Here is a 56475-nt window from a genome sequence, read left to right as displayed (position 1 = left end):
AAGACCTTATGGAACAACCTCAAGTCGGCCTACGTGCCAGACCTTCTCAGTGAAGAGGGCTTGCGTCAGGTCTTCGACCAAGCGGGTATCGAGCCTAATCGCCGAGCTGAGAGCCTAAGCCTTATGGATTTCGCGGACTTAGAGGCTGCCTTTGAGGCTCATAAGGCATAAGGCTAAAAATTAGCAAAAGGCGAACGTTGTCAGCTTTTTTCAGGATAAGTTGCCGACCTTTCCTAGGTTAGTCTATCTAACTGTGCTATAATAGTAGGAAAGAGGTGAGGCTTATGCCAAAAGAAATTGCCGAGATTAAATCCCTCATGGATCAAAATATCGGCGAAAAAGTAATTATCACCGTCCAACTCGGTCGTAACAAGAAGCGTACGCGCCGAGGCGTCCTGAAAGAAACCTATCGTTCTGTCTTCGTTGTTGATTTAGAGCAAGAGGCCAACACCCTAGCGTGTGTCTCCTATAGCTACTGCGATGTCCTGACCAAGGCCATCGACGTAGATTTTGCGGAATAGCCATTATTATTTTTAGCCAAGTACCCCTCAGAGGGCCTTGGCTATTTTTGTGTCCAAAAGGCCAAAAAATCGGCCGAAACATCACCTAAAAGGTGAAATGTTATCGACCGGGTAACAGAGAAATCGTCATCATCCGACATGAAAACGAAAACATGCAAAAAGGCCAAAAAAACTTGAGAAAAGCCTTGATTTACAAGTATTCCTACGCTATAATAATGATTGTGCCTTAATGGGTACCAGTGTGCCCATCGCAGGACATGCCCCCTCTTAGAGGTGGGAAAGACAGCTATGAAGCGAGAGGTTGCGACACACCCGGACGCTTTGCCACGGGCGGGTGAGGTTGGAAATTCTTGTGGAGCAAGTCATTTTATCAAAATTGACGAAGGAGGAAATCTAAATGGCAAACAAAAAAATTCGGATTCGCTTGAAGGCTTACGAGCATCGTGCATTGGATTTAGCAGCAAGCAAAATCGTAGAATCAGCACAAAGAACAGGAGCGAAGACAGCGGGGCCAATCCCACTGCCAACTGAGCGTTCTTTATATACCGTGATTCGTGCGACTCACAAATACAAAGACTCTCGCGAACAATTCGAAATGCGTACACACAAACGTTTAATCGACATCTTAGAACCAACTAACAAAACAGTTGATGCTTTGATGAAATTAGACTTACCTAGTGGTGTAGACGTAGAAATCAAATTATAATTTTAGAAAAATGGAGGTGTACTCATGACCAAAGGAATCTTAGGTAAAAAAGTAGGGATGACTCAATTCTTCACTGAGAACGGTGAATTGGTACCTGTAACTGTTATCGAAGCTACTCCAAACGTGGTATTACAAGTTAAAACCATGGAAAACGACGGCTACGAAGCGGTTCAATTAGGTTTCCAAGACTTGCGTGAAGTATTGTCAAACAAACCTGCTAAAGGTCATGTAGCAAAAGCAAATGCTACTCCTAAGCGCTTCATTCGCGAGTTCCGCGAAGTTGAGCTTGGAGAATATCAAGTAGGACAAGAAATCACAGTGGAAACTTTCGCAGCTGGCGACATCGTCGATGTGACGGGTACATCCAAGGGTAAAGGATTCCAAGGTGCGATCAAGCGTCATGGCCAATCACGTGGTCCAATGGCTCACGGTTCTCGTTACCACCGTCGTCCAGGTTCGATGGGTGGGGCTTCGTTCCCATCACGCGTCTTCAAGGGTAAAGGCCTTCCAGGTCAAACCGGTGGCGAACGCGTAACCATCCAAAACTTGGAAGTTGTAGCGGTTGACGTAGAAAACAACGTAATCTTGATCAAGGGTAATGTCCCAGGTGCCAAGAAATCACTCGTTGAAATCAAACAAGCAATTAAAACAGTTAAATAATTCGAGGAAGGAGGAACGAGTAAATGACAAAAGTAAGTTTATTTAAACAAGACGGTTCACAAATCGGCGAAATCGAATTGAATGCAGCTGTATTTGGGGTTGAACCTAACGAAGACGTAATCTTCGACGCAGTAATCATGCAACGTGCATCTTTACGTCAAGGGACTCACGCGGTGAAGAACCGTTCCGCTGTACGCGGTGGTGGCCGTAAGCCATGGAGACAAAAAGGGACTGGCCGTGCACGTCAAGGTTCTATCCGTTCACCACAATGGGTTGGTGGTGGTACCGTATTTGGTCCAACACCTCGTTCATACAGTTATAAATTACCAAAGAAAGTACGCCGCTTAGCGTTACAATCTGTATTATCTCAGAAAGTATTAGAAGGCAAGTTAGTAGTTGTTGATGAACTCAGCTTTGCAGCTCCATCAACTAAGGAATTCAAGTCAGTATTGAACAACCTTAAAGTAGATGCGAAAACTCTCTTAGTATTAGAAGGGACTAACGCCAACGCTTACTTCTCAGCACGTAACTTAGCTAACGTGAAAGTGATCGACGAAGGCAACGTGAACGTATTAGACGTTGTAAACTACGACACACTTGTCATCACTAAAGCAGCACTTTCAACCGTAGAGGAGGCTTTAGCATAATGCAATTATCAGAAGTAGTATTACGCCCAGTCATCACTGAACAATCAGTTGCTGGTTTAGACGAGAAAAAATACACGTTCGAAGTAGACCGTCGTGCTAACAAAACTCACATCAAACAAGCGGTTGAAGCAATGTTTGAAGGGGTTAAAGTTAAGAAAGTTAACACGATCAACGTTGACGGTAAAGCAAAACGCATGGGCCGTTACGCTGGTTTCACTCGTAAGTACAAGAAAGCAGTCGTAACCTTGACTGCTGAATCAAAAGACATCGAATTATTCGCTAACGAAGCTGAATAATCACCTAGAAAATGAGTAAGTAGGAGGGAATAAGAGTGGCGATTAAAAAGTACAAACCAACCTCTAACGGTCGTCGTAACATGACTGGTTATGATTTCAGCGAAATCACTGCATCAAAACCAGAGAAGACATTGTTATCTTCACAAAAGCAAAAAGCCGGCCGTAACAACCAAGGTAAAATCACTGTTCGTCATCAAGGTGGCGGTAACAAACGCGCTTACCGTATCATCGATTTCAAACGTAACAAAGACAACGTAGTAGGGACTATCGCAACCATCGAGTACGATCCAAACCGTACCGCTAACATCGCGTTGGTACACTACGAAGACGGGATCAAGACTTACATCTTGGCACCAAAAGGCTTAAAAGTTGGCCAAAAAATTGAATCTGGTGAACATGCCGACATCCAAATCGGGAACGCATTGCCATTAGCAAACATCCCTGAAGGTACTGTAATCCACAACATCGAATTAAAACCAGGTAAAGGCGGTCAATTAATCCGTTCTGCTGGTACTAGCGCTCAAGTATTGGGTCACGAAGGTAAATACACTTTAGTTCGTTTGAACTCTGGTGAAGTTCGTATGATCTTATCAACTTGCCGTGCAACTATCGGGGTTGTTGGTAACGAACAACACGAATTAGTAAACATCGGTAAAGCCGGTCGTGCACGTTGGATGAGCAAACGTCCTGAAGTTCGTGGTTCCGTAATGAACCCTAACGATCACCCACACGGTGGTGGTGAAGGTCGTGCACCAATCGGGCGTAAGTCTCCGATGTCTCCATGGGGTAAACCAACACTTGGTAAGAAAACCCGCTCTAAGAAAGCTAAATCTAGCAAGTTAATCATCCGCGGCCGTAAAAAATAATAGGCGCCGGTAACAAATAATCGAAGGGAGGCTTCATTGTGAGTCGTAGTTTGAAAAAAGGACCTTTCTGTGATGCGCACTTAATGAAAAAAGTGGAAGAGCAAGCAGAAAGCACAAAGAAACAAGTTATTAAAACCTGGTCACGTCGTTCAACCATCTTCCCTAACTTCATTGGTTTAACCATTGCCGTTTATGATGGCCGCAAGCACGTGCCTGTATATGTTCAAGAAGATATGGTAGGTCACAAATTAGGTGAATTCGTACCAACTCGTACTTATAAAGGTCACGCAGCTGACGACAAGAAATCTAAGAAACGCTAATTTATAGGAGGAAAACAAGATGTCTAACCAAGTTACATCTGCAAAAGCAGTTGCAAGAACAGTTCGCATTGCGCCTCGTAAAGTTCGCTTAGTCTTAGATCTTATCCGAGGTAAAAAAGTTGGCGAAGCAATTGCCATCTTAAAATTCACACCTAAAGCAGGTGCCCCAATCGTTGAGAAAGTGTTGATGTCTGCTATCGCTAACGCGGACCACAACTACGATCTTGACTTGGAAAACTTATACGTGAGTGAAGCATTCGCTAACGAAGGCCCAACCATGAAACGGTTCCGTCCACGTGCGAAAGGTTCAGCTTCACCAATCAACAAACGTACAAGCCACATCACTGTTGTGGTATCTGAGAAAGAGGAGGCTTAATCAATGGGTCAAAAAGTACATCCAATTGGTATGCGTGTCGGCGTCATCCGCGACTGGGACGCTAAATGGTATGCAGACAAGAACTTTGCTGAATACTTACACGAAGATTTAGCTATCCGCAAATTCTTATACAAGAAATTAAAAGAAGCATCAGTTTCTAACATCCAAATCGAACGTGCTGCTAACCGTGTGATTGTATCTGTTCACACTGCTAAGCCAGGTATGGTCATCGGTAAAGGTGGTTCCGAAATCGATGCAGTCCGTGCGGAATTAAGCAAATTAACCGGCAAGAAAGTCTTTATCAACGTTGTAGAAATCAAAGAACCAAGCTTAGACGCTAAATTGGTTGCTGAAGATATCGCACGTCAATTAGAAAACCGTGTGGCTTTCCGCCGTGCTCAAAAGCAAGCTATCCAACGTACTATGAAAGCTGGCGCCCAAGGGATCAAAACCATGGTATCTGGCCGTTTGAACGGTGCTGATATTGCGCGTAGCGAAGCATACTCTGAAGGTACTGTGCCACTCCATACCTTACGTAGCGACATCGACTACGCATGGGAAGAAGCGGACACTACTTACGGTAAGTTAGGAGTTAAAGTTTGGATCTGCCGTGGCCAAGTATTGCCACAAAAGAAAAACTCTGAGAAAGGAGGGAACTAATCAATGTTAGTACCAAAACGTGTAAAACACCGTCGTGAATTCCGTGGTAAAATGCGCGGAGAAGCTAAAGGTGGTAAACAAGTTGATTTCGGTGAATACGGCTTACGAGCTACTGAATCTCACTGGATCACAAACCGTCAAATCGAAGCAGCCCGTATTGCGATGACTCGTTATATGAAACGTGGTGGGAAAGTATGGATTAAAATCTTCCCTCACAAATCATATACTGCAAAAGCTATCGGGGTTCGTATGGGTTCTGGTAAAGGGGCACCTGAAGGTTGGGTAGCACCAGTTAAACGTGGCAAGATTATGTTTGAAGTAGCGGGTGTATCTGAAGAAATCGCACGTGAAGCATTACGTTTAGCATCGCATAAACTACCAGTTAAGACCAAGTTCGTAAAACGTGAAGAATATGGTGGTGAATCGAATGAAAACTAATGAATTTAAAGCGTTAATCAAAGGGTTATCCACTGCTGAGTTGCTTGAACGTGAAGCTGAGTTGAAGAAAGAACTCTTCAACCTTCGATTCCAATTAGCAACAGGACAATTAGAAGATACAGCACGTTTACGCACTGTACGTAAATCTATCGCACGTATCAAAACTGCTTTACGCGAGCAAGAATTGTCTAAATAAACCAGCAAAGGAGGCTAACATCAATGACGACAGAACGCAACCAACGTAAAGTTTACCAAGGTCGTGTCGTGAGCGACAAAATGGACAAAACCATCACAGTTTTAGTCGAAACTCGTAAGACTCACCCTAAATACGGTAAACGCGTTAAATATTCTAAGAAATATAAAGCACATGATGAAGAAAACCGTGCAAAAGAAGGCGACATCGTGCGCATTATGGAAACTCGTCCATTATCAGCTACGAAACGCTTCCGTTTATTAGAGATTGTTGAAGAAGCAGTCATTATCTAATTAACCAAGTATATCTCGGAAGGAGGACATCGAAATGATTCAAACAGAAAGTCGATTAAAAGTTGCTGACAACTCTGGCGCACGTGAAGTGTTAACAATCCGTGTATTAGGTGGTTCAAACCGCAAAACTGCTAACATCGGGGATGTTATCGTTGCAACGGTTAAACAAGCAACGCCAGGTGGAGTTGTTAAAAAAGGTGACGTCGTAAAAGCAGTAATCGTACGTTCTAAATCAGGAGCTCGCCGTAAAGATGGTTCTTATATCAAGTTTGACGAAAATGCTTGCGTCATCATCCGTGACGATAAGAGCCCTCGTGGTACGCGTATCTTTGGACCAGTTGCACGTGAATTGCGTGATAACAACTACATGAAGATTGTTTCATTAGCTCCAGAAGTTTTATAAGAAATATTAACGAAGGAGGAAACTATTCATGCGTATCAAAACAGGCGATACAGTTAAAGTAATTGCAGGTAAAGATAAAGGTAAAACAGGGACTGTTTTACGTACTTTGCCGAAAGAAGACCGCGTAGTCGTAGAAGGCTTGAACATTGCCAAGAAGCACGTTAAACCTTCTCAAGCAGGTCAAGGCGGGATTGAAGAATTCCCAGCACCAATCCACGTGTCTAACGTTAAACTCGTTGATCCTAAATCAGGGGAAGCAACACGTGTGGGTTATCGTTTCGAAGACGGCAAGAAAGTCCGTTTCGCGAAGAAATCTAACGAAACCATCTAATCAATAGCGAGAGGAGGATTAACACTACATGGAAAATCGTTTAAAAGCTAAATACTCAAACGAAGTAACTAAAAAATTGATCGAACAATTCAACTACACTTCTGTAATGCAAGTACCTAAAGTTGAAAAGATCGTCATCAACATGGGTGTGGGTGACGCAGTAGCTAACGCTAAGAACTTAGAAAAAGCTGTTGACGAACTCACTTTATTATCTGGTCAAAAGCCAGTGATTACCAAAGCTAAGAAATCCATCGCGGGCTTCCGTCTCCGTGAAGGTATGCCAATCGGGTGTAAAGTGACCCTACGTGGTGCGCGTATGTACGACTTCTTAGACAAATTAGTCACTGTATCTTTACCACGTGTTCGTGACTTCCACGGTGTCAGCAACAAAGCCTTCGATGGCCGCGGGAACTACACCTTAGGGATCAAAGAACAACTTATCTTCCCTGAAGTGAACTATGATAACGTTGATAAAGTCCGCGGGATGGACATCGTTATCGTAACAACTGCGAAATCTGACGAAGAGGCACATGCTTTACTTAAAGAATTAGGCATGCCTTTCCAAAAATAAGACAAGGAGGCGAATGAACATTGGCTAAAAAATCAATGATTGCAAAAAACAAGCGGTCACCTAAATTCAAAGTTCAAGAGTATACGCGCTGCGAGCGTTGCGGACGTCCACACTCCGTATATCGTAAATTCAAACTTTGCCGTATTTGCTTCCGCGAACTTGCTTACAAAGGACAAATCCCTGGCGTGAAGAAAGCCAGCTGGTAATCCATACTGAACAAAGAGGAGGTAAATACAACATGGTTATGACAGATCCAATTGCTGATTTCTTAACTCGTATCCGTAACGCTAACAGCGTAGGCCACAAGACTGTATCAGCACCATCTTCAAAAATCAAAGTAGCGATTGCTGAAATCTTGAAACAAGAAGGTTTCATCAAAAACTATGAAGTCGCAGAAGACGACAAACAAGGTGAAATCACCATCTTCTTGAAGTACGGCCGTAACAACGAAAAAGTTATCACTGGCATCAAGCGTATTTCAAAACCTGGTTTGCGTATCTACACCAAATCAGAAGACCTACCTAAGGTATTAAACGGCTTAGGGATCGCCATCATCTCAACTTCTAACGGTGTTGTGACTGACAAACAAGCTCGTCAAGCTGGTGTCGGTGGCGAAGTATTAGCTTACGTTTGGTAATCTAATCTACTCATAATTAAGATAACTAGAAATAAGAAAGAGGAGGTGCAGCCCTGTGAGTCGTATCGGTAAAAAACCAGTCGTGATTCCAGCAGGCGTAACCGTCGAAGTAAAAGGTCATACAGTGACTGTAAAAGGCCCTAAAGGTACTTTGACACGTGAATTCCATCCAAACATTGCGTTGGAAGTTCAAGAGAATGAAGTAGTCTTCACTCGTCCAAATGATTCAAAAGAAAACCGTTCATTACACGGGACTATGCGTTCTGTCTTCAGCAACATGGTTGAAGGTGTAGCGAATGGCTTCAAGAAAGAATTAGACCTTATCGGGGTCGGTTACCGTGCTCAAAAACAAGGTAACAAATTAGTATTGAACGTGGGTCTTTCTCACCCAGTTGAATTCGAACCAGTTGAAGGTGCTAACTTTGAAGTTCCTTCTAACACTAAGATTATCGTAGAAGGTTACGATAAAGAGAAAGTCGGCGCATTAGCAGCCAACATCCGTGGCGTACGTCCACCAGAACCATATAAAGGTAAAGGGATTCGTTACACTGACGAATATGTACGTCGTAAAGAAGGTAAGACTGGTAAGTAATAGACCGGTCCTGATCTTCTCCTATAAATTAAACTTAAAGAGGTGAAAATTGTGATTACAAAACCAGATAAAAACAAAGTACGTCGTAAAAGACATGCTCGCGTAAGAAACAAAATCTCTGGTACTGCTGAGTGCCCACGCTTGAACGTGTTCCGTTCCAACACGCACATCTACGCTCAATTAATTGATGACGTAGCGGGTGTGACGCTTGCAAGTGCCTCTAGTAATGACAAATCAGTAACAGGGACCAAAGTTGAACAAGCTTCAGCTGTAGGTAAATTAGTTGCTGAACGTGCGGTAGCAAAAGGCTTCAAAAAAGTTGTCTTCGACCGCGGTGGGTACCTATATCACGGTCGTGTGAAAGCTTTGGCTGAAGCAGCTCGTGAAAACGGCCTAGAATTTTAATAGAAGGAGGACACTAGTTCATGGTTCACATCAATCCAAATACCTTGGAAAACATCGAAGAACGCGTTGTGACGATTAACCGTGTTACCAAAGTTGTTAAGGGTGGACGTCGTCTACGTTTCTCAGCTTTAGTAGTTGTCGGTGATAAGAACGGTCACGTTGGCTTTGGTACTGGTAAAGCTCAAGAAGTTCCAGAAGCAATCCGTAAAGCTATCGAAGATGCGAAGAAAAACTTAATCGAAGTACCATTGACCGGAACCACAATTCCTCACGAAGCAATTGGCGAATTCTGTGGTGGTCGTGTCTTAATCAAACCAGCACCAGCCGGTTCTGGGGTTGCAGCAGGTGGTCCTGTTCGTGCCGTAATGGAATTAGCAGGGGTAGCTGACGTAACAAGTAAGTCTCTTGGTTCTAACACACCAATCAACATGGTGCGTGCGACTGTAGAAGGCTTGAAACAATTGAAAGTAGCTGAAGAAGTTGCTGCTTTACGTGGCAAATCAGTCGAAGAAATTTTAGGCTAAGGAGGACAATCAAATGGCGAACTTACAAATCCAATTGAAACGCAGCTTGATCGGTCGTCCTAAAAATCAAATCCAAACTGCTAAGGCTTTAGGTTTAACTAAGACTTACAAAACAGTTGTTAAACCAGACAACGAAGCAGTTCGTGGGATGATCAATACGATCAGTCACTTAGTTGAAGTAAAAGAAGCATAAAAATTAGAGACTAATACAAGGAGGTGCCACAGGAATGAAACTTCATACATTAAAACCTGCTGAAGGTTCACGTCAAGAACGTAACCGTGTCGGTCGTGGTCAAGGTTCCGGTAACGGTAAAACTGCTGGTCGCGGTCAAAAAGGTCAAAAAGCCCGTTCTGGCGGTGGCGTACGTTTAGGTTTCGAAGGTGGACAAACTCAATTGTTCCGTCGTTTACCAAAACGTGGATTCAACAACATCAACCGTAAAGAATATGCAGTCGTTAACTTGGAAGCTCTCAACCGCTTCGAAGACGGTACGACAGTTACACCAGCTCTCTTAGTTGAAGCAGGTGTCGTTAAGAAAGAATTATCAGGAGTAAAAATCTTAGGTAATGGTCAACTTGAAAGAAAATTAACTGTTCAAGCAGCCAAATTCTCTAAAGGTGCAGAGCAAGCAATTACTGCAGCTGGTGGATCAATCGAGGTGATCTAATGTTTACCTTCATTAAAAATGCATTTGCGGATAAAGATACGCGTCGTCGCATCTTTTTCACGCTCTTCGTTTTTGCGGTATTCCGATTAGGTTCACATATTCCTGTTCCTGGGGTTCGAGTTTCAGCGATTAACACTTTCGCTGAGAGCGGCCTCTTAGGCTTATTAAACACTTTCGGTGGCGGGGCCTTGAAGCGCTTCTCGCTCTTCGCCATGGGGGTTTCTCCATACATTACCGCCTCAATCATCATTCAGTTATTACAAATGGACATCGTGCCTAAGTTTACTGAATGGGCTAAGCAAGGGGAAGTTGGGCGTCGTAAGCTCAACCAATGGACCACTTATGTTGCCATTGCCCTTGGTTTATTACAATCCTACGGTATCGCCCTCGGTTTTAACCGGATGGCGCGTCTGGGCTTGATTGCCAACCCAACGCCAATGCGTTACCTGACGATTGCCCTCATCTTAACAGCTGGTTCCATGTTCTTGGTCTGGTTGGGTGAGATGATTACCCGAAGCGGTGTCGGTAACGGCTTGTCCATGATTATCATGGCCGGGATTGTTGCGGAAGTGCCTAAGGAATTGATGGGTTATCTCCAACGCCATCTGGTAAATGGTGGAGATCATGCTATGACCAACATGCTGTCATTGGCAGCCATTATCTTGGTCATTGTCATCTTAATCGTCATTATCGTTTTAATGGAACGGGCGCAATTGCGTATCCCAATCCATTATTCTAAGAAAGCGTCAGGGGCGCGCTACTCAGCTCACCTCCCGCTTAAAATTAACTCAGCTGGGGTTATTCCAGTAATTTTCGCTAGCTCGTTCATTACAACACCTCAGATGATATTCACGTTTGTGACAGTCGATCGGACTAACCCATGGATGGACTTCCTGGTACAACTCTTCGACTACCAAACAGTCTACGGTGTAATCTTCTACACTGTCCTATTAATTGCGTTTACTTATTTCTATTCATTGATTCAAGTGAATCCGGAGAAAGTTGCCGAGAACTTGCAGAAGTCGAGCGGGTACATCCCAAGCGTTCGTCCTGGGAAAGATACCGAAACTTACTTAACAAAAGTAATCAACCGCTTGAGCGGAGTAGGCGCACTTTACTTGACTTTGATTGCGGTATTACCGATTGTGGCAGGGTTCTTCTGGAACTTAACGTCACGTATCTCACTCAGCGGGACCAGCTTGCTGATTGTGGTCGGGGTTGCCATTGAGACTGCTAAGCAGGTCGAAGGGCGCGTTATCAAACGCCGTTATCAAGGATTCATTCAATAATCATGTGTCAAATAGAAGTAAAGGGAAGATACAAGATGAATATTTTATTAATGGGTTTGCCTGGTGCCGGTAAAGGGACACAGAGTGAACGTCTAGTAAAAGATTATCAAATCGTACATATTGCAACTGGGGATATTTTCCGTGCTGCGATTCAGAACGAAACCCCACTTGGGCTCCAAGCCAAGGCTTACACTGACAACGGGAACCTAGTTCCTGATGAAGTGACCAACGCCATTGTACGTGAACGTTTAGCCCAAGACGACGTGAAAGCCCAAGGCTTCATGTTGGATGGCTACCCACGTACAAGCGCACAAGCTCAAGCGCTTGATCAAAACTTGGTGGAGTTAAACTCTCCAATCCATGCCGTTATCTATATCGATGTAGATCCAGAAGTCCTCAAGGATCGCTTGAGTGGCCGAATCATCTGCCGCAACTGTGGGGCAACCTACCACAAACTCTACAACCCACCGAAGGTTGAAGGTGTCTGTGACAATTGTGGTGCCAGTGATTTCTACCAACGTGAAGATGACAAGCCTGAGAAAGTTGCATATCGTATCAATCTCCAAATGGAATCAATTCGACCAATACTGGATTATTATGAGGAACGTGGGCTTCTTCACCGAGTGGATGGTCAACAAGCCATCGACAAGGTCTACGAAGATATCCGCCAGATTTTGTCCTCAGTGGCACAATAGCCTAACAGTAAGTTGGTAAGAGGAGGAAGTATGAATGGCTAAAGATGATGTAATTGAAGTTGAAGGTACAGTCATTGAAACTTTACCAAATGCAATGTTTAAGGTTGAATTAGAGAATGGGCATGAAATACTGGCTCACGTTTCAGGTAAAATCCGGATGAACTACATCCGCATCTTACCAGGAGATAAGGTAACGATTGAATTATCTCCTTACGATTTGACACGTGGTCGTATTACCTACCGCTTTAAGTAAACCGTTCCGTTTCGAATTTAAGGAGGGAATTAGTTAAGATGAAAGTTAGAGCATCTGTAAAGCCAATTTGCGAAAAATGTAAAATCATTCGTCGCAACGGCAATGTGATGGTAATTTGCGAAAATCCAAAACATAAACAACGTCAAGGTTAATAAGAAGGAGGTGCCAGATAAATGGCTCGTATTGCTGGAGTAGATATTCCGCGTGAAAAACGTGTAGTAATCTCATTAACATACATCTACGGTATTGGTTTGAAAACTGCACAACAAGTATTAAAACAAGCAAACGTTTCTGAAGACACTCGCGTTAAGGACTTATCAAACGATGAGCTCGACCGTATCCGTGAAATCATTGACGGCCTCAAAGTTGAAGGGGACTTACGTCGTGAAATTAGCTTGAACATCAAGCGTCTCCAAGAAATCGGTTCTTACCGTGGCTTACGTCACCGTCGTGGCCTGCCAGTTCGTGGTCAAAACACCAAGAACAACGCTCGTACACGTAAAGGACCTAAGAAAATGGTCACTGGTAAAAAATAATACTCGAATATAGAATGAAGGAGGTATAAACTTCATGGCAAAGAAAAAACAAGTTGCACGTCGTCGCCGTCGTGTTAGAAAAAATGTCGAGAAAGGTGTAGCACACATTCGCTCTACATTCAACAACACTATTGTTATGATCACTGACGTGAATGGTAATGCTATTTCATGGTCATCCGCAGGTTCATTAGGTTTCCGTGGTTCTAAGAAATCTACCCCATTCGCTGCACAAATGGCTTCAGAAGTGGCTGCTAAAGGTGCTATGGATCACGGGATGAAGACTGTTGAAGTAACAGTAAAAGGCCCAGGTTCAGGTCGTGAGTCAGCAATTCGTTCATTGCAAGCTACAGGTTTAGAAGTAACCGCCATCCGCGACGTTACCCCTATTCCTCACAACGGTTGCCGTCCTCCAAAACGTCGCCGCGTATAATCTAGATGACTCAAGCAACTGTGAAGCGCGTTATTACCAAGACTAACGTTTTGAAAGGGGAATATAATCGATGATCGAAATTGAAAAGCCAGAAATTAAAACGATTGAAGTCAGTGACGATGCCAAGTTTGGTAAAATTGTCGTTGAACCACTTGAACGTGGATATGGAACAACCCTTGGAAATTCATTACGTCGTATTTTATTATCTTCATTACCTGGTTCCGCTGTTACTAGCATCCAGATTGATGGAGTACTGCATGAATTTGCTACAGTTGAAGGTGTCGTGGAAGATGTTCCAACGATTATCTTGAACTTGAAGAAATTAGCATTGAAACTTCACACTCAAGAGTCAAAAGTAATTGAATTAAACGTCACCGGTCCAAAAGTTGTGACCGCAGCTGATATTATGCACGATAACGATGTGCAAATCCTCAACCCTGAGCTCTACATTTGCACCCTGGCTGATGGCGCTGAATTGAAGATGCGTCTCAACGTAGCCAACGGTCGTGGTTATGTACGGAGCGAACACAACAAACGGGAAGATATGCCAATCGGCGTCTTACCAATCGATTCGATCTATACCCCAATTAAGAAGGTAAACTATCAAGTCGAAAACACCCGTATCGGGCAAAAGAACGTTTATGATAAATTAACTTTAGATATTTGGACCGACGGTTCAATTAGTCCTGAAAAATCATTAAGTTTAGCCGCTAAAATCTTAACGGAGCACTTAAATATCTTCGTTAACCTCAACGATGAAGCGCGTCAAACTGAAATTATGGTTGAGAAGGAAGAAGCTGAAAAAGAGAAAATGTTAATCATGACGATTGAAGAGTTAGACTTATCCGTTCGTTCATACAACTGTTTGAAACGCGCGGGCATCAACACGATTCAAGAGTTGACTAACAAATCAGAAGCAGAAATGATTAAAGTACGTAACCTTGGCCGTAAATCATTAGAGGAAGTCAAACAAAAATTGGCTAACCTTGAGTTGAGCTTACGCCAAGACGACTAGTATAGGATATTTCATATTCAAAGCAAAGGAGGAAACTGAATAATGGCATACCGCAAATTAGGACGTAAGAGCGCACAACGTAACGCATTATTGCGTGACTTAACTACTGATGTGATCGTATACGGCCGTATCGAAACCACAGAAACTCGTGCCAAAGAAGTACGTAAATTCGTTGATCAAATGATTACCTTAGGTAAAAAAGGTGACTTAGCATCACGCCGTCGTGCTGCAGCATTCTTGCGTAACGAGATTGCTAGCGCAACCGTTGAAGGGGATCAAGTCGTTGTTGAACGTGTCTTGACTCGTTTGTTCGGTGAGTACGCTGAGCGCTACGCTGACCGCCAAGGTGGCTACACCCGTGTCTTGAAGACCGGCCCACGTCGTGGTGATGGCGCCCCAATGGCAATCATCGAATTAGTATAATAGAGTGAGAATTCGCTTTATGATGAGGAGTGTGACGATTCTGTAGCCTTGCTAACCAACTACAGGGTCTAGCTCTATAGCACGATTGGGGGAGCCTCCCGCTTCCCCAATCGCTAGCTATCATCGTAAAAGTGATTTTTTTTTGGACTTATACTCAAATTCTTGAAAGTGACGCCCCCAGGTGGTAGAGTAAGGGGGTGAGTTGCTTTCATAGCTAAGGCTAGGCAGGAAACTGGCTTTAGCTATGAAAGTAGCAAGGAGGCCCCAGAGGCAGAGAGGATGAAACAGACATGGCAGCAAGCGTTGTAAAACTATCGCATATCGATTTTCGTTACTATGGTAGCGAGGTCAATTCCCTGACCGATGTCTCCCTAGAAATCAAGGAAGGCGAATGGGTGGCCATTATTGGGCCAAACGGCTCAGGCAAGTCGACCCTAGCCAAAATTATGAATGGCCTCCTCGTGCCTGCTGCAGGCCAGGTAAGCATTAAGGATTTAACCATTGACGAAGAGACCGTTTGGGAGGCTCGTCGCTCAGTTGGCATGGTCTTCCAGAACCCAGACAACCAATTTGTTGGTTCGACGGTAGAAGATGATGTGGCCTTTGGCTTGGAGAATAATGGAGTGCCACGTCAGGAGATGATTAGCCGGATTGAAGAGGCGCTGGCTGAGGTTCGGATGTCAGAATTTAAGGGCAAGGAACCTGCCCGTCTATCAGGGGGCCAGAAGCAACGGGTAGCCCTGGCTAGCATCTTGGCCTTGCGGCCTGACATTATTATCTTGGATGAAGCGACTTCTATGTTGGACCCTAACGGTCGCCAAGAAGTGATTGCAGCCATCCGTAAGATTAAGGAACGCTTCAACCTGACGGTTATTTCCATTACCCATGACTTGGACGAAGCCAGCTTGGCTGACCGTATCCTCATGATGCAGGGCGGGCGCCTAGTCCAAGACAAGAAACCAGAAGAGATCTTCCTAATGGGGGAGCAATTAGTGGGACAGGGTCTGGATGTGCCTTTTTCACAGAAACTCAAGGACGCCCTAGCTGCCCGCGGACTGGATGTGCCGGATAACTATCTCGATGAGGAGGCCTTATTGACATGGATCACACCATTGTATTCGACCAAGTAAGTTACCATTACAATGCCAATACGCCTTTTGAGGTAGCGGCCCTCTTCGACGTTAATTTAACCATTCCAGCCCACCAAGTGACTGCCGTCATCGGCCATACGGGTTCAGGTAAGTCGACCTTGATTCAACACCTTAATGTTTTAATTAAGCCAACCAAGGGGTCTGTACGCCTAGGGGATGTCTTGGTTACATCTACGGCTAAGTTACCTTCCCTCAAGCCCTTGCGTAAGCAAGTTGGGGTCGTCTTCCAATTCCCGGAGGCCCAGCTCTTTGAAGAGACAGTCCTCAAGGATGTCATGTTTGGACCTTTGAATTTTGGTGTCTCGGAAGAGGAAGCGCTCGCCATTGCTAAGGAGAAACTAGCCCTAGTCGGCATCAGTTCGGACCTCTATGAGCGCTCACCTTTCGACCTCAGTGGCGGTCAAATGCGACGGGTGGCCATTGCCGGCGTTCTGGCCCTAGAACCGCAAGTGCTAGTCCTAGACGAGCCGACTGCCGGCTTAGACCCACTGGGACAAGCCCAAATGCTGGACATGTTCATGCGCCTCCAAAAAGAGGATAAGTTGACCCTGGTCTTAATCAGTCACCAAATGGATGACGTTGCCCGCTATGCCGACCATGTCATTGTCATGGAAGGGGGCACGGTGGTTAAGACGGGGACGCCTGAACAAGTCTTCAGCCAGACGGATTGGCTACGCCAACGGCGCTTAGATGTGCCACGCTCCATGCAGTTTCTGGAGAAATTACAGGAGCGCTTAGGAGACCAAGCCCTGGCCATTGACCAGGCGCCCCTGACCGTTGAAGCCTTAGCTGACTTGCTCATGGCCCATCTTCCAGCTAAGGAGGGAATCGGCCATGTTGGATAAAATGTTACTGGGACGCTATATCAATATGGACTCCTGGATTCATCGCTTAGATCCGCGGACCAAGTTGCTAGCTTCTTTCTACTTTATATTTGTGGTCTTCCTAGCCGATTCCTGGTTGGGTTATGCCATTTTGGCACTTTTTACCCTCTTGGCTATTAAGTTGACCGGTCTTTCCTTTAAGTTCTTTATCAATGGTGTCAAGCCCATGATTTGGCTGATTCTCTTCACCGTGGTCTTCCAGATTCTCTTCACTAATGGGGGCCATGTCTTCTGGCAGTGGGGACCTTTTGTCCTCTCGACCGGTGGTTTGGAGAGCGGGGCCTTTATCTTCATGCGTCTGGTCCTCATTATCATGATGTCCACTATCTTAACCTTAACGACGGCTCCACTGGAGCTAACGGATGGGATTGAACATCTCTTGCGGCCCCTGGCTCGCTTTGGTTTTCCAGCCCATGAGTTGGCCCTCATGCTGGCTATTGCCTTGCGCTATGTGCCAACCCTCATGGATGAAGCCCAGAAAATCATGAACGCCCAGCGCTCGCGTGGGGTAGAGTTCGATCAAGGTAGCCTCATGCAGAGAATGAAGGCTGTCGTGCCGATTTTGGTGCCCCTTTTCATCTCTGCCTTCAACCGGGCCGAAGAAATGGCAACCGCCATGGAAGCGCGGGGCTATCGCGGAGCAGAAGGCCGTACCAAGTATCGCCAGTTGGCCTACAGCCCAGCTGATCGACAAGTGCGTTGGGCCTTGCTAGTCCTGACCTTAGCCTTGTTAGCTAGCCGTTTCTGGCCAGTGGGGTGAGGCCATGCCACGTTATGCCATTCAACTCGCTTATGACGGGAGTCGCTTCGTCGGTTATCAAGTTCAAGCCAATGGACCTTCTATTCAGGCCAATCTAGACGCGGCTCTAATCAAAATGGCCAAGTGCCCAGAAGGCGTGACCATTCCCACAGTGGCGTCAGGCCGGACTGATTCGGGTGTCCATGCCTTGGGCCAGGTAGTACATTTTGATTATCCTGCCCCTATGCCTCAACAAGCCATGCAAAGAGCGCTCAATGCCCTCTTGGACCCGGCGATTAAGGTAGTGGCAGTGGCTCGGGTGGCCGATGATTTCCATGCCCGCTACCATGCCATCGGTAAGGAGTATCGTTATCGGGTGGATATAGGTGCCTATGCCAATCCCTTCAAACGTCTCTACAGTCTCCACCATCCTTATCGTTATGACTTAGATCGAATCAATCAAGCCTTGGAGGCAGTGGTGGGAACCCACGACTTCACTAGCTTCTGTTCGACCAAGACAGATAAGGAAGACAAGGTGCGGACCGTTCATCTGGCCCGAGTCTGGCAAGATAAGGACCAACAGGAACTAGTCTTCCAGTTCCAGGGGACAGGTTTCCTCTATAATATGATCCGGATTCTGGTCGGGACTAGCCTGCAAATCGGGGATGGGCTGCGTCCTGTCAATGAACTTGAGCGTTTAATCCAGGTTCAGAACCGCAAGGAAGCAGGTCCAACGGCGCCACCACAGGGTCTTTATCTCCATCAGGTGTTCTATGAGCCATCGCCATTTAACAACTAATTGATCAAGCTCTCTTGCCTAGCAAGGGGGCTTTTGCTTTGCTATTAAAAAAGCATTGACATTTATTCAGAGTTCCCTTAAAATTAACTCATGTGATTTTAATTTTACTAAGGAGGATACTTATGAAACAAGTACTCAAGAAATCCTTGTTAGCCGGCGCTGCCTTTTTAGCTTTGGCTGCAAGCTTACCAACACCTTTGCCGGCACACGCTCAAGGTAAAGAAGTCAACACCGTTGTGTCTTCAGAAATGGCAAGCATCGACCCAGCCAAAGCGTCTGATGCGCCAAGCGGGAACATCATCCATAACGTCTTCGAAGGTTTGACCCGTGAATCGCAAGACTTCAAGAGCCAAGTGCCTGGTGTGGCCGAATCTTGGCAAGTCAGCGAAGATGGCAAGACCTATACTTTCAAATTACGTTCAGACGCTAAATGGTCTAACGGCGACCCTGTTACTGCAGGTGACTTTGAATATGCCTGGAAACGTGTCATCAACCCTGAAACAGGAGCTGACTATGCAGGGCTCTTCTTCGTTATCGAAGGGGCGCAAGCCTACAACGAGGGCAAAGGTAGCGCAGACCAAGTTGGGGTCAAAGCAATCGACGACACTACCTTAGAAGTTAAGTTGGTCAACCCAACTGCCTACTTCTTAAGCTTAACTTCTTTTTATGCATTTGCACCTGTTAACAAGAAGGTGGTAGAAGCTAACGCTGACTGGGCTGACGACTTAAGCGACAAGTATGTCACTAACGGGGCCTTCAAGTTAGCTGAATGGAACCACAACTCAGATATTGCCTTAGAGAAGAATGACCAATACTGGGATAAGGACAATGTCAAGGTTGACCGCGTTAACGCGCAAATCGTGGAGTCTGATGCAACGGTTACTAAGATGTTCCAATCTGGTGAGATTGACTTCGTCAGCGCACCATTCGGGACCTTGTCTTTAGATTCTTTTGAAGGCTTCAAGAAACAAGGGATTCTCAATGTAGAGCCTCAATCTGCTATCTACGTCTACAAAATCAACACCAAGGACTCTGTAATGTCTAATGTCAATATCCGTAAGGCTTTGGCTTTAGCAATTGACCGTCAAGGTTTGGTAACTAACATTACCAAGGCTGAACAAAAACCTGCCAAGGGGATTGTGCCAGCTTCAGTTACTGGCTTCGAAGCAGACGCTAACTACTTCAAGGATGCCGACTATGAAGGCGCCAAAGAATACTTGGCTAAAGGTTTACAAGAATTAGGTCTCAAGGACCCAAGTGAATTGACCGTTAAGATTTCTATGAACACCAATGAAGCTCACGCAGCTATCGCTCAATACATCCAAGAAGGTTGGTCTAAGAACTTAGGAATCAAGGTAGAACTGGACAACTCTGAGTTCCAAGTTTACTTAGATCGTCTCAAGACCGGTGACTTCCAAGTGGCGCGTTTAGGTTGGTCTGGTGACTTCAACGATGCCTTAACCTTCTTAGATCAATACCGTAGCGCTGATGCGGGTAACAACTACACTGGTTGGGAAAATGCAGACTACGCTAAGTACCTAGAAGAAGCAGCCAAAGAAACAGACGCTAACAAACGTTTAGAAATTCTGAAGAAGGCTGAAAAAGTCTTAATGGACGAAATGCCAGTTATTCCAATCTATGACTACACTCATGTAAGTGTTAAGAAAGACAACATCAAGGGCTTAGCAACTTCGCCACTTGGTAAGATTGACTTGAAATACTTAGAAGTAGAATAAGAGTCTATGAATTAGGCCATATGCCCAGGGCTCCCCTTGCTTAGCGAGGGGAGCTTTTTTATGCCCAGAAAGCGCGTATTGTCGGAAAAAACATTGACAAATGGTGAATTAAACATTAAAATTAATTCATGTGTTTTTAATCTTTCGGGTGATGCTTTGTCAGCAATAGGGGCAAAAAAGCCGACAGAAAGTCATCCTCACGCTTAGTAAATCAAACCTTAAGCCGTGATTTTAATGAGAGAATAGAAGTAGCAAATAAGAGGTCGGGTTTATACTGATCCCCCGCCCTTAAATTATTAGAGGAGGAGTAGACATGCGCAAATACATCTTCAAGCGCCTAATTTATATGGTCATTGCCTTATTCTGTATTATCACTTTGACCTTCTTCCTGATGCGAATTGCACCAGGGAACCCATTTGCTAGCGAGAAGGCCTTGCCGGCTAACATTCAAGCCCAGCTCAACAAGCAATATGGCCTGAGCAACCCATGGTATATCCAGTTCAGAGATTACCTAGTGGGCATTCTTAAGTTCGACTTCGGTTATTCCATGAAGTACCGGGGCCGTTCAACCAACGATATCATCTTTTCTAGTTTCCCAGTATCCTTAGCCCTAGGGATGCAAGCTTTGGTCATCGCCGTAGGTTTGGGGACGACTTTAGGGGTTATTTCTGCCACCTACCATAACAAGGTGCGCGACTATGCTGCGACTGTGGTGGCGGTGCTAGGGATTTCTGTGCCTTCCTTTATCTTGGCAGGCCTCATCCAATACCTCTTCGCCGTTCATTTGGGCTGGTTCCCAGTGTCTGGTTGGAAAGGCTTTAGCTATACTATTCTGCCATCCTTTGCCCTTGGCTTAGGTTTCATGGGGAATATTGCCAAATTAACACGTTCTAGTATGTTGGAACAGAACACCTCCGAGTATGTCAAGTTAGCTAAGGCCAAAGGTCTCAGCAAGTGGAAGATTGTCTTCAAGCATACCTTGCGGAATGCCCTCTTGCCAGTTGTGTCCTACTTAGGGCCACTCTTGGCTGGGGTTGTCACAGGTTCCTTCATTGTCGAAAACATCTTCGCCATTCCAGGTTTGGGTGGCCAGTTCGTTAAGTCCATTACCAACCGTGACTACACCGTCATTATGGGGACCACAGTCTTTTATTCCATCCTGCTCTTATTTGCAGTCTTAGTGGTGGATATTGTCTATATGTGGATTGATCCACGCATTAAGTTAGAAGGAGGCGAGTCAGCGTGAGCCAAGTAGAATATACAGCCCAAGATTTTGAATTGGTCGGGATCAAAGAGGGCCAGACTGACATCTTAAGTCAGAAGACGACCTCTTTCTGGGGCCAAGTCTTTCATACCTTTGCCCGCAACAAGCTGGCCCTCTTCAGTGTGGCCTTGCTGGTAGTCATTGCTCTCTTGGCCATTTTCGTGCCGATCTTCTGGCCGATTAGCTTTAGTGATCAAACAGGGTCCTACAATACGGCCCCTAATGCTACCTATCTCTTCGGTACTGATAACCTGGGACGGGATGTCTTCGTCCGCGTCTGGGTAGGTGCCCGTATCTCCCTCTTTATCGGCTTAATCGCAGCGGTCATTGACCTCGTAATCGGCGTCCTCTGGGGCGCGACAGCCGGCGTCCTTGGGGGACGTGTGGACGATGTCATGATGCGGATTGCCGACGTCTTAACCGCGCTACCTTATCTCTTGGTCGTGGTTCTGGTCATGGTGGTCCTAGACAAGGGCTTGTTACCGATGATTGTAGCCCTATCCTTGACTGGTTGGGTACGTATGGCCCGGATTGTGCGGGGGGAAGTGCTATCTATTAAGAACCAGGAGTATGTCTTAGCTTCTCGGACTTTGGGGGCTAGCACTTGGCACCTAATCCGTCGCCACTTGATTCCAAATGCCTTGGGTGGCATTATCGTCACCATGACCTTATCAATTCCAGGGGCAATCTTTACCGAGTCCTTCCTAAGCTATCTTGGTTTGGGGGTTACCCAACCTATGGCCAGCTGGGGGACCATGGCCTCCGAAGGGAACGAAGCCTTGGCAACAGCGCCATGGCGTCTTGTCTTCCCAGCCTTGCTCATCTCCATTACCATCTTCGCCTTCAATACCATTGGCGATGGCTTGCGGGATGCCTTGGATCCAAAATTAAGAAAGTAGGGAGATCTCATGACTGAACCATTGTTAGAAGTAAAGAATCTCCGCATTAATTTCAAGACTTATGCCGGCCTAGTACAGGCAGTACGGGGTGTAGACTTCACCTTGGCCAAGGGTGAGACCCTGGCGATTGTAGGGGAGTCTGGCTCAGGTAAGAGTGTAACCTCTAATGCCTTGATGCGCCTTATTCCGCAGCCTGCTGGTCGTTATGAAGATGGCCAAATCCTCTTCGAGGGCAAGGACCTGCTCAAATTATCTGAACGGGAAATGGAAAGTATCCGCGGTAATGAAATCGCCATGATTTTCCAAGACCCTATGACGGCCCTTAACCCTACCATGCGAGTAGGTAAGCAAATCATGGAAGTGATTCTGACCCACAAGAAAGGAGTCAGCAAGGAAGCTGCTAAGCAAAGGGCCATTGAGCTCCTAGCAGAAGTAGGGATTCCAGATCCAGAACGTCGCTTTAAGCAGTATCCTCACGAGTTTTCAGGTGGGATGCGGCAACGGGTGGTCATCGCCATTGCCTTGGCCGCTGAGCCTAAGATCTTGATTGCGGATGAACCAACCACGGCCTTAGACGTGACTATCCAGGCGCAAATCCTGGAACTCATGAAGAAAATTCAAGAGAAGAACGGCAATGCCATTATCTTTATCACCCACGACTTGGGTGTAGTAGCCAATGTGGCCGACCGTGTGGCGGTGATGTATGCCGGCCAAATCGTCGAGTACGGCTCTTCTCATGACATTTTCTACAATCCTAAACATCCTTATACTTGGGGCCTATTGGGCTCTATGCCAGACTTGGATAGTGAAGATAGCGAGGAGCTCTATACCATTCCAGGTGCGCCACCTAACTTGATTAATCCACCAGTTGGTGACGCTTTTGCGCCACGTAACCCTTACGCCCTGGCAATTGATTACAAGGCAGAGCCACCTTTTTATGAGGTGAGTCCTGGCCACTATGCCAAAACATGGCTACTCCATCCTGAGGCGCCTAAGGTAGAACTACCTGAGGTCATTCGCCACCGGATTGAATCTTATCAAGCGCGTAGAGAAGAGGTGCCACATGCCTAAGAAGTTATTAGAAGTTCAAAACCTAGTCCAACACTTTGGCAAGAAGTCAGCGCCTATTAAGGCCGTTGACGGCATTAGCTTCGATGTCTATGAAGGGGAAACCCTAGGCTTGGTTGGGGAGTCAGGTTGTGGTAAGTCGACGACAGGTCGTTCCATTATCGGTCTCTATGACATCACCGATGGTCAAATCATCTTCGACGGTAAGCCAGTATCAGACCTTAAGTCTCAGGCTCAACGTCAAGCCTTCGCTCGCGACGTGCAAATGATCTTCCAAGATCCTTATGCTTCCCTCAACCCGCGGATGACCGCCGGGGAAATTATTGCCGAAGGTTTCGATATTCATGGCCTCTATCGCAATAAGCAGGAGCGGGCAGACCGCATTGCTGAATTACTGGAAGCAGTTGGTCTCAACCGCGAGCATGCTAACCGTTATGCCCATGAGTTCTCAGGGGGCCAACGCCAACGGCTAGGAATTGCCCGTGCCTTGGCGCTCAAGCCGCGTTTCATCATTGCCGATGAGCCCATTTCGGCCTTGGACGTATCCATTCAAGCTCAGGTGGTTAACCTGCTCAAACGCCTACAGAAGGAACGTGGCCTGACCTATCTCTTCATCGCCCACGACCTGTCCATGGTCAAGTACATTAGTGACCGCATTGCGGTGATGTACGCAGGTAAAATCGTTGAAGTAGGCCCAGCCCACGATCTCTATCATTCACCTGTCCACCCTTATACCCGCTCCCTCCTATCAGCGGTCCCTCAACCGGACCCAATTAGTGAGAGCACTCGTGTGCGTCAGCCTTATCAACATGAGGAAACCGATGCACCCCTAAGTCAACATCAAGTAGCAGAGGGTCACTATGTCTATGCCAGCGATGAGCAATTTCAACGCTGGATGCAAGCCCGCTAAGCTAGCTTTTAAGGCTGAGATTGAAATCTCAGCCTTTTTTGGTTACAGCCAGGTTACTATTGTGTAAGATGAGGCCACCTGGCTTGCATTTAAGAGGCCTGGATGGCACAATAGAAGGAACTTTAGCCAGAGAGTGCAGAGAGGATGTCCGCCATGTCAATCGTTATTCGGTCCGCCAACCCACAAGATGCCCCAAGCCTGAGAGCCATTTACCGGCCTTATGTGGAGCGGACGGTGATTTCCTTCGAGTATGAAGTGCCCTCTGTGTCAGATTTTCGTCAGCGGATTAAGCAGACCCTGGCCCACTATCCCTACTTGGTGGCGGAATTGGAGGGAGAAGTAGTAGGCTATGCCTATGGCTCGGCCTTCCATCCCAGAGCAGCCTACCAGTATGTGGCCGAAGTCTCTGTCTATCTCAAACGCTCGGTCCGGGGTCAGGGCATCGGGGCCAAGCTCTATGCGGCCCTAGAAGAAGCCTTGCGCCAGCAGGGCATTCGGCGGGTGACCGCCTGTGTGGCCTATCCTGGTGAGGGTAGCGTGGAGTTCCACCTCAAGCAGGGCTATCACCAAGTAGCCTTATTCGAGAAGGTGGGTTATAAGTTTGATGCTTGGCAGGATGTGGCCTGGTTCCAGAAAGACCTTTAAGGGGCACCTTATGTTAGATTATCTAACATAACTTGTTACCTCTTCCTTGCAATGTCTGGGACCGTCCTCTATACTGTTGGAGTATATAAAAGGAGTGAACCAGTTTATGAAAGATATGATTAAAAGGCTTATGCTGGTCTTGGTGGTCTTCTTAGGCCTACAAGTACCAAGTGTCAAGGCCGCTGAACATTATGTGATTGCGACGGATACAACCTTTGCGCCCTTCGAATTCCAAGACTCCTCAGGTAATTATGTGGGGATTGATATGGACTTACTAGCAGCCATTGCGGAAGCAGAAGGCTTCACCTATGAAATCAAGCCCCTGGGCTTTGCTGCGGCTGTTCAAGCCTTGGAGAGTGACCAAGTAGATGGCGCCATTGCCGGCATGACCATTACCGATGCCCGCAAGGCCAGCTTCGACTTCTCGGATAACTACTATGAGTCCGGTCTCCAATTCGCGGTAGCCGCTGACAGCAAGATTTCGGATCTAGAGGGCTTGCGCGGCAAGAAAATCGCAGTTAAAACCGGGACCGCCGGCGCCGACTTGGCCAACAAGTTGAAGGACGACTACAAGTTCACTGTGGTGACCTTCAAGGATTCGGCTAATATGTATGAAGATGTCTTAACAGGTAACAGTGACGCGACCATTGAAGATGCGCCCGTCATTGCCTATGCCATTAAGAATGGTAACCTCCGCCTCAAGCTCATCGGCGAAAAATTAGAGACCAGCCAAACCGGCTTTGCGGTTAAAAAAGGCAAGAATGCTGAGCTCTTGGCAGCCTTCAACCGTGGCTTGGCCAACCTCAAATCTTCTGATAAGTATCAAAGTATTTTAGATAAGTATATTGGGGAGGATGCGGAAGCTAGCGCTCAAAACTCCTTCTTGGGTCAAGTGGCTGAGAATGGGCCAGCCCTCTTGTCAGGTTTAGGTACCACTTTGTGGATTGCCTTCATCTCAGTGGCCCTCGCTCTTATCTTAGGGATTATCCTAGGGCTCTTGCGAGTCCAGGCCAACCCCTGGTTGAGTGGGATTGCCGCAGTCTATGTCGACCTCATGCGTGGGGTGCCATTGATTGTCCTATCCTTCTTCATCTACTTCGGGATTCCGCAAATGACCGGCGTGCGCTTCAGTTCTGCGACAGCAGGGATCATGACGCTTAGCTTGAACGCCGCGGCCTATGTAGCGGAGATTGTCCGCGGGGGGATTCAAGCCATTGACAAGGGCCAGATGGAAGCCAGCCGTAGTCTGGGCCTCTCCTATGGTAAGACTATGCAGAAGATTATCCTGCCTCAAGCCATTAAGCTCATGATTCCATCCTTCATCAACCAATTCGTCATTACCCTCAAGGATACTTCGATTCTGTCGGTTATCGGTTTAGTCGAATTGACCCAAACCGGGAGCGTCATTATCGCGCGTACCTACCAATCCGGCTCCATGTGGTTGATTGTTGGTCTCATGTACTTGATCGTGATCACAGCCTTAACACGCCTATCCAAACGTTTAGAAGGAGGGAAGTAAGATGACAGAACTCAGCCAAGAAATGCCAAAAGTCCTGGTTCGCGGACTTAAGAAACAGTACGGCGATAATGTGGTGCTTAAGTCTATCGACTTAACCATTCAACCGGGGGAAGTAGTCTGTGTCATTGGCCCTTCCGGTTCCGGTAAATCTACCATGCTACGTTGCCTTAACCGTATGGAAGAAATTAACGGGGGCAAGGTCTTCGTGGATGGGGTGGATATTACAGATCCTAAGGAAGACATCAACAAGATTCGCCAGAATATTGGCATGGTCTTCCAACACTTCAACCTCTTCCCACACTTAAGTGTCTTGGACAATATCACCCTAGCGCCTATGGAGCTCAAAGGCCTATCCAAGGTTGAAGCCGAGTCCCTGGCCCTCTATCTCTTAGAGTCAGTTGGCTTGGCCGACAAGGCCCATGTAGCGCCTAACTCCCTATCCGGGGGTCAAAAGCAACGGGTGGCTATCGCCCGAGCCCTGGCTATGCAACCAGATGTCCTGCTCTTCGATGAGCCAACTTCCGCCCTGGACCCTGAGATGGTCGGCGATGTCCTAGATGTTATGAAGAAATTAGCCGAAGACGGCATGACTATGATTGTGGTCACACACGAAATGGGCTTCGCTCGTGAAGTGGCCGACCGCGTCATCTTCATGGATGGTGGCTTCATCGTCGAAGAAAATGTGCCTGAAGAACTCTTCAGCCATCCAAGCCATGAACGGACCCAAAGCTTCCTGAATAAGGTGCTTCATTAATTAAGCTAACCAGTTAAACCTAGCCATGCATGGCTAGGTTTTTGCTTACCCTATTTATCTATTACATAGATAAATAGGGTCTGAGTCAGCATAATTACGTGCTCAGTTAGAAACAAATTGTGGGGCTAGCAGGCCTAGGAACCAAACAAGTCCTGCCCTTAGTCCCTTAATGAGGCGATTGACCGGCCTTTTTAGTCAAAAATCCTTGCTAAATCCGGGAAAATTTGCCACAATGGTAAAGTGAATTCAGAACAGAGGAGACTTAGCCATGAACCAAGTCAGTCATTACCTGCCAATCACTGCCTTGCAGGTGCCAGACTATTACTTTGATATCCATTTACCTTCTTGGGAAGAGGTGGCCCGCGTCTTTATCCATCAAGTCGCTAAGCAAGCCTATCCTGAGCTAGATCAAGCAGAGGCCAACCTGACGGACCAGCAGGTGGCAGCGTTGGGCTTGCAAGGGGTTAGTAACCTGACCGACCTCAAGCACTATGCCATGGACCTCTTCCGCCAAAGTCAAATCCAGACCCGCTTCTACCAACATATCCTGCCTTTCCTAGCCTCTTATATTGCGGAAACGGCTCAATATGTTCTAGATGCTGAAGATATGGCAACGACTGTCTATAGCCAACTCAAGGAAATGACCGAGGAAGACCCTGATATCGATCAAGATGCCCTTCGGGAAAGTCTAGAGGAAGACTATATCTTCCGCCTAGTGGCCGGCCAGTGGTATGCTGACCAAGGGGGTGGCCTGACTGAACTAGACTATGACGCCTATATCGTGTCCAGTGCCGTCAACCAAGGGGCGGATGAGATTGCCCTACGGGAACGCTTCTCCTATCCGGACTTCCAAGCCATGATGCCGACTTTAGCCTACACCGAGGCCCTCTTCCAACACTTCCTGCCGCGCTTCCGTTTTGTGATTGCGCCGGCTAATCAAGAAGGGGGGCAGCCAGCTTGAGTCAACCAACACGGGCTCAGTACCGTTCCGATCATAAGGGCCAGAAAGCGCCTAAGAAGACGCGGACAGAGCAGACGCCTGGCTCCTATAAGCATTACTATTTATTAGCCCTAGGCCTGGTGGCAGGTCTGGTGCTAGTGGCAGCAGCCTTTTTCCTCTGGCTTATGCCGCAAATGAAGCAATCGACTGAGCGCTCGCACTTGGCGCGGGCGGCCAACTGGGTGGATACCTATACGGTGGACCTGGATCCCCAGCGGGAGGTACTGGTTGAGGACCTGCGTCAGGTCGACATTCAACCAGAGAACCAAGCACCTAGCGCCCAGTATTTTACTAAGCAAGAATTAGATAAGCGTACCGAGACTTCCTTCGCCCGGCGGATTCGTCAGGTGACCGATACGGATGCCAATGGCTTCGCCTGGTATTGGGGCCAGCAGCAGGAGGAATACCTCTATCGCCATGGCCGTCCTTATACGGGTTGGTTTGGCCAACCTGGTAGTGAGTGGACCTACTATAAGGATGGCCGCCTAGATCAGCAGGCAACCATCGACAAGGAAACGGCTCGACTACGGGCTGATGAGGCGACCTTTATCCAGTCCTTCGTGCCGAGTTATCAAGCCCGCTTTGTCTACCTTAAGGCTAAGAGTGAATCGATGTATTACGTGGACCGCCAGTCCATTCGTTATTCCATTCTCAACCGCGGCCGGGATGGACTCTTACTGTCCAACTTCCCAGGCCAGCCTAACTCCTACTTTCTAGCCAATACCAACAAGTATGCGGACATTCCTATGGAAGTGACCGAGGAAGCTGTGGTCGATAACCAGACCTGGCTCCATGTGGCCATCGGCTACCAAGACTTGGGCTGGATTCGTCAGGATTTGACCTATCAAGACTATGTCTTAACTAACTATAGTGAGCGTAAGCTCATTGACACCGTCCGGCAAATCATGCGCGAGGAAATTGACAGCATGGGTATTATGGCGGGGGCTTCCTTCGTCGATAATGAGACCATGGCCCAAGTGGATGTGGATAATCAAATCTTCTTCCCAGCCAGCACGCAGAAAATCTATGTCTTGACCGAGTTGTACCGCCAGTACAAAGAAGGCAAGCTCCAGCCAAGCCAGACCATGGCCATGGAAGGTTCTAATATTGTGCCGGGTGCCGGCCATATCAATGAGACACCGGCAGGGACCGTCTACAGCCTAGACGAGCTCGTCGATTATGTGGCCATCTATAGTGATAACACGGCGGCTAATATGCTGATTGAAGCCGTGGGTGGCGGGGGCATCGTGACCCAGCACGCCCATGAGTTGGGCATGTTAGATACCTATCTGGAAGGTAAATACTACCAGAATGATAATGGCCGTTTCCAGACCACCCCAGATAATGCGGCGCGGCTCTTCGCCAAACTAGCCAACCATGAACTCAACGGCGAGCCATGGGATTCCATGTTGATTGACAAGTTGCGACTCAACAGCCATTCCTTCCTGCGGACCTATCTCTATGAGACAGATTCCTGGAACAAGTCAGGTCTAGGTGCTCCAGAGCAAAATGACGTGGCCACCTTCGTGACCCAGTACGGCAGCTATTCCATTGCCGTCTACACCAACTCCTGGAGTGACTATGATGCGCGCTTCGACCAAGTAGGCCGCCTGTCCCAACGGGTTTACGAGGCCTTCAACCAGATTCGTTCCGACCTCTGGCACCCTTATGACCCAGAGCAAGGCTTCTATCGTTAGAAATGAAAAAGTCCCAATATATCATATATGATATATTGGGACTTTTCTTTGTGGGTAAGAGTAGAGGGCTGGCGCAATTACATTTTTCTCTTAGGTCAATGTGCTGAATCCTATTTTGGGAAGACTTTAGAGTATTTGTGACTTAAGATGTGGGAAAACAAGTAAATAAATCAATGAAATAAGCATATAGGATAAGCCAAAAATCATGAAAAAGGCATGAGTAGGAATATAGCTTGCTAAAGTCCCCCACGCTAGAGAAGCTAGTGGCATAATGCCCACTGCTATAGTACTTTTTGCCGACAAGACTCGTCCCAAGAATTGTTCAGGAACAAACTCTAAAATTAATGGATTATGGACGGTGTAGTTAAATCCTAGGAAGACAGAAGATAAGCCTACCATAAAGAGTAGTGCGATAGGATTTCTTGTTAGGAGACTTGCTAAGAACATAAAAATGCCATAGAATAACGAGCCTAAAATCATCTTGGTTGAACGCGAATAGGAGTCCAATGCTTTTGTGGTGATTAAAGCACTACCGATTACGACTCCTATGGAAGTGCAGACCCCGAAAAAACCTAAGAAAACAGGGTCATTCCATTCTTCTGCAAGCTGCACTATGTAAATAGATAAACCAGAAAACATGATATTTGCAATTGTCTCTCCAAGCATAAGCCAGAGAGGCATCTGATATTTTTTAAGTAACTTAAAACCTTCTAGCCAATCGATTTTTGATTCAGAATCTACTTTTGGGATTTCTTCATCAATAGCAATAGTGTTAAAAATACTTGCAGATCCTACAAAGGAGGCAACAGAGGTGGCTATTAGGAATAAAGGATGGATAACTTTGAGAGCAAAACCAATCAAACCATTAAATAAGTAATCAGACATTTGATAAGCCATTATCATGTATGATTGAGACTTATCCATATCTTCTTTAGCAACCAGGAGTGGTAAAAATGCGTCTTGCGTCGTATAGGTATTCATCCCAAATAAGCTGCATAGAAAGGCAGAAATACATAATAATAGAGGAAAGTCTATATTAAGTAGTAACAATAAAAAGAGTAACAAAGAGCCAAAGGCTTGCCCGATTTCTAATACGATAAGAAGGGTCTTTTTCTTATGGCGGTCAACAATATGTCCAACTAGGAATTCGAAGAGTGTAGGTAAGTATATGAGGGCATTTAATACCCCCACCCAGAAAATCTCATGAGTGGCTTGTATGAGATACCATGATACAGTTAGTGAGTATATACTATCGCCAAAATTACTTAACAGTCGGCCTGCCCATAGCTTCTTGAAATTATGATTCATGAGGCGCCTCCAGTATCTAAAAATTAGTGCTAATGGGATTGAGTATCCTTTTAGTTTGCATTAAATAGTATACGGTAGGACTTAGGAGAAGGCGGCATTTTTTTCCTATATGATAAAAGAAAGTAAACGCTAAGATTTTTATCAATCACTGTATCTATTTAGGAAATCTTTGTATTCACGTGCTAAATCCGGTCTGCGCATCTGATTAAGAACGGAAATAGCCTGTCGAGAAATAGAGAGTCCTTTATCATAGTTGCCGTGAACTATTAGGTAGATTCCCTTATAAAAATTAATCCGATTAATTTCTGCAAAGTAATCCGTGCCACTTAACAAGTTTTCTGCTTGGATAAATAAATTATTCAGGCCGTCATAGTGTTCATTTTCGATGAGCGTATGGATGATATTGCCGATGATAATGCTTAGTTCATTAACGTGCTTAGGAGATTTAGAGAACTTAGACGAGCGATTAATCGCAATTCTACTCAGGTTATACATTTTATCAATAGGGATAAAATTTAGGCTATTGCCAAATAAAACGAGCTCATATTCTCCCCACTCCTCCACCCGGTAAAGATAATCAGTGATTTTCTTAATTTTATGTGGCTCAAATGATAAGCCGTTCAAAAGATTGATGTACTGACTAATTATAATGAGATTATGTTCGAATCGACTATCACTATACTGCTTCAAAAGTAACTTTTGGTCATCGTATAGTTGATTGAGTAGTGCGAGATCATTATTAACTAGAGCGGTGCTTAATTGTTGAAGAAATGCTGTCTGAGAATATCCCTCTAAATGCCCTAGTATTAATTCGAACTCTCGGTAGGAAATGTTGAGGCGAGATAGTAAACGTATGAACTTGTTAGAAGTAATTTCGTGTTCACCACGCTCAAACTTCGATAAGAAGGGCAAAGATACAATCCCTTTAGATGCTTCTTCAAGGGTCATTCCTTTTGATAGTCTTAGTTCTCTAAAGATAGTTCCTAGTTGCTGAGGGCAAACATTTTTCTTCATTGTTCTTATCACCTTATTTTGATTTAATGTAAACGAAAATATATAGAACTTGCTTGAATATATTATAAGCCAAAAAGAGTGCGGTTTCAACGAGCTGAAGATGATATTCTTTTCTGTTTCTTGCCTATTTCGGGCCTAAAATTTTGCGCTAAAAGAGGGCTAGCATCATGCCAGCCCTCTTTTTAAATTGCTTATTTGCCTTGGTACAAGTCATTAACGCGTTGTTGCACGTCTTTGTTCTCCAAGTATTCTTCATAGGTGGTGTCAATCCGGTCGAAGGCGCCGTTAGGCGTCAACTCGATGACCCGGTTACAGGTGGTGTTGAGGACCTCGTAGTCGTGGGAAGCCATGAGGATGGCGCCCTTAAACTTAATTAGGCCGTCGTTAAGTGCGGTAATAGATTCCAAGTCTAAGTGGTTGGTTGGTTGGTCCAATACCAAGACGTTAGCCTTAGATAACATCATCTTAGATAACATACAGCGAACCTTTTCGCCCCCAGACAGGACATTGACTTCCTTCATCACGTCTTCACCAGAGAAGAGCATACGACCCAAGAAGCTACGCAAGAAGGTGTTGTCGCTCTCTTCCTTGCTAGCGTATTGACGGAGCCAGTCCACAATGCTTAAGTGCACGCCGTCAAATTCGTCGCCAGAGTTCTTAGGCAGGTAGGTTTGGCTAGTGGTTACACCCCACTCGAAGCTACCGCTGTCGGCTTCCATCTTGCCCATGATAATGTCGAAGAATGCAGAGAGGGCGATGTCGTTACGGCTGAGGAAGGCCACCTTGTCATCACGACGGAGAGTGAAGGTAATGTTGTCTAAGACCTTCTCGCCATCGATGGTTTTGCTGAGGCCTTCTACCCGTAGTAAGTCATTGCCGATTTCGCGTTCTGGTGTGAAGCCTACGAATGGGTAACGACGGGAGGATGGTTGAATGTCATCCAGGGTAATCTTATCCAGCATCTTCTTACGGGAAGTTGCTTGTTTGGATTTAGAAGCGTTAGCTGAGAAGCGGGCGATGAAGGCTTGGAGTTCCTTAATCTTCTCTTCCTTCTTAGCGTTTTGGTCAGCAGCCATCTTAGCAGCCAATTGGCTGGATTGGAGCCAGAAGTCGTAGTTACCGACATAGAGCTTGATTTTCCCGAAGTCCACATCGGCCATGTGGGTGCAGACCGTGTTCAAGAAGTGACGGTCGTGGGAAACCACGATAACGGTGTTAGGGAAGTTCAAGATAAAGTCACTCAGCCATTCGATAGCGGCCGCGTCCAGACCATTGGTCGGCTCGTCTAAGAGCAAGTTGTCTGGCTTGCCAAAGAGGGCTTGGGCCAAGAGCACCTTAATCTTGTCGGCTTCAATCAGCTCACGCATGTAGCTGTAGTGAAGGTCCTTGCCAAGACCTAAGCCTTGTAGCATGTTGCTAGCTTCGGCTTCAGCTTCCCAACCGCCCATTTCAGCAAAGGCAGCTTCGAGTTCGCCGGCGCGGACACCGTCTTCATCGCTGAAGTCTTCCTTAGCGTAGATGGCGTCTTTTTCTTTCATAATGTCATAGAGTTCCTTGTGGCCCATCATCACGGTCTCGATAACGGTGAAGTCTTCGAAACCATAGTGGTTCTGGCTGAGGACCGCCAGGCGCTCATGGGGATCCATGGAGACATTCCCGGTAGTTGGTGCGATATCGCCGGCCAAGATTTTCAGGAAGGTAGATTTACCAGCCCCGTTGGCCCCAATAACCCCGTAGCAGTTGCCAGGGGTGAAGGTAATGTTGACATCGTCGAATAATTTACGATCTGAAAAGAGTAAGCTCACGTTTGAAACGTTGATCATTTAAGTGTTTCCTCCTTGGTTCATGTTGGGTCAAGTCAGCTTGACGCATACCCTACTATCATACCATATTTTAGCGGGCTTGGCTCATTTATTTGGCAACTTGAGCCAGTTGACGTTGGACAGCAGCTGGCAAATCAGCAGAAGCCGTCACAATCTCGCCTCTTAGCTTAATGAGGCCAGTCGTGTAGAGATTGACATAGCTAAATTGAGACTCGGCTACGTCTTGTAAGGCCTTGAGTTTTTCAGGGTGACTGCCCCCTTGTTGGCGGACATCGGTATAGAGGCCCACAACCGGGATGCCAGCTTGGTAGGCAATGCCGATTTCAGAGGCTACGCCTGGGTCGATAATCTGACCATCTAGGACGGCCACTAGCACGTCGCTCTTGAGGACGGCTTCCGTATCGTAGCGGGCAATCATTTGGGAATCGGCGTAGGCATTTTTGTCGTTAATGGCTTCTTGCTCCTGGGGTAGGAAGACGGTTAGGTCAGGAACTTGAGCACGTAGATTAGCAACCACTTGGGCGTTGAAGGCACGCTCCATTTCGGTGAAGAGGGGGCTGGCAAAGTATAGATGGGGCATAATGACTCCTCCTTGGGCATTGATACCTTCATTATAACGGAGATTGTGTCAATTAGCTATTGCAAAATCACCAGAAAATGGTAGACTAGATAGGGTCGCTGTCATGATGGGACAGCCCCCTGCGACACTTAGCATCCTTTGGTCGCAGTAAGTACTAGTCGGCCTGAGCCGGACTACAAAGGAGGAACTTATATGAATAACCATCTTAAACCTAGTTGGCTAAGCTGGCCCAACTGGAAGGACAGCCGTGAGCTGACCCGCGCAGGCTTAGTTGCCGGCCTCTATATCGTTTTAACTTTCCTGACCCTGCCATATTCTTTTGGCTTGGTTCAGTTCCGCTTGGCAGAGACGCTTAACTTCACTAGTCTCTATAACAAGCGCTATGTCTACGCCTTGACCTTAGGGGTCTTCATCGTCAATGCCTATCAATATGGACCTGTTGACATGATCGTAGGCTCCTTGCAGACCTTACTCTTCCTCTGGTTAGCACGCTGGATTGGGGACTTGGTTGTCGCATTTTTTGCCAAAGGGGCATCCGCTAAGATCCAAACCATTATACGTTACGCTGTCTTGACCCTGGTCTTCTCCCTATCCATGTTTGTCATTGCCTTAGAGATGGTGGTGGTAGGCGTAGCAGAAGCTGGCTTCTGGGCAGCCTACACACAACTCTTCACTAGCGAATTGGTTATGTTGACACTAGGCTCCGTCATCATGTACTATGTCAGCCAACGTGTAGACCTTGAACGCTAATTAATTTTAAGACGAGGACTTGTCCTCGTCTTTTTTGTGTAAATAGTGCTCTTTTGAACACGTAATTTGGCAGCCCTGCCCCCTATTTATCTATGTAATAGATAAATAGGGGAGTGATAGCAAGGCCAAGAAGCTAGCGCCCAAAATCTACTAAAACAGAGGCCAAGCCGTGAGCCAATGGCCCACTCCGCCGAGTGGTCCACTAGCTAGCTTGGTAAGTGCCCAAAAACGACTAAAAGGGCGCAAAAGCTGTGAGCCAGTGGCCTACTCCGTCGAGTGGACCACTAGCTGGCATGTTAAGTGTCTAAAAACGACTAAAAGGAACTCATCCTGATAAAATCCCTTCACAGAAATATTTGTAAAAAAGTTGCACGTCTAATCATTGCAACTTCACAAATTTCGCCCACCGTGATATCTTCAAGCTTCTCAATAATAAGGTAACAGAGGACTTTACAGCTCAAAAATCAATCCATTGAAAATCAAGGAAGAAATGGAAAAACTCGTTGCTGTTGCGAACGGAATTCCAGATGTTCCAGACTAATATCAGGAAAAATGGGGAAATCAGTAATCCTTAGTAAGAGCACATGAAAAGCAACCGTCGGGTTGATTGTTATAATGCTTTGAGAAAGGCATTCAGGTCCAGCTGCACTTGTACAAGCGAAATCTGGTCCCAGAAGCCGTCTGTTTTCAAGCGTGGAATCAGGTGGACATGGAAATGGGTGCCAGCGTCGAACAAGCAATCATTGCAAGCTATGGTTACCCCGTCGATAGCTAATGTTTGACAGAGCTTTTCAGTCAAAAAGACTTCTAAGTCTGATAATTCGTAGCGAACAGCAGTGCTAAGCTGACTAAGTTGCTGGTAATGGTCCTTACTAATGATAAGCAAGTGTCCAGTTTGGATAGGATCAATGTCCCACACAACCTTAAAATGCTCCGTCTGGTAGAGAATATCTTCTTCTTTGAGTTGATGACAAAAAATGCAGGTCATATCTTTTCTCCTATCGATCTTCTATTAAGAGTAGAGTCAGTGCCTCTTTGATATATTCTTTGGTTTGGGTAGCTCGTTTTTGTGTATTGGTCATCCTTTCTCCTTAAATCAACAATTTTGAAATTTTGATTATAGCTTTCTTTCTAGGTCTAGCATATACCAATAAAGCGTTTTAATCAACGTGTTGTCCATTTAGTTTGGTTTGTTTGAATCAAAAGAGCAAAATTGTTGAGGAGAATATGGCTTATATTGAAGTAAAGCACAGCTATAATCCTTATCATGTTGGAGAAACAGAAATCGTCACTAACAATGATATTAACTTTGAAATTGAAAAAGGAGAACTGCTTATCATCTTAGGTTCATCTGGTGCGGGAAAATCGACCGTCTTGAATATTTGAGGTGGAATGGACACCAATGATGAAGGAAATGTCATTATTGATGGTACAGATATTTCAGACTACAATGCTCATCAGTTGACCAAATACCGCCGTGAAGATGTAGGACTTGTAATTTAAGGGTACCGATGGATAGTGTCCATTGGCGTTCATAGTAGCCGTTGCGATAGTCTTGGCGCTGGTCGGAGCGTTCATGGGGAGCGGCTTGGATGAACTGGTGGCGTTCTTCTTCCATGTAGGCATTAAAGACGGTAATGGCCAGCGACTTCATGAGCGTGTTCATGTCACTGTTTAAAACTGCCTCTGTTAATTCTTCAAGTTTTAGGTTAATATTAAGGTAAGTCATGGTAATCTCCTCTTTCAATGTTGTCGGACAACTACATTGTACCAGAGATTACCTGGCTTTTTCTTTTTACACAATTATAGGGGACTTAATCAGATAAATAGGGGAGTGGCAACAAGGCTAAGAAGCTAGCGTACAAAAGATACTAAAACAGAGCCCAAGCCGCGAGCCAGTGGTCCACTCCGCCAAGTGGACCACTAGCTGGCTTGGCAAGTGTCTAAAAACGACTAAAAGGGCGCAAAAGTCGCGAGCTAGTGGTCCACTCGGTCGAGTAGACCACTAGCTGGCTTGGCAAGTGTCTAAAAACGACTAAAAGGGCACAAAAGTCGTGAGCCAGTGGCCCACTCCGCCGAGTGGACCACTAGCTCCTCCGGGTACCGCACCCCCTACCTAGCCACCTCACTTAATATCAGCCCCAAAATATGTTACAATATGGAAAACCCTACCAAACTCAGAGAAAGGACGTGCTAAGATGACCATGCAAACGACCATTGTTTACGCCCACCCCTATGAGGGCAGTCTCAACCATGCTATTTTGGAGCGCCTAGTCGCCACCCTAGAAGCCAAGGGCCACCCGGTGACCGTACTCGACCTCTATGCTGACCAGTTCAATCCGGTTCTGTCGGCTACGGACTTAGCCGTCTATGGGGAAGGCAAGACGACCGATCCCCAGGTAGAGCGCTATGTCCAAATTTTGGACCAGACAGAGCAAATTATTTTCATCTATCCTATTTGGTGGTATGACATGCCCGCCATTATGCGGGGCTTCCTGGATAAGGTGCTGCTGCCTAAGTCGGCCTTCGAGACCGAAAATCAACGCCTCCTAGCCAGCCGCCAGGTGCGCAAGACCTACATTTTCACGACTTCAGCCGCTTCTACGGAAGACTTGGAGCAGGTCTTTGGCGACCCTATTCGGGGCACGACCATGGCCGGCACCTTCAAGGATGTGGGCTTCCTCAATCCTATTTGGTACAATCTGGGCGGCATCGGCCATATCAGCCAGGAGGAGATTGACGTCTATCTGGCCACCCTGTCCAGTCGCGTTTAAGGAGGAGAGGCCTGGCCCTCTCTTTTTTTGTTGGAATATGCTAAAATAAGAAGGAAAATGATTGGAGGTGGCTCCGCGTGTTAGAAAATGTAAAAATCGGTGTCTTTGTCATGGGGGGCATCGCGGCCTATAAGGTACCAGAACTGGTCCGCCAGTTAATTAAAAAGGGTGCCCAAGTTCAGGTGGCCATGACTCAGTCGGCCCAGGAATTTGTGACGCCGCTGACCTTGCAGATCCTGACCAAGCGTCCGGTCCTGACCCATACTTTTGACGAGCGGGAGCCCAGCCAAGTCCAACATGTGGCCATGGCTGACTGGTGCGACCTAGCCCTGGTGGTGCCAGTCACAGCCAATGGTCTAGCCAAAATGGCGCACGGACTGGCAGATGATGTGGTGACCACTACCCTCTTGGCCGTGACGGCCCCTGTTCTGGTGGTGCCGGCCATGAATGTCCATATGTACGAGAACCCCGCGACCCAGCGCAACCTGGCCCAACTGCGAGCAGATGGCCTGACCATTATGGAGCCTGACACAGGTTTCTTAGCGGAAGGCTATGAAGGCAAAGGCCGCCTACCTGAACTCCATCGCATTGTGGCCCAAGTCGAGCGCCTCTATGCCCGGACCCATTTGCCTCAAAGCTTAGCCGGCAAGCAGGTCATTGTCTCGGCCGGGGGTACTCGCGAGCGCATTGATCCGGTCCGTTATATCAGCAATGATTCGTCTGGCAAAATGGGCTATGCCATGGCCCAGGCGGCTGACTGGTTGGGCGCGACCGTCACCTTGGTCTCCACTACTCAGAGCCTCCTGCCACCAGAAGGTGTCCAAGTCCAAGAGGTGGCGTCAGCCCAAGAGTTGGCCCAAGCCATGACATCACGCTATGACCAAATGGACTATGTCGTCATGGCTGCAGCCGTCAGCGACTATCGGGTCAAGCATCCTCATGATCAGAAGATTAAGAAGGTGGCCGGCCAGACGGACTGGCAACTAGACCTAGTCGAGAACCCAGATATTTTGGCCCAATTGGGCCAAAACAAGCGCCAGCAAGTCCTTATCGGCTTTGCGGCGGAAACCCAGAATTTGCTAGAACATGCCCGAGCTAAGTTAAGCAAGAAAGGGGCCGACTGGCTCATCGCCAATGATGTGTCCAACCCGGCCATCGGCTTCAACTCCGACAAGAACCAAGTCTATGTCCTGGGGGCTCAGGGTCAGGAAGTTCTCCTGCCCCAACAGTCCAAGACCAGCCTAGCCTTGGCTGCCTGGCAAGTGATTCTAGCTGAAGGAGAAGAGACACTATGACAATTCGTGTAGCCGGATTGGCCAGTGGTTACCGCCAGGTGCCGGTCATCCAAGACATTAACTTCCAGATTGAGTGGGGCCAAATTGTCGCCCTGATTGGGCTCAATGGGGCGGGCAAATCCACCCTGCTCAAGACTATCCTGGGCTTGCTTAAGCCCCAAGCTGGGACGGTCACCCTGGACGGTCTCAGCCTGCAGGAAAACCACCAGGCCTTTGCCAGCCAGCTAGCCTATGTGCCTGAGACGCCCATTCTCTATGAAGCTCTGACCTTGCGCGAGCACCTGGAACTGACGGCCCTGGGCTATGGCCTAGACCCGGCAGTCGTGATGGACCGGGCTCAACCCCTACTCAAGCTTTTCCGTTTGGACAAGCAGTTGGATTGGTTCCCGACCCACTTTTCTAAGGGCATGAAGCAAAAGGTCATGATTGTCTGCGCCTTGGTCTCCGATGCCAAATTCCTGATTATTGACGAGCCTTTCTTGGGCTTAGACCCCTTGGCCATTCAGCAATTCAAGGACATTCTCCAGGCCCGCGCCCAAGCCGGCTGCGCCATCCTCTTGACGACTCACGTCCTAGGCTTGGTGGAAAATATAGCCGACTCCTACCTCATGATGCAGGCAGGTCGCCTCTATGCTCAGGGTACCCTAGCGGACTTGCAAGAAGCCCTAGAAGCGCCTGGTGCTAGTCTGGATCAACTCTATATCCAAATGGCCAGTCGCGAGGTGACGGCATGAAGGATTTGAACAGTCTCTGGCAGGGCCGTTTACAGGACTTTGCCAAGACCATGAGTCGCTACAGCCGGCTCATTCTCAACGACCACATGGCCCTCATTCTCTTAGTGGCTTTCGGTTTCTTCAGTATCTATTACCAACAATTATTGACTTCCCTGCAAAGCCAGCCACCTCAAGGCTTGGGACTGATGATGACAGCGGTCTGCTTGCTAGTCTGGTGGGCAGGCCTGGCTTGGGGTCGGCCCTTACTCCTGACCTACGAGCCGGACAAGAGCTATCTCTTCGCCCGCGGTTATCAATGGCATGCTGTTTGGAAATGGGGCGTCTGGTTAGGCGCCCTTACTCCTAGTCTGGTCTTGGCTGTCTTGACCTTGTTGCTGGCGCCCCTGATTAGTTTGGGCTTTGCTTGGTCCTTAGGTCAGGCCCTCTATCTGATTGTCTATGTAGTGGCCGCCAAGTTCCTAGTGGCTTGGGCCGGCTATCTAGGTTTTTATAGCGGCTTGCTGCCAAAAGCTTTGTCTGGTTCTCTGTTAGCTCTGGCCTTGGCAGGACTGGGAGCGGGGAGCTTGTGGCTGCCGGCTAACCTGGCTTTGGGACTTTTAGCCTTGCTGCTGATTCTAGGCGCTGCCTTTCTCTGCTGGACCTGCCGCAAACTAGACCAACATTGGATTGAGTTTGAAGCCTTAGTAGCCCAAGAGCAAGCCCGGCGCGCCAGCCTCTATCGCTGGTTGGCCCTCTTTGCAGAGGTGCCCCAACAGATTCCGCCGATTAAGCGACGAGCTTATTTAGATGGCGTCCTCAAGAGTCTGTCTGGGCGCCTGGCCAATCGCTACGCCTATCTCTACCTGCGCCATCTAGTGCGCAATACCGCCTATTCCGGCATCTGGCTACGGGTGCTGATTTTCTTCAGCCTGGTCATCGTCAGCAGTCAACAAGTCTGGCTTTGGGCAGCAGCCGGTGCACTGAGCACAGTCTTGACCCTAGTTCAGCTCATGCCCCTAGCCCTAGAGCCTCTGCGCCACCCGCTAGAGCGCCTCTATCCGGCTGGCCAACAGTCCCTAGTAGCTGCCATGCGCCCCGTACTGGCCATGATTCTAGCCTTACAGTTGCTAGTCTATAGCCTCTTGCTTGCTCTTCTAGCTCAGGGTAACTGGTCTCACTTGGGCCTCTGCCTCTTGATTTGGCTAGCCGTTGCAGCACTAGGCCTCCTAGTTTACCTGCCATTTTGGATTGGCCGCCATAGCCGATTACATTAATGAAGTTTACCCCCTCTTTCAATAACCTATTGAAAGAGGGCTTTTTGTATAGCTATAAAAATCCCTGCCTTTCCTAGGAGCCAGTGGCCCACTTTGAAGAGTGGACCACTAGCTCCTAGGAACTCGCCGAAAACGAGCCGAAATCCGGGAAAAGTGTTGAGCCAGTGGTCCACTTTGTCGAGTGGACCACTAGCTCCTAGGAACTTGCCGAAAACGGGCCGAAATCTGGGGAAAGCGCCGAGCCAGTAGTCCACTTCGAAGAGTGGACCACTGGCTCGGGGCGAGAACACGGAAAGTGAGTTTTTCTGGCGCCAAACGCTCCAAGCCCGACCTATTTTCCCTAACCTAAAAAAATACTTTCAGCATTTTAAGTAAATTTTAACTAGGGCCTCTATACTGAAATCAAGTTAAGTGATAGAGGGGACATCTGACTATCACTTAACCCATTATTAAAATAATCCAAGATTACTACACGCAAGACCAATAAGGGAGGTCCATATCATGAGAAAAAGTATTACGATCGCCACCCTCATCAGCCTGACCGCCAGTATGTCCTTGGCTTATCCAGTCTTAGCTCAGTCGGGCGCGCAGGAAAGTCAGTCAGTGACCAGTTTCCAGGCCCAAACCAGCTATGATGAGAGCCAGGCTAGCCAAATAACTTTGACTGATCAAACGGCCACCGTCACAGGGCAAGGCGCCAGCTTCAGCGACCAAACGCTGACCATTACCCAAGCTGGCACCTACGTCCTGACCGGTAGCGGCAAGAACATCAAGCTAGTGGTAGAGGCAGCTGACACTGACCAGGTCCACTTGGTCTTTCAAAATCTGACCCTAGAAAGGGAGGGAACCCTGCTGCAAGTTAACAAGGCCCAAGAAGTTGTCATCAGTCTAGCGGAAGGCAGTCAGAATGCTTTGACAGAAAGCCAGGCTAGCGACGATGAAGAGGTCAAAGCCACTATCCACAGTCAGGTGCCTCTGACCCTGAACGGGACAGGTAACTTGACCCTCACGGCTCTTACCAAGAATGCCTTAGAGGTGGAAGACGACCTCAAGCTCTTAGGCGGGACCTATACCGTCAAAGCCGCCAACCATGGCTTCAAGGCCGAGGGTGCCCTCGCTATTGAGGCAGCTACTCTGACCATTGAAGCAGGCAAAGACGGTCTCCATGCTGAGCATGACGAGATGATCGAACGAGCTAACATTAGCCTCAATCCGACTCAATTAAGTATTGCTGCCACCGAAGATGGGGTGGATGCCGGCAATGAATTGACCATTAAAGGCGGGACGATTACCGTTAGCCAAAGTGAGGAAGGCCTAGAAGCGCGTGTCATCCGCCAACTAGGTGGCGATGTCACCATCAAGAGTAGCGATGACGGGGTCAACGCTTCGGCAGGCTCCTCTAACAAGACAAGTGACACGAGCGCTACAAGCAAGACAAGCGAAACTAGCACCACAAGTAATACAGCTGACACCAGCTCTTCTGCTAGCCAGGCCACTACTGATTCAGACACTGCCAGCTCTTCTGCCAGCCAGGCCACTGCCGACTCAGCAGCCGGCAGTAAGGCTGACCAAGACAACAAGGACAAGAATGCAACCCCACCGTCTCCACCGGCTGGCCAAGCGCCGCCACAAGGCAGCCAGCCACCGCAAAATGGACAAGGGCCTGGCGGCATGCCACCAGGTGGCCAGGAAGAAAGTGACCCAAGCCTACAAATCATCCTTGAAGGTGGGACCCTCACCATTGATGCAGAAGGCGACGGCATTGATTCCAACGGGACGGTCACCATTAGTGGTGGTAGCCTCGTCGTCAATGGCTCAGTCCAAGGCGGTAATGGCCCCCTCGATGCAGCGGGCGACATCACCATCACAGGCGGCACGGTCTGGGCCTTAGGGACCTCCGACATGCTGCAAGGTTTCGCCCAAGGATCGACCCAGGCTTCCATTACTGCTAACATAGCAGGGACCGCAGGCCAAACGCTGATCATCCTCGATGCCAATGGCAAGGAAGTGGCACGTCAGACGGCAAGCAAGGATTTCCAAGCGGTCATTATGTCCAGTGCTGACCTAGTAGACGGTCAGACCTACACCATCCAGGTGGAAGGGACGACCCAAACTGCCGCGGCAGCCCTTGTCACTCCTGTGACAGGCGGTTTTCATCCCTAATCATTAGGGTCATTCTCCTCTGCGAAGCTAAGTGCCGATACTTAGCTTCGTATTTTTTTTAGATGGGATAAGGCTCGGCAGCTGACTCGAGAAGATACTTGTAAATGTAAGATAAGTATGTCATAATAATAGTGTAAAAACAGCGGTTTCTGATGGAACTAGTTCCAAAATTGAAACTGCAATATCTTGAATACTCATCACGAGAAGGGGAGGATGTGACTGGTGTTAGTTATAATACCTGTCTATCCCAAGCACCATACCCCTGTGAGCTAGTGGATAACTTGCCCAGTCTGGCCAGTCAATGCCAGACAGTGACCCAGTCCAATGGGGTGGCGCCGGATAGATATGCTGATTAAGCGAGAGGGCCCGTTTAGGCCCAAAACGGCACAAGTTAAAGGGGTGAGGACCGCAATCTAGTAAGTGAAGAGTGTTGACGCAACTGATGAATCGTGAGAATTTGACGTTGGTCCCCAGGGGCTTGCGTGTGGATGAAAGGACGCGTTTATAACGAAAGAATCTGACCATAGGCCAAGGGGCTAGTGGGCAGTTTTCCAAGTCATAAAACGAATTCAAACACGGTAAATAGGCGTCAAAAGTTTGTGGGCAGGGCATTATACACAATCTTTTGACATTTTTTTGTATTTTCCGTTTGGATTTAATTGGATTTAATGTAAGATAATGTTGGATTATGTAAGTGAAGCAAGCGTAAGAGATTTTTAGTAAGATACAGTCCAGACGCCCTCGAGGCAGTCTTAGACGCACTTGTCATAAGCTCTATGCTACTCACTACCAGCGAAGGCTAGATAATCGCTAGGAGGGTAACAATGACAACGATTAATGATATTGCAAAATTAGCAGGTGTTGCCAAAAGTACGGTTTCTAGACATTTGAACGGGGGTTCCGTCAGCCGGAAAACAGCTGCCAAGATTGAGGCAGTCATCAAGCAAACCGGCTACGTACCTAATTCTTTTGCCCAAAGCTTGAAAGCCAAGGAGAGCCGTATGATTGGCGTGATTATACCGCGGCTTGATAGTTTTTCAGCCAACTGTATCCTGAGTGAGATTGACGAAGTTTTCCGTCAGCACAACTATCAGGTTTTAATTATTAATTCTAATTTCTCGGTCAGCCGGGAAGAAGAGGCCCTCAGAACCTTCCAAGTTAACAAGATGGATGGGGTCATCTTCCTCATGTCCCACACCGACAACCGGATTATTGAACTGATCGAGAATGTCCAGGTGCCAATCGTGACCATTGGTCAAGAATTCTTGGACGAGAATACCATTTACTACGACGAGGAGAGTGCAGGCCGCCAGCTGGCCGACTACCTCTATGCCATGGGCCATCGGGACATGGACTTCTTGACCGTGACCACAACCGACCCAGCCGTGGGCATTAAGCGCCGGGATGCCATTAAGCGGGAATTCCTCAAGTATGGGGATACTAGCTTCCGCGAGTACAGCTGTGGCTTCAACCTCATGGATGGCTACCAAGTGACGCGGGATCAAGTGCTGCTCAATAAGCCTCGCCTGATTGTGGGGGCAACCGATATTATTGCCATTGGTGCCATGCGAGCTTGCCTAGAGGCAGGTTATCAGGTACCAGAGCAAATTAACTTTGCTGGTTTTGGCAATAATGTCCTAGGTTCTTCTATCTATCCTGGCTTGACGACGGTAGAATATCCTTATCGTCATGCTGGCTATGTTGCTACCAAAATGTTACTAGATAGAATACAAGGCCAAGGCACAGTTACTAAACGCAAGCTCGAAACTTCCCTTGTTATCAGACAGTCTGTTACAGCTGTCTAGACCAACATGAAAACTAAACGATTTCATTTTCACATTTAATTATATTGACACCGGTTCTATTCCAAGTATAATAAGGCTTAGAGGAGAACCGGTTTCTTTTCTACAGGCAATTATTATTTTAGTCTCATCTGCATGAAGGAGGAACACAAATGGGATTTAAAGAAATCGCACAAGATGTTGTCAAATACCTAGGTGGTAAGGAAAACATCTCTAGCGTCGCACACTGCGCAACTCGTCTACGTGTTATGGTCAAAGACGAAGCCAAAATTGATAAGGAAGCCATCGAAAATACCGACAAGGTCATGGGTGCTTTCTTCAACTCCGGTCAATACCAAATTATTTTTGGAACCGGTACGGTCAACAAGGTCTATGAAGAAGTATCAGCCTTGGGCGTTAACGCTGTAACCAAGTCCGACCAAAAAGAAGAAGTGAAACCACAAGGGAATGTCCTACAACGTATGATCCGGACCTTCGGGGACGTCTTCGTACCAATCATCCCTGTCTTGGTGGCAACCGGTCTCTTCATGGGGGTTCGGGGTGTCCTCACTCGTCCAGAAGTGATCGGCCTCTTCGGATTAACCGATCCTAAGCAAATCGACCAAAACTTCTTACTCTATACACAAATCTTAACCGATACCGCCTTCGCCTTCTTACCAGCCTTAGTTGCTTGGTCTAGCTTCAAGGTCTTCGGTGGCAACCCTGTCTTAGGGATTGTCCTTGGTTTAATGATGGTCAACCCTGCCTTGCCTAACGCCTATGCAGTAGCAAGTGGGGATGCGCAAGCCTTAACCTTCTTCGGCTTCATTCCAGTCGTAGGTTACCAAGGGACTGTCTTGCCAGCCTTCTTCGTCGGTTTAATCGGGGCTAAACTTGAAAAATGGCTCCATGACCACGTTAAGGATACTTTTGACTTGATCGTGACACCATTCTTAACCTTCTTGGTGATGTCTATCTTAGGTCTCTTCGCTATTGGGCCAGTCTTCCACTCCTTGGAAACAGTCGTACTGGACGTAACCAAGCAGATCTTGACCTTGCCATTTGGTTTAGCGGGTCTCATCGTCGGTGGTGTTCAACAAATCATCGTGGTTACCGGGATTCACCACATCTTCAACTTCTTAGAATTACAATTATTGACTAACGGCGACAAGACTAACCCACTGAACGCTTACTTCACTGCTGCCATGGCAGGTCAAGCAGGGGCAACCTTCGCTGTAGGTTACAAGACAGTCAACAACAAGGTTCGTGCCTTGGCATACTCTTCAGGGATTTCCTGCTTGCTAGGGATTACAGAACCAGCTATCTTCGGGGTTAACCTCCGTTATGGTAAACCATTCGTTATGGGTCTCGTTGCTGGGGCTGCGGGTGGTTGGTTAGCAGGCCTCTTCAAATTAGCAGGGACCGGTATGTCTGTCACTGTTTTACCAGGGGTCTTACTCTACCTCAACAATATCTTTGCTTACCTCTTGGTGCTGGCAGTCAGCTTCGGGATTGGGTTCGGCTTGACCTACGCCTTCGGTTACAAAGAAGACAAACAAGCTTAAGCACAAGCATGACTTATGACAGGACGGGGCAACTCGTCCTGTTTTCATAGGTGCCTACTGGCAGCTGTGCTATAATGAAGTTAGCCTATAATCAAAAAGGAGGACCAGCCATGTCAAGCCGCAACAAAGGGACTTACGCCCAACACTTCCACCTGACGCCTGAGCAGGGACTACTCAATGACCCCAACGGGCTCTGCTATTTCCAGGGTTACTATCATATTTTCTATCAATATAACCCGTATGCGACCGACCACTCTACCAAATACTGGGGTCATGTCCGGACCAAGGACTTCGTGACCTATGAGCAGTTGCCGGTAGCCCTCAAGTCTGATGACTGGTTCGATAAGAACGGGGTCTATTCAGGTGGTGCCATCGTCCACGAGGATACCCTCTACCTCTTCTATACCGGCAATACCAAGGATGAGGCAGGTCGCCGGACTAGCTACCAATGTATTGCCACTTCGACAGACGGCATTCATTTCACCAAATTAGGCCCTGTGACTGAGCAGTTGCCGGACTATACCGGCCATGTGCGGGATCCTAAGGTCTGGTATGATGCGTCCGTCCAAGGTTGGTGGATGTTACTGGGGGCTCAGCGCTTAGATAAGACCGGCGACACCGTGGCCTTCTTCTCTAAAGACCTCAAAGACTGGGACTACCGCGGTTCTATCTTCCAATTTGATCAGCCCCTGGGCTATATGTGGGAGTGCCCGGATATGGTCTTCTTGACGGACGAGGTGACAGGCCAGGACAAGGCCGTCTTCATCTTCTCACCTCAAGGGGTCGACCCAATTGGGGATAGCTACCATAATATCTTTAACACCACTTACTTAGTCGGGACCTGGGATAGCCAGACTGGTCGCTTCCTGCCGGATAATGCGGACTTTGCGGATATGCAGGAGTGTGACCGTGGCTTTGAATACTATGCGCCTCAGTCCTTTGTGGCGCCTGATGGCCGGGTCATCCAATACTCTTGGATGGGCATTACCTGGCCTGACCAGGAGGCCGCCATCCCAACCCGCCAGGACGAATGGATTCATCATCTGACCATTCCGCGCCAGTTACGCCTAGTAAATGGCAAACTCTATCAGACGCCGATTGCCGAATTGGCAGGCCTGGCAGGAACTAGCCAACCGCTGGCTTGGACCACGGCAGACTTCCGCCTAGCTTTGGCGGGCCGGGCGCAAAGAGTGCAAGTGGACTTTGAGACTTTAGCAGATTGGGAACTCTCCTTAGATGATAACGTGACAGTCAAATACCAGGCCGCTCAAGGCCGTCTAAGTTTAGCCCGCTTCAACTGGTTGACCGGCTTGCAAGAATGGCGCCATATGCAGCTAGAAGAGGAGCTCAAGCACTTAGACCTTTGGTTAGATGCTAGCTCACTAGAGGTCTTTGTCAATGGCGGACAAGTAGTTGCCTCCCTCCGTTACTTCGCCAAAGAGCCCCTGACGCGCCTAGAAGGCAAGGGCGCCGTCGGTCTCCAGGCTAAGCTAGTAGCCACCCAGTTGGCCGCTCATCAATATATATAGGAAGAAAAAGGGGCGTCAGCCCCTTTTTTGTTTAGTTTTGGACACGTAATTTTGCTAACTCGTCCCCTATTTATCTATGTAATAGATAAATAGGGGAACTAATTTTACTAGCCAGCAAATCCTCTCAAATAAGTCGCCTCAATAGCCAGCAAATCCTCTCAAATAAGTCGCCTCAATAGCCAGCAAACTCTCTAGGTAACCGCCGAAAACGGGGCAAAAGCCAGGAAAACGCCGGAAACAGGGCAAAAGCTAGGAAAAGCTCCGCGCCAGTGGTCCACTTTAAAGAGTGGACCACTAGCTCCCAGAAGCCCGTCGAAAACGGGCCGAAACCTAGGAAAATCGTCGAGCCAGTGGTCCACTCCGTCGAGTGAACCACTAGCTCCCCAACAACCCACCCAAAACAGGCCGAAATCCAGAAATCGCCCTCACAGCCAGCCCCCCAAAACGGCACCGATTCCGCGCCACATAAGGCCTAGACAAGAAAATGAGCAAAAGATTAAAAAACTTTAATAAAAGCATTGTAAAATGAGCCGGAGTAGTGTATACTTTTCTCATCATCATGATTTAGGAACCATATTTTAGGAGGTACACTATGAATTTTAAAAAGTTAGGAACAGCACTCTTCGCGGGTCTCTTGCTCGCATCCCCATTAGCAACTGTCTCAGCCCAAGACACCGTTAAAGTCGGCGGTAACTTCGAGCTCTCAGGGGCGGCGGCTGCTTACGGGACGCCAATGGCTAGTGGTTTGAAATTAGCTGTTAAGCAATACAATGAAGAACACGGCGGCGTTAACGGCAAGAAAGTTGAAGCGCAAGTCGAAGACAACAAGTCTGATAAGACAGAAGCCGCTGCGGCTGCAACCAAATTAGTCGCTGCCGGCGTGGCAGGGATTGTAGGTCCTGCAACTACCGGGGATGCCTTAGCAGAAATTCCAGTCGCTAACGACGGCAAAACACCAGCTATCTTCCCTGCTGCAACTGGTAACGGGATTACCCTCGACTCTGCAGGCAAAGTCTACGACTACATCTACCGTGTCTGCTTCGAAGATTCCTTCCAAGGGGTGGCCGCTGCTAACTACTTAGCGGATACTCAAGGTTACAAGAAAGTGGTTCTCTTGGTTGACCAAGCGAACGACTACTCACAAGGTTTGGCTGATAGCTTCGTTAAGCAATTTGAAGCTAAAGGCGGGACCATCGTAGCCAAAGAATCTTACCAAACTAACGATACTGACTTCTTAACTGTCTTGACTAACATCTCTACTCAAGACTTCGACGCCCTCTACGTACCAGGTTACTATACTGAAGCTGGTTTGATCATCAAGCAAGCGCGTGAACTCGGGATCGACAAGCCAATCGTCGGTGGTGACGGTTTTGCTAACGACACCTTAGTTGAATTAGCAGGTAAAGACAACCTTAACAACGTCTTCTACACTTCTCACTACTCTGACAAGAGTGATGACCCAGCAGTCAAGAAATTCGTAGAAGCTTATGAAAAAGAATACGGCAAGAAGCCAGATACTTTCGCAGCTCTCGCTTACGATGCGACTAACGTGCTCTTACAAGCTATCAAGGATGCCGGCTCAACCGACCCACAAGAAGTCAACAAAGCCTTGGCTAAAATCAAAGACTTCAAAGGGGTAACCGGGACCTTCTCATTTGACGAAAAACACAACCCAGTGAAGACAGCGGTAATGCTCCACTTCGAAAAAGGTGAAGTTACCGAAGCTGTGAACGTGTCAGCTGAGTAATCGACAGCAGACCCCTCATGCTAGTGTCGTATTGTTGCTTGGACATCCAGTCATAGCACAATACGACCTTTTTCATGAGGAAGTATGGCGCCTCAGCCTTAGGACTGCTATACTTAATTTGTAGCCATCATACATAGAAAGGAGCTTATGCCTATGAACCTCCAGTGGTTCTTACAACAACTTTTTAACGGCTTGTCGACGGGGAGTATCTACGCCTTGATCGCCTTGGGTTACACCATGGTCTATGGGACCATCCGCTTGATTAACTTCGCCCACGGGGACATCCTCATGATGGGGGCCTTCTTCGGTTTCTATCTGGTTAATGTCCAGGGCATGGACTTCTACTTATCCTTAGCTTTAACCATGGTCTTCACCTCCGTCTTAGGGGTGACCATTGAACGGGTGGCCTACAAGCCCCTACGTAAATCGACTCGGGTAGCTGCCCTTATCACCGCGATTGGGGTCTCCTTCCTCTTAGAAAATGCCATGATCTATTTCTTCGGTCCGGAAGTCAAGGCTTACCCAACTAGCTTTACGACCACCACCTTCAAAGTTATGGGAGCGGTAATTAACTCCAAACAAATCTTAATCTTCGTGACCACTATCCTCTTAATGGTAGCTCTACAATTTATTGTTAAGTACACCAAGATGGGGAAAGCCATGCGGGCGGTTGCGGTCGATGAAGAAGCAGCTCAACTCATGGGGATTAACGTTGACGCGGTGATTTCCTTTACCTTTGCGCTAGGCTCTGCCCTGGCAGGGGTAGCTGGCGTCCTCTACGGTCTCTACTCCAACCAAATGGCGGCCACCATGGGCTTGACGCCAGGGCTTAAGGCCTTCGTCGCTGCCGTTGTTGGTGGGATTGGCTCCATTCCGGGTGCCATGGTCGGGGGTTACCTAATCGGTCTCTTGGAGACCTTCGTCTCCGCCTTCGGGGGGTCTGCCTTCAAGGATGCGGCCGTATATGCCCTCTTAATTGTTATCTTGCTCGTCTTGCCGGCAGGTCTCTTCGGTAAGAACGTCAAAGAGAAAGTGTAGGTGAAGCCACATGCAACGATTCCATCAACGCAACCTGATTTGGTTGACGGCAGCCCTCCTGGGTTATGGCCTCTTGTGGCTCTTAACGTCGACTAACTTAATCGATTCCTACTACCAAATCACCTTAATCAAAATTATGATTGATGTCATCTATGCCATCGGGCTCAACCTGGTCTTAGGGGTAGCCGGCCAGTTCTCGCTGGGGCATGCGGCCTTTATCGCTGTGGGGGCTTACTCAGGTGCCATCTTCGCAACACGTCATGCAGACCTAGGTGGTCTCTGGACTGGGATGCTGGTCGGTGCGGTAGTAGCCGCTGTCTTGGCTGTCTTAGTCGGGATTCCAACCTTGCGCCTACGCGGGGACTACTTGGCCATTGCTACCCTGGGTGTTTCTGAAATCATCCGGGTCGTCATCACCAACTACAAGACCCTAACCAACGGGCCTCAAGGGATCAACGCCATTCCTAAAGTGGCGACCTGGCCATTAGTTTACTTCTTCATGGTAGTGACTACCATCGTCATCCTCAACTACTTCTACTCCAGTGCGGGCCGGGCAACCTATGCCATCGAGCAAGATGAGATTGCTGCAGAGTCCATGGGGGTTAACGTGACTAAGTACAAGGTTATCGCCTTCGTCTTAGGTGCCATCACAGCTGCTATCGGCGGTGCCCTCTATGCTGGTAACATCGGGGTCGTCACCCCAGGGGACTTCACCTTCAACAAATCCATTGATGTCCTCATTATCGTCGTATTCGGCGGGATTGGGAGTTTCACCGGTTCCTTCGTGGCAGCCGTAGTCTTAGGGATTCTCAACACCCTCTTACAACCTTATGGGCAACTTCGTATGGTCATCTATGCCATCGCCCTCATCCTAATCATGATCTTCAGACCGGGTGGTCTCTTAGGAACCTGGGAATTACGTCTAGGCTCCCTCTTAACCAAGAATAAAGCGAAGAAAGGAGCAGTCTAATGGCCTTACTTGAAGTCAATCAACTTACCAAAAACTTTGGCGGTTTGGCGGCCGTGTCCAACGTCTCCCTCAAGTTAGAAGAGCAAGAACTCGTAGGCCTTATCGGTCCTAACGGGGCCGGCAAGACCACCTTCTTCAACCTCTTAACAGGCGTCTACGAGCCAACAGAAGGGACTGTCACCTTATCCACTGCTGACGGGGTCAAGACCTTGAACGGCATGGCACCTTACAAGATTAACCAGTTAGGTTTGGCGCGGACCTTCCAAAATATCCGCCTCTTCAAAGACCAAAGCGTCTTGGAAAACGTCATGGTAGCCATGCACGGGCACAACCACGATGCCATCTGGTCCAGCATTTTCCGGACCAAAGCCTACTATGAGACAGAAGCTAAGATGAAGGCTAAGTCCTTAGAGCTCTTGGAAATCTTCGACCTAGCCCAATACGCTCAAGACAAGGCTAAGAACTTGGCCTACGGTCAACAACGCCGTCTGGAAATCGTCCGGGCCCTGGCAACTGAACCTAAGATCCTCTTCTTGGATGAGCCAGCAGCCGGCATGAACCCAGCCGAAACCGCTGAATTAACCGCCTTAATCGAACAGATTCGCCAACAATTTGGCTTAACCATCGTCTTGATCGAACACGATATGGCCTTAGTTATGAAAATCTGTCAACGCATCTATGTCTTGGAATACGGCCGTCTCTTGGCCCAAGGCACACCAGAAGAAATTCGTCAGAACCCAGATGTTATCCGGGCCTACCTAGGAGGTGACGCCTAATGTTACGTGTTGAGAACTTAGCCGTCAACTACGGCATGATTAATGCAGTCCGTGGCGTTAACTTCGAGGTTAACCAAGGGGAGATTGTCTCCCTAATTGGGGCCAACGGGGCCGGTAAATCGACCATCCTGCGGACAATTTCTGGTTTAATTAAGCCCGCTTCCGGGACTCTGACCTATGAAGGCCAGAACATTACCAAAACCAACGCGCAGAAGATTGTCCAACTGGGAATTTCCCACGTGCCTGAAGGCCGTCACGTCTTCAAAGGCCTGTCTGTCCGCGAAAACTTGGAAATGGGTGCCTTCTTACGCAAGGACCGCGCCAATATCGAAGAAGATATTCAAGCAGTTTATGACCGCTTCCCAGTCTTGGGCGAGCGTCAGAAGCAGGATGCTTCCACCCTATCAGGTGGGGAGCAACAGATGCTAGCTATGGGCCGGGCCCTCATGTCCAAGCCTAAGCTACTTTTACTGGATGAGCCATCTATGGGTTTGGCGCCAATCTTCATCCAGGAAATCTTCAACATTATTCAACAGATTCAAGCTCAAGGGACCACTGTCCTCTTGATTGAACAAAATGCCAAGATGGCCCTGTCGATTGCGAGTCGGGGTTACGTCTTGGAAACCGGTAAGATCGTTCTGAGCGGGACCGGCCAAGAGCTCCTCGAGAGCGACGCCGTCCAAAAAGCATACTTAGGAGGTTAAGCAAATGTACGTTAAAAACTATATGTCAACCGACTTGGTGACCATCACGCCAGATACCACTGTCATTAAGGCGCTGGACTTGATGCGCCAACACGACATTCACCGTTTGCCAGTCGTAGTCAAAGGCCAATTGGTAGGGCTCTTAACAGAGTCTGTCATTGCCAAGAACTCACCTTCTACCGCGACCAGCCTGAGCGTGCATGAACTCAACTACTTGCTCAACAAGACGACAGCGGCAGACATTATGATTCGCCGCGTAATTACCACTAGCCCAGATGCCCTCTTGGAACAAGCCGCTTCTGAGATGCGCAATATGGACGTCGGTGTCCTGGTTGTCATGGACCACGCCCAATTAGTGGGGATTATCACCGACAAGGACATCTTCGAAGCCTTCATTGACATCAATGGCTACTACACCCCTGGGACTCGTTTCGTGGTAGAAGTAGTCGATGACAAGGCAGGTATTCTAGAGGACATCGGTGAGACCACCGCTAAGCACAACTGGAGTATCACCCAAATGAACGTCTACCACTTGGATGAAAAAACCAATGTGGTGGTTCACGTGGATACTCAAGATTCTGAGGAAGTCGCGCGCGTCTTCCAAGAAAAAGGCTACAAAGTGTCTGGTGTCTTCGTGAAGCCGGAATAAAGCTAAGAACTAGGGAACAGGCTGAGTTTCATCTCGGCCTGTTTTTTTTTATGCTGATAACAAGGCGTATGGAATGATAAAAGTGATAATTAAATATGCAAATTATTAAGTTAAAATATGACTATGATTGCTTTAAAATATAGCGCATGTTATAAATTGACTGTTGAATATAAATGGAGACCTGATGATTACAAAAAATGTTCATATAAAAATAAATAAAGCGCTTGCAATGTTGGTTGTGGAGGACTATAATATGGCTATAGGGTGGGTATTGGAGGAAGTTAGCATGGACAAGATTAAAACGGTAAATATCGAAGAACTTAACCAACTTTCAAAAGTTGGCAATTCAGATTTCGACAACGACATTCAACCTCAAAGTTCAGCAGTATTATGTTCGTTTGTGGTAACAGTTTTAACGTCACCCTTTGTAACGACGGTATTAACTGCTGTAGCAAACTGTGAAATTCCGGAAAGACCAAAGATATAGCGTAGCATAATAGGTTAACAAGAACATCATCTACCCACCCTTTTTTGGAAGCAAGTATATGTTTGTAGTTGTGTATAACATAGTGGAGGTTCAAAATGAAGCTGAACTCTTTATTCTCAAAATTTAGGAGCTATATATCATGTAAGTTAGAGATTGAAAAAAATACTAAGCTATTAAGCAAGAAATATTCGGATTGGATTCATCCCAATATAGCGATGTACATTTGCGAATATATTGAAGAGCAAGTTATGATGATAGCTATAGATGTCTTAGTTGCGATGGTCAACCATGATGATATCAACAATGGCAACATGAAATTTATTGATTTTGTTGATCAAAAGTTAGCTACAGATGAGGGATTTAGCGAAATAAGAAAGTCTTACCCTGAGATGGAATCGCTCGTAAAGTCGATTGCTGAAAAATCTCAAAACTATATAGATATGATTTTCTCTGATTTATCAAATGATGTTGATAAGTTAGAAGAAGTTTTTGGTGGATTGGGGAACTTAAGAAGAATTCAGTTGTCGATGGGAGATACTCATAAAGGTAAAAGTGTAAGTATTTTAGAGTTTGAAAAAAGAGTTCTTGTATATAAACCGCGTGAAATGTCTGTGGACAAAGAGATTTATGATATTCTTACCTCAATAATACAATCAAATAAGCTAAACTCAAGTCGGACAAAGTATATAATTGCGCCTAAAATTCTTATTCAAGACTCTCATTCTTGGCAAGAGTTTATTCCAAGCTATCAGAATAGTAATAACGATGAAATGCAGGCATTTCTGTATAATGCTGGTGTGTTTTTGGCTATATTCTACTTGTTAGGAGTAGGGGACTTACATTTTGAAAATGTGATATGTAGTGTAGGAACACCAGTATTTACCGATTTGGAGGCGTTTGTTTCTCCGCCAAGAGAAGATTATGAAGGCCTTGATCAAAATAAAGTGGTTGGACGAAGCGTGTTGGGAAGTGCATTGCTACCGTTATACAATCCAACACTAGGTTTGAATTTAAGTGGGCTGTTCACGGAAACCCAAAGTAGTGACAATATGAAATATAAAGCCCTGCAAATTATAGATGGACAGCTCGGTTACGTTGAGATGCAAGGTGGGATTAGTCTAGATAAGAATCAAGAGCAATTAAAGCAACGGTTCTTACATAAACCAGGTATGTATAAATACCTAATCCAAGGCCTAGTTGACACATTAAATTTAATGAAAGATGACCGCAAATTAGTTTGGAGTCACATCACCAATAGTAAGCTGCCAGATTTGAATGCTCGAGTGCTTTTGCGACATACAACGATATATTCTAAATTTATAGAAGCAAGTAGAGCTCCAGAGTATTTGATGAATAATAGCAAACGAAAGAAGCTTTTTAATATATTGAAAGCGAATTTTGAATTGGGCAAATTTGGTTACTTACGTGTGAATTCTGAAATTAAGTCAATGTTAGAAGGCGATATCCCGGTATTTTATACTCCTATCTCTGGACAAGGGCTATTAACAGAGGATGGAGAGTGCATCGAGGATTATTTTGGTTGTAGTTTGTTGGATTTGATTCAACGCAGACTTCAAGAGTTAGATAGTTCAGTGATTGAATATCAACTAGAGCTAGTAAAATTATCTTTGGTAAGTGGAATTAAAATTGGAAAGCTAAGCGTTCAGAAAAATGGTAGTTTACTTAATGAGCATATTACTAATTCATTGGATTATGCAAAAG

At 47.2% G+C, this 56475-nt stretch carries 67 protein-coding genes and 3 pseudogenes (2 of these 70 cut by a window edge); 64 read left to right on the top strand and 6 right to left on the bottom strand.

Features of this window, described 5'->3' with window-relative positions; translation table 11 throughout:
• From rsmA to ACO53F_RS02335, 45 genes are all read left to right on the top strand, one after another.
• On the top strand, positions 1-171 hold the 3' end of the coding sequence (gene rsmA, locus ACO53F_RS02555; RefSeq protein ID WP_485137171.1) for a 16S rRNA (adenine(1518)-N(6)/adenine(1519)-N(6))-dimethyltransferase RsmA. 714 nt of this gene lie to the left of the window's left edge; 171 of the gene's 885 nt are visible here — the last part of the coding sequence; the start codon falls outside the window, past its left edge; it ends in the stop codon at positions 169-171.
• 113 nt (positions 172-284) lie between these two features.
• Positions 285-521: a Veg family protein gene (locus ACO53F_RS02550; protein ID WP_070756164.1), complete on the top strand. Its 237-nt coding sequence runs from the start codon at positions 285-287 to the stop codon at positions 519-521.
• 397 nt (positions 522-918) lie between these two features.
• Positions 919-1227 carry a 30S ribosomal protein S10 gene (gene rpsJ, locus ACO53F_RS02545; RefSeq protein WP_023391485.1) on the top strand — a complete coding sequence of 103 codons (309 nt, stop codon included), beginning with the start codon at positions 919-921 and terminating at the stop codon, positions 1225-1227.
• Between the two features lie 24 nt (positions 1228-1251).
• Positions 1252-1887 carry a 50S ribosomal protein L3 gene (gene rplC, locus ACO53F_RS02540; RefSeq protein ID WP_023391484.1) on the top strand — a complete coding sequence of 212 codons (636 nt, stop codon included), beginning with the start codon at positions 1252-1254 and terminating at the stop codon, positions 1885-1887.
• Positions 1888-1910: 23 nt separating this feature from the next.
• Positions 1911-2534, top strand: coding sequence for a 50S ribosomal protein L4 (gene rplD / locus ACO53F_RS02535; RefSeq protein ID WP_023391483.1), 624 nt, complete (start codon positions 1911-1913; stop codon positions 2532-2534).
• Positions 2534-2830: a 50S ribosomal protein L23 gene (gene rplW, locus ACO53F_RS02530; protein WP_023391482.1), complete on the top strand. Its 297-nt coding sequence runs from the start codon at positions 2534-2536 to the stop codon at positions 2828-2830. The genes rplD and rplW overlap by 1 nt, the downstream gene beginning before the upstream one ends.
• 35 nt (positions 2831-2865) lie before the next feature.
• Complete coding sequence (gene rplB, locus ACO53F_RS02525; protein ID WP_035364049.1) at positions 2866-3696, top strand: 50S ribosomal protein L2; 831 nt, start codon at positions 2866-2868, stop codon at positions 3694-3696.
• 38 nt (positions 3697-3734) lie between these two features.
• The gene (gene rpsS / locus ACO53F_RS02520) at positions 3735-4016 is read left to right on the top strand and encodes a 30S ribosomal protein S19 (RefSeq protein ID WP_035364047.1); all 282 of its coding nucleotides are present in this window, start codon (positions 3735-3737) and stop codon (positions 4014-4016) included.
• A gap of 19 nt (positions 4017-4035) precedes the next feature.
• A complete protein-coding gene (rplV, locus tag ACO53F_RS02515) occupies positions 4036-4392 on the top strand; it encodes a 50S ribosomal protein L22 (protein WP_023391479.1) in 357 nt (118 codons plus the stop codon).
• Between the two features lie 3 nt (positions 4393-4395).
• The gene (gene rpsC, locus ACO53F_RS02510) at positions 4396-5052 is read left to right on the top strand and encodes a 30S ribosomal protein S3 (RefSeq protein ID WP_023391478.1); all 657 of its coding nucleotides are present in this window, start codon (positions 4396-4398) and stop codon (positions 5050-5052) included.
• Between the two features lie 3 nt (positions 5053-5055).
• Positions 5056-5490: a 50S ribosomal protein L16 gene (gene rplP, locus ACO53F_RS02505; protein ID WP_023391477.1), complete on the top strand. Its 435-nt coding sequence runs from the start codon at positions 5056-5058 to the stop codon at positions 5488-5490.
• Positions 5480-5686: a 50S ribosomal protein L29 gene (gene rpmC / locus ACO53F_RS02500; protein WP_023391476.1), complete on the top strand. Its 207-nt coding sequence runs from the start codon at positions 5480-5482 to the stop codon at positions 5684-5686. The genes rplP and rpmC overlap by 11 nt, the downstream gene beginning before the upstream one ends.
• Before the next feature lie 23 nt (positions 5687-5709).
• The gene (rpsQ, locus tag ACO53F_RS02495; RefSeq protein WP_023391475.1) at positions 5710-5976 is read left to right on the top strand and encodes a 30S ribosomal protein S17; all 267 of its coding nucleotides are present in this window, start codon (positions 5710-5712) and stop codon (positions 5974-5976) included.
• Between the two features lie 34 nt (positions 5977-6010).
• Positions 6011-6379 carry a 50S ribosomal protein L14 gene (rplN, locus tag ACO53F_RS02490; RefSeq protein WP_023391474.1) on the top strand — a complete coding sequence of 123 codons (369 nt, stop codon included), beginning with the start codon at positions 6011-6013 and terminating at the stop codon, positions 6377-6379.
• Positions 6380-6407: 28 nt separating this feature from the next.
• Positions 6408-6710, top strand: a complete 303-nt coding sequence (gene rplX, locus ACO53F_RS02485) for a 50S ribosomal protein L24 (protein WP_291428063.1) — start codon at positions 6408-6410, stop codon at positions 6708-6710.
• A 28-nt stretch (positions 6711-6738) separates the two neighbouring features.
• Positions 6739-7281: a 50S ribosomal protein L5 gene (gene rplE, locus ACO53F_RS02480; RefSeq protein WP_023391472.1), complete on the top strand. Its 543-nt coding sequence runs from the start codon at positions 6739-6741 to the stop codon at positions 7279-7281.
• Positions 7282-7301: 20 nt separating this feature from the next.
• Positions 7302-7487 carry a type Z 30S ribosomal protein S14 gene (locus ACO53F_RS02475; RefSeq protein ID WP_083316294.1) on the top strand — a complete coding sequence of 62 codons (186 nt, stop codon included), beginning with the start codon at positions 7302-7304 and terminating at the stop codon, positions 7485-7487.
• A gap of 32 nt (positions 7488-7519) precedes the next feature.
• The gene (gene rpsH / locus ACO53F_RS02470; protein ID WP_023391471.1) at positions 7520-7918 is read left to right on the top strand and encodes a 30S ribosomal protein S8; all 399 of its coding nucleotides are present in this window, start codon (positions 7520-7522) and stop codon (positions 7916-7918) included.
• Positions 7919-7973: 55 nt separating this feature from the next.
• A complete protein-coding gene (rplF, locus tag ACO53F_RS02465) occupies positions 7974-8510 on the top strand; it encodes a 50S ribosomal protein L6 (RefSeq protein WP_023391470.1) in 537 nt (178 codons plus the stop codon).
• Between the two features lie 42 nt (positions 8511-8552).
• Positions 8553-8915, top strand: a complete 363-nt coding sequence (gene rplR, locus ACO53F_RS02460; protein WP_023391469.1) for a 50S ribosomal protein L18 — start codon at positions 8553-8555, stop codon at positions 8913-8915.
• A gap of 20 nt (positions 8916-8935) precedes the next feature.
• The gene (gene rpsE / locus ACO53F_RS02455) at positions 8936-9439 is read left to right on the top strand and encodes a 30S ribosomal protein S5 (protein ID WP_023391468.1); all 504 of its coding nucleotides are present in this window, start codon (positions 8936-8938) and stop codon (positions 9437-9439) included.
• Positions 9440-9452: 13 nt separating this feature from the next.
• Positions 9453-9632: a 50S ribosomal protein L30 gene (rpmD, locus tag ACO53F_RS02450; RefSeq protein WP_023391467.1), complete on the top strand. Its 180-nt coding sequence runs from the start codon at positions 9453-9455 to the stop codon at positions 9630-9632.
• A 34-nt stretch (positions 9633-9666) separates the two neighbouring features.
• On the top strand, positions 9667-10107 hold the full coding sequence (gene rplO, locus ACO53F_RS02445) for a 50S ribosomal protein L15 (RefSeq protein WP_023391466.1): 441 nt from the start codon (positions 9667-9669) through the stop codon (positions 10105-10107).
• Positions 10107-11396 carry a preprotein translocase subunit SecY gene (gene secY / locus ACO53F_RS02440; RefSeq protein ID WP_454920099.1) on the top strand — a complete coding sequence of 430 codons (1290 nt, stop codon included), beginning with the start codon at positions 10107-10109 and terminating at the stop codon, positions 11394-11396. The genes rplO and secY overlap by 1 nt, the downstream gene beginning before the upstream one ends.
• Before the next feature lie 35 nt (positions 11397-11431).
• Positions 11432-12091 (top strand): adenylate kinase, encoded by a 660-nt coding sequence (locus tag ACO53F_RS02435; RefSeq protein ID WP_070756168.1) that lies wholly within the window; start codon positions 11432-11434, stop codon positions 12089-12091.
• A 34-nt stretch (positions 12092-12125) separates the two neighbouring features.
• The gene (infA, locus tag ACO53F_RS02430) at positions 12126-12344 is read left to right on the top strand and encodes a translation initiation factor IF-1 (protein ID WP_023391463.1); all 219 of its coding nucleotides are present in this window, start codon (positions 12126-12128) and stop codon (positions 12342-12344) included.
• Positions 12345-12382: 38 nt separating this feature from the next.
• Positions 12383-12496 (top strand): 50S ribosomal protein L36, encoded by a 114-nt coding sequence (rpmJ, locus tag ACO53F_RS02425; protein ID WP_083316295.1) that lies wholly within the window; start codon positions 12383-12385, stop codon positions 12494-12496.
• Positions 12497-12517: 21 nt separating this feature from the next.
• Complete coding sequence (gene rpsM / locus ACO53F_RS02420; protein ID WP_023391462.1) at positions 12518-12880, top strand: 30S ribosomal protein S13; 363 nt, start codon at positions 12518-12520, stop codon at positions 12878-12880.
• Positions 12881-12914: 34 nt separating this feature from the next.
• A complete protein-coding gene (rpsK, locus tag ACO53F_RS02415) occupies positions 12915-13310 on the top strand; it encodes a 30S ribosomal protein S11 (RefSeq protein WP_023391461.1) in 396 nt (131 codons plus the stop codon).
• Positions 13311-13380: 70 nt separating this feature from the next.
• Positions 13381-14325 carry a DNA-directed RNA polymerase subunit alpha gene (locus ACO53F_RS02410; RefSeq protein WP_070756169.1) on the top strand — a complete coding sequence of 315 codons (945 nt, stop codon included), beginning with the start codon at positions 13381-13383 and terminating at the stop codon, positions 14323-14325.
• Between the two features lie 42 nt (positions 14326-14367).
• A complete protein-coding gene (rplQ, locus tag ACO53F_RS02405; RefSeq protein ID WP_023391459.1) occupies positions 14368-14748 on the top strand; it encodes a 50S ribosomal protein L17 in 381 nt (126 codons plus the stop codon).
• 290 nt (positions 14749-15038) lie between these two features.
• Complete coding sequence (locus ACO53F_RS02400; RefSeq protein ID WP_485137170.1) at positions 15039-15878, top strand: energy-coupling factor ABC transporter ATP-binding protein; 840 nt, start codon at positions 15039-15041, stop codon at positions 15876-15878.
• Positions 15848-16744, top strand: a complete 897-nt coding sequence (locus ACO53F_RS02395; RefSeq protein WP_485137169.1) for an energy-coupling factor ABC transporter ATP-binding protein — start codon at positions 15848-15850, stop codon at positions 16742-16744. Before ACO53F_RS02400 ends, ACO53F_RS02395 begins: the two co-directional genes overlap by 31 nt.
• Positions 16734-17543 carry an energy-coupling factor transporter transmembrane component T family protein gene (locus ACO53F_RS02390; RefSeq protein ID WP_306486765.1) on the top strand — a complete coding sequence of 270 codons (810 nt, stop codon included), beginning with the start codon at positions 16734-16736 and terminating at the stop codon, positions 17541-17543. The genes ACO53F_RS02395 and ACO53F_RS02390 overlap by 11 nt, the downstream gene beginning before the upstream one ends.
• 4 nt (positions 17544-17547) lie before the next feature.
• Positions 17548-18321: a tRNA pseudouridine(38-40) synthase TruA gene (truA, locus tag ACO53F_RS02385; protein ID WP_485137168.1), complete on the top strand. Its 774-nt coding sequence runs from the start codon at positions 17548-17550 to the stop codon at positions 18319-18321.
• A 122-nt stretch (positions 18322-18443) separates the two neighbouring features.
• Positions 18444-20057 (top strand): peptide ABC transporter substrate-binding protein, encoded by a 1614-nt coding sequence (locus tag ACO53F_RS02380; protein ID WP_485137167.1) that lies wholly within the window; start codon positions 18444-18446, stop codon positions 20055-20057.
• 313 nt (positions 20058-20370) lie between these two features.
• Entirely contained in the window at positions 20371-21303 is a 933-nt protein-coding gene (locus ACO53F_RS02375; protein WP_485137166.1) for an ABC transporter permease, read from the top strand.
• Positions 21300-22220, top strand: a complete 921-nt coding sequence (locus ACO53F_RS02370; RefSeq protein WP_485137165.1) for an ABC transporter permease — start codon at positions 21300-21302, stop codon at positions 22218-22220. The genes ACO53F_RS02375 and ACO53F_RS02370 overlap by 4 nt, the downstream gene beginning before the upstream one ends.
• Positions 22221-22229: 9 nt before the next feature.
• Positions 22230-23291, top strand: coding sequence for an ABC transporter ATP-binding protein (locus ACO53F_RS02365; RefSeq protein WP_070756176.1), 1062 nt, complete (start codon positions 22230-22232; stop codon positions 23289-23291).
• On the top strand, positions 23284-24198 hold the full coding sequence (locus tag ACO53F_RS02360) for an ABC transporter ATP-binding protein (RefSeq protein ID WP_485137164.1): 915 nt from the start codon (positions 23284-23286) through the stop codon (positions 24196-24198). Before ACO53F_RS02365 ends, ACO53F_RS02360 begins: the two co-directional genes overlap by 8 nt.
• A 153-nt stretch (positions 24199-24351) precedes the next feature.
• Positions 24352-24843: a GNAT family N-acetyltransferase gene (locus ACO53F_RS02355; RefSeq protein ID WP_070756178.1), complete on the top strand. Its 492-nt coding sequence runs from the start codon at positions 24352-24354 to the stop codon at positions 24841-24843.
• A gap of 106 nt (positions 24844-24949) precedes the next feature.
• The gene (locus ACO53F_RS02350; protein WP_485137163.1) at positions 24950-26362 is read left to right on the top strand and encodes an amino acid ABC transporter substrate-binding protein/permease; all 1413 of its coding nucleotides are present in this window, start codon (positions 24950-24952) and stop codon (positions 26360-26362) included.
• Between the two features lie 22 nt (positions 26363-26384).
• Positions 26385-27116, top strand: coding sequence for an amino acid ABC transporter ATP-binding protein (locus ACO53F_RS02345; RefSeq protein ID WP_291428069.1), 732 nt, complete (start codon positions 26385-26387; stop codon positions 27114-27116).
• A gap of 268 nt (positions 27117-27384) precedes the next feature.
• Positions 27385-28077, top strand: coding sequence for a hypothetical protein (locus ACO53F_RS02340; RefSeq protein WP_454922483.1), 693 nt, complete (start codon positions 27385-27387; stop codon positions 28075-28077).
• Complete coding sequence (locus ACO53F_RS02335; RefSeq protein ID WP_485137162.1) at positions 28074-29813, top strand: serine hydrolase; 1740 nt, start codon at positions 28074-28076, stop codon at positions 29811-29813. The genes ACO53F_RS02340 and ACO53F_RS02335 overlap by 4 nt, the downstream gene beginning before the upstream one ends.
• Positions 29814-29939: 126 nt before the next feature.
• Here the strand turns inward: ACO53F_RS02335 and ACO53F_RS02330 are convergent, their stop codons facing one another.
• From ACO53F_RS02330 to ACO53F_RS02315, 4 genes are all read right to left on the bottom strand, one after another.
• On the bottom strand, positions 29940-31121 hold the full coding sequence (locus ACO53F_RS02330) for an MFS transporter (RefSeq protein WP_485137161.1): 1182 nt from the start codon (positions 31119-31121) through the stop codon (positions 29940-29942).
• Positions 31122-31262: 141 nt separating this feature from the next.
• Positions 31263-32135, bottom strand: coding sequence for a helix-turn-helix domain-containing protein (locus tag ACO53F_RS02325; protein ID WP_485137160.1), 873 nt, complete (start codon positions 32133-32135; stop codon positions 31263-31265).
• A 191-nt stretch (positions 32136-32326) separates the two neighbouring features.
• Complete coding sequence (locus ACO53F_RS02320) at positions 32327-33958, bottom strand: ABC-F family ATP-binding cassette domain-containing protein (RefSeq protein ID WP_303886316.1); 1632 nt, start codon at positions 33956-33958, stop codon at positions 32327-32329.
• 88 nt (positions 33959-34046) lie between these two features.
• Entirely contained in the window at positions 34047-34538 is a 492-nt protein-coding gene (locus ACO53F_RS02315) for a nucleoside 2-deoxyribosyltransferase (RefSeq protein WP_070756186.1), read from the bottom strand.
• 192 nt (positions 34539-34730) lie between these two features.
• Between ACO53F_RS02315 and ACO53F_RS02310 the strand changes: the two genes are divergently transcribed.
• A complete protein-coding gene (locus tag ACO53F_RS02310) occupies positions 34731-35288 on the top strand; it encodes a QueT transporter family protein (RefSeq protein ID WP_485137159.1) in 558 nt (185 codons plus the stop codon).
• A 610-nt stretch (positions 35289-35898) separates the two neighbouring features.
• Here ACO53F_RS02310 and ACO53F_RS02305 read toward each other — a convergent pair.
• On the bottom strand, positions 35899-36276 hold the full coding sequence (locus tag ACO53F_RS02305; RefSeq protein WP_485137158.1) for an HIT family protein: 378 nt from the start codon (positions 36274-36276) through the stop codon (positions 35899-35901).
• A 239-nt stretch (positions 36277-36515) separates the two neighbouring features.
• Between ACO53F_RS02305 and ACO53F_RS02300 the strand changes: the two are divergent.
• Positions 36516-36785, top strand: a pseudogene (locus ACO53F_RS02300) (ATP-binding cassette domain-containing protein); the annotation flags it as partial.
• Here the strand turns inward: ACO53F_RS02300 and ACO53F_RS02295 are convergent.
• A pseudogene (locus ACO53F_RS02295) lies at positions 36745-37017 on the bottom strand (transposase); the annotation flags it as partial. The pseudogenes ACO53F_RS02300 and ACO53F_RS02295 sit on opposite strands and share 41 nt — an antisense overlap.
• 469 nt (positions 37018-37486) lie before the next feature.
• Between ACO53F_RS02295 and ACO53F_RS02290 the strand changes: the two are divergent.
• The 17 genes and pseudogenes from ACO53F_RS02290 to lanM form a co-directional block, all read left to right on the top strand.
• Positions 37487-38062 (top strand): NAD(P)H-dependent oxidoreductase, encoded by a 576-nt coding sequence (locus ACO53F_RS02290; RefSeq protein ID WP_485137157.1) that lies wholly within the window; start codon positions 37487-37489, stop codon positions 38060-38062.
• Between the two features lie 77 nt (positions 38063-38139).
• The gene (coaBC, locus tag ACO53F_RS02285; protein ID WP_485137156.1) at positions 38140-39357 is read left to right on the top strand and encodes a bifunctional phosphopantothenoylcysteine decarboxylase/phosphopantothenate--cysteine ligase CoaBC; all 1218 of its coding nucleotides are present in this window, start codon (positions 38140-38142) and stop codon (positions 39355-39357) included.
• A complete protein-coding gene (locus ACO53F_RS02280) occupies positions 39354-40091 on the top strand; it encodes an ABC transporter ATP-binding protein (RefSeq protein ID WP_485137155.1) in 738 nt (245 codons plus the stop codon). Before coaBC ends, ACO53F_RS02280 begins: the two co-directional genes overlap by 4 nt.
• On the top strand, positions 40088-41344 hold the full coding sequence (locus tag ACO53F_RS02275) for an ABC transporter permease (RefSeq protein ID WP_485137154.1): 1257 nt from the start codon (positions 40088-40090) through the stop codon (positions 41342-41344). Before ACO53F_RS02280 ends, ACO53F_RS02275 begins: the two co-directional genes overlap by 4 nt.
• A 501-nt stretch (positions 41345-41845) precedes the next feature.
• A complete protein-coding gene (locus ACO53F_RS02270) occupies positions 41846-43507 on the top strand; it encodes a carbohydrate-binding domain-containing protein (protein WP_485137153.1) in 1662 nt (553 codons plus the stop codon).
• A gap of 215 nt (positions 43508-43722) precedes the next feature.
• On the top strand, positions 43723-43863 hold the full coding sequence (locus ACO53F_RS02265) for a hypothetical protein (protein WP_485137152.1): 141 nt from the start codon (positions 43723-43725) through the stop codon (positions 43861-43863).
• A gap of 468 nt (positions 43864-44331) precedes the next feature.
• Complete coding sequence (locus ACO53F_RS02260) at positions 44332-45312, top strand: LacI family DNA-binding transcriptional regulator (protein ID WP_485137151.1); 981 nt, start codon at positions 44332-44334, stop codon at positions 45310-45312.
• Positions 45313-45461: 149 nt separating this feature from the next.
• A pseudogene (locus tag ACO53F_RS02255) lies at positions 45462-46838 on the top strand (sucrose-specific PTS transporter subunit IIBC); the annotation flags it as partial.
• A gap of 125 nt (positions 46839-46963) precedes the next feature.
• Positions 46964-48382: a glycoside hydrolase family 32 protein gene (locus tag ACO53F_RS02250; protein WP_485137150.1), complete on the top strand. Its 1419-nt coding sequence runs from the start codon at positions 46964-46966 to the stop codon at positions 48380-48382.
• Between the two features lie 592 nt (positions 48383-48974).
• Positions 48975-50129 (top strand): ABC transporter substrate-binding protein, encoded by a 1155-nt coding sequence (locus ACO53F_RS02245; RefSeq protein WP_314389066.1) that lies wholly within the window; start codon positions 48975-48977, stop codon positions 50127-50129.
• A gap of 153 nt (positions 50130-50282) precedes the next feature.
• A complete protein-coding gene (locus ACO53F_RS02240; protein WP_070756319.1) occupies positions 50283-51167 on the top strand; it encodes a branched-chain amino acid ABC transporter permease in 885 nt (294 codons plus the stop codon).
• Between the two features lie 10 nt (positions 51168-51177).
• The gene (locus tag ACO53F_RS02235; protein WP_485137149.1) at positions 51178-52137 is read left to right on the top strand and encodes a branched-chain amino acid ABC transporter permease; all 960 of its coding nucleotides are present in this window, start codon (positions 51178-51180) and stop codon (positions 52135-52137) included.
• Positions 52137-52913 carry an ABC transporter ATP-binding protein gene (locus ACO53F_RS02230; RefSeq protein ID WP_485137148.1) on the top strand — a complete coding sequence of 259 codons (777 nt, stop codon included), beginning with the start codon at positions 52137-52139 and terminating at the stop codon, positions 52911-52913. Before ACO53F_RS02235 ends, ACO53F_RS02230 begins: the two co-directional genes overlap by 1 nt.
• Positions 52913-53617, top strand: coding sequence for an ABC transporter ATP-binding protein (locus tag ACO53F_RS02225; RefSeq protein WP_070756321.1), 705 nt, complete (start codon positions 52913-52915; stop codon positions 53615-53617). Before ACO53F_RS02230 ends, ACO53F_RS02225 begins: the two co-directional genes overlap by 1 nt.
• Before the next feature lie 4 nt (positions 53618-53621).
• Positions 53622-54266: a CBS domain-containing protein gene (locus ACO53F_RS02220; protein WP_291430293.1), complete on the top strand. Its 645-nt coding sequence runs from the start codon at positions 53622-53624 to the stop codon at positions 54264-54266.
• 184 nt (positions 54267-54450) lie between these two features.
• Positions 54451-54753, top strand: a complete 303-nt coding sequence (locus ACO53F_RS02215) for a hypothetical protein (protein WP_485137147.1) — start codon at positions 54451-54453, stop codon at positions 54751-54753.
• Positions 54754-54848: 95 nt separating this feature from the next.
• On the top strand, positions 54849-56475 hold the 5' portion of the coding sequence (lanM, locus tag ACO53F_RS02210) for a type 2 lanthipeptide synthetase LanM (protein WP_485137146.1). Its footprint extends 1085 nt past the window's final position; 1627 of the gene's 2712 nt are visible here — the first part of the coding sequence; the start codon lies at positions 54849-54851; its stop codon lies beyond the right edge, outside the window.

Source organism: Abiotrophia sp., from assembly GCF_057275535.1.
Note: the sequence above shows the minus strand (reverse complement) of the source record. Positions and strands in the feature narration are given on the sequence as shown.

Coding starts and splice junctions, on each gene's coding strand:
- ACO53F_RS02550 (WP_070756164.1), top strand. CDS start 285: ATGCCAAAAGAAATTGCCGAGATTAAATCCCTCATGGATCAAAATATC.
- rpsJ (WP_023391485.1), top strand. CDS start 919: ATGGCAAACAAAAAAATTCGGATTCGCTTGAAGGCTTACGAGCATCGT.
- rplC (WP_023391484.1), top strand. CDS start 1,252: ATGACCAAAGGAATCTTAGGTAAAAAAGTAGGGATGACTCAATTCTTC.
- rplD (WP_023391483.1), top strand. CDS start 1,911: ATGACAAAAGTAAGTTTATTTAAACAAGACGGTTCACAAATCGGCGAA.
- rplW (WP_023391482.1), top strand. CDS start 2,534: ATGCAATTATCAGAAGTAGTATTACGCCCAGTCATCACTGAACAATCA.
- rplV (WP_023391479.1), top strand. CDS start 4,036: ATGTCTAACCAAGTTACATCTGCAAAAGCAGTTGCAAGAACAGTTCGC.
- rpsC (WP_023391478.1), top strand. CDS start 4,396: ATGGGTCAAAAAGTACATCCAATTGGTATGCGTGTCGGCGTCATCCGC.
- rplP (WP_023391477.1), top strand. CDS start 5,056: ATGTTAGTACCAAAACGTGTAAAACACCGTCGTGAATTCCGTGGTAAA.
- rpmC (WP_023391476.1), top strand. CDS start 5,480: ATGAAAACTAATGAATTTAAAGCGTTAATCAAAGGGTTATCCACTGCT.
- rpsQ (WP_023391475.1), top strand. CDS start 5,710: ATGACGACAGAACGCAACCAACGTAAAGTTTACCAAGGTCGTGTCGTG.
- rplN (WP_023391474.1), top strand. CDS start 6,011: ATGATTCAAACAGAAAGTCGATTAAAAGTTGCTGACAACTCTGGCGCA.
- rplX (WP_291428063.1), top strand. CDS start 6,408: ATGCGTATCAAAACAGGCGATACAGTTAAAGTAATTGCAGGTAAAGAT.
- rplE (WP_023391472.1), top strand. CDS start 6,739: ATGGAAAATCGTTTAAAAGCTAAATACTCAAACGAAGTAACTAAAAAA.
- rpsH (WP_023391471.1), top strand. CDS start 7,520: ATGGTTATGACAGATCCAATTGCTGATTTCTTAACTCGTATCCGTAAC.
- rpsE (WP_023391468.1), top strand. CDS start 8,936: ATGGTTCACATCAATCCAAATACCTTGGAAAACATCGAAGAACGCGTT.
- rpmD (WP_023391467.1), top strand. CDS start 9,453: ATGGCGAACTTACAAATCCAATTGAAACGCAGCTTGATCGGTCGTCCT.
- rplO (WP_023391466.1), top strand. CDS start 9,667: ATGAAACTTCATACATTAAAACCTGCTGAAGGTTCACGTCAAGAACGT.
- secY (WP_454920099.1), top strand. CDS start 10,107: ATGTTTACCTTCATTAAAAATGCATTTGCGGATAAAGATACGCGTCGT.
- ACO53F_RS02435 (WP_070756168.1), top strand. CDS start 11,432: ATGAATATTTTATTAATGGGTTTGCCTGGTGCCGGTAAAGGGACACAG.
- infA (WP_023391463.1), top strand. CDS start 12,126: ATGGCTAAAGATGATGTAATTGAAGTTGAAGGTACAGTCATTGAAACT.
- rpmJ (WP_083316295.1), top strand. CDS start 12,383: ATGAAAGTTAGAGCATCTGTAAAGCCAATTTGCGAAAAATGTAAAATC.
- rpsM (WP_023391462.1), top strand. CDS start 12,518: ATGGCTCGTATTGCTGGAGTAGATATTCCGCGTGAAAAACGTGTAGTA.
- rpsK (WP_023391461.1), top strand. CDS start 12,915: ATGGCAAAGAAAAAACAAGTTGCACGTCGTCGCCGTCGTGTTAGAAAA.
- ACO53F_RS02410 (WP_070756169.1), top strand. CDS start 13,381: ATGATCGAAATTGAAAAGCCAGAAATTAAAACGATTGAAGTCAGTGAC.
- rplQ (WP_023391459.1), top strand. CDS start 14,368: ATGGCATACCGCAAATTAGGACGTAAGAGCGCACAACGTAACGCATTA.
- ACO53F_RS02400 (WP_485137170.1), top strand. CDS start 15,039: ATGGCAGCAAGCGTTGTAAAACTATCGCATATCGATTTTCGTTACTAT.
- ACO53F_RS02395 (WP_485137169.1), top strand. CDS start 15,848: ATGGATCACACCATTGTATTCGACCAAGTAAGTTACCATTACAATGCC.
- ACO53F_RS02390 (WP_306486765.1), top strand. CDS start 16,734: ATGTTGGATAAAATGTTACTGGGACGCTATATCAATATGGACTCCTGG.
- truA (WP_485137168.1), top strand. CDS start 17,548: ATGCCACGTTATGCCATTCAACTCGCTTATGACGGGAGTCGCTTCGTC.
- ACO53F_RS02380 (WP_485137167.1), top strand. CDS start 18,444: ATGAAACAAGTACTCAAGAAATCCTTGTTAGCCGGCGCTGCCTTTTTA.
- ACO53F_RS02375 (WP_485137166.1), top strand. CDS start 20,371: ATGCGCAAATACATCTTCAAGCGCCTAATTTATATGGTCATTGCCTTA.
- ACO53F_RS02365 (WP_070756176.1), top strand. CDS start 22,230: ATGACTGAACCATTGTTAGAAGTAAAGAATCTCCGCATTAATTTCAAG.
- ACO53F_RS02360 (WP_485137164.1), top strand. CDS start 23,284: ATGCCTAAGAAGTTATTAGAAGTTCAAAACCTAGTCCAACACTTTGGC.
- ACO53F_RS02355 (WP_070756178.1), top strand. CDS start 24,352: ATGTCAATCGTTATTCGGTCCGCCAACCCACAAGATGCCCCAAGCCTG.
- ACO53F_RS02350 (WP_485137163.1), top strand. CDS start 24,950: ATGAAAGATATGATTAAAAGGCTTATGCTGGTCTTGGTGGTCTTCTTA.
- ACO53F_RS02345 (WP_291428069.1), top strand. CDS start 26,385: ATGCCAAAAGTCCTGGTTCGCGGACTTAAGAAACAGTACGGCGATAAT.
- ACO53F_RS02340 (WP_454922483.1), top strand. CDS start 27,385: ATGAACCAAGTCAGTCATTACCTGCCAATCACTGCCTTGCAGGTGCCA.
- ACO53F_RS02330 (WP_485137161.1), bottom strand. CDS start 31,121: ATGAATCATAATTTCAAGAAGCTATGGGCAGGCCGACTGTTAAGTAAT.
- ACO53F_RS02325 (WP_485137160.1), bottom strand. CDS start 32,135: ATGAAGAAAAATGTTTGCCCTCAGCAACTAGGAACTATCTTTAGAGAA.
- ACO53F_RS02320 (WP_303886316.1), bottom strand. CDS start 33,958: ATGATCAACGTTTCAAACGTGAGCTTACTCTTTTCAGATCGTAAATTA.
- ACO53F_RS02315 (WP_070756186.1), bottom strand. CDS start 34,538: ATGCCCCATCTATACTTTGCCAGCCCCCTCTTCACCGAAATGGAGCGT.
- ACO53F_RS02310 (WP_485137159.1), top strand. CDS start 34,731: ATGAATAACCATCTTAAACCTAGTTGGCTAAGCTGGCCCAACTGGAAG.
- ACO53F_RS02305 (WP_485137158.1), bottom strand. CDS start 36,276: ATGACCTGCATTTTTTGTCATCAACTCAAAGAAGAAGATATTCTCTAC.
- ACO53F_RS02290 (WP_485137157.1), top strand. CDS start 37,487: ATGACCATGCAAACGACCATTGTTTACGCCCACCCCTATGAGGGCAGT.
- ACO53F_RS02280 (WP_485137155.1), top strand. CDS start 39,354: ATGACAATTCGTGTAGCCGGATTGGCCAGTGGTTACCGCCAGGTGCCG.
- ACO53F_RS02275 (WP_485137154.1), top strand. CDS start 40,088: ATGAAGGATTTGAACAGTCTCTGGCAGGGCCGTTTACAGGACTTTGCC.
- ACO53F_RS02270 (WP_485137153.1), top strand. CDS start 41,846: ATGAGAAAAAGTATTACGATCGCCACCCTCATCAGCCTGACCGCCAGT.
- ACO53F_RS02260 (WP_485137151.1), top strand. CDS start 44,332: ATGACAACGATTAATGATATTGCAAAATTAGCAGGTGTTGCCAAAAGT.
- ACO53F_RS02250 (WP_485137150.1), top strand. CDS start 46,964: ATGTCAAGCCGCAACAAAGGGACTTACGCCCAACACTTCCACCTGACG.
- ACO53F_RS02245 (WP_314389066.1), top strand. CDS start 48,975: ATGAATTTTAAAAAGTTAGGAACAGCACTCTTCGCGGGTCTCTTGCTC.
- ACO53F_RS02240 (WP_070756319.1), top strand. CDS start 50,283: ATGAACCTCCAGTGGTTCTTACAACAACTTTTTAACGGCTTGTCGACG.
- ACO53F_RS02235 (WP_485137149.1), top strand. CDS start 51,178: ATGCAACGATTCCATCAACGCAACCTGATTTGGTTGACGGCAGCCCTC.
- ACO53F_RS02230 (WP_485137148.1), top strand. CDS start 52,137: ATGGCCTTACTTGAAGTCAATCAACTTACCAAAAACTTTGGCGGTTTG.
- ACO53F_RS02225 (WP_070756321.1), top strand. CDS start 52,913: ATGTTACGTGTTGAGAACTTAGCCGTCAACTACGGCATGATTAATGCA.
- ACO53F_RS02220 (WP_291430293.1), top strand. CDS start 53,622: ATGTACGTTAAAAACTATATGTCAACCGACTTGGTGACCATCACGCCA.
- ACO53F_RS02215 (WP_485137147.1), top strand. CDS start 54,451: ATGATTACAAAAAATGTTCATATAAAAATAAATAAAGCGCTTGCAATG.